Here is a 55,796-nt window from a genome sequence, read left to right on the forward strand (position 1 = left end):
CGCGGGCCGCCTGGTCGCGCCGGTCGGCGGCCCGGTCCCGGTTGTCGGCTTTGTGGTCGCGCAGGTCGGCGATCGACGCGCGTTGCTCCGCGTCGATGTCGCGCTGGTCCGCGTGGTGCTGGCGGACGTCGGCCGCGGTGTCCCTTTCGGCCGCGAGCCTTTCCCGCTCCTCGAGTGCGGCGAGACGGTGGTCGTAATCCGACACGCGGTCAGTCTAGCCGCGCTCTTGTCGCGGTGGAACCGTAAAGAGCGCTCGGCCGATGTGGCGCCGACTGCGGGGATGCGGTGTGGCCGGGCCGGTGAAGTCCCGGTGGGTCCGCTTGCGATGGTGGTCTTCGGTGGTCCGGTGGATACTCAGCGCGTGGGCCGGGACGATGTCCAGCCGGCGCAGGACCGTTCCAAGGTCATGTTCGAGCGTCTGGCGCGGGTTGCTGATCGGATCGCCGAGACGGCGAAGGATGGCGCGCGCATCAATGACCAGATGGTCGGCCGGGCGCCTGGTGCGGTGCATCGCGCTGCCTGCTGGCGGCGTCTGGCGGTGGCGGAAGAGGCCGCCAGCCGTGGCATATCGCAATCTTGAAGTGCCGTCGGCCGCGGTGCGGCGGGTCATCGTCGAGTGCCGGCAGCAGGTGCGCCGTCTGGACAGCGTCTCGCCCGGCCGGTCGCAGGCTGCAGCGGATCAGCCCGGATCCGTTTCGCGGTGACGGCACCGTCACACCGTCACCCCAACGAGTGCCGGTGGGTCCGGCGACGCCCGTCAGAACCAGTCACGAGGCCGGCGAGGATGATGTCGAGGCCGGCGAGCAGTTCGTGGCGATCGTCGTGGGCGCGCAGCCGGCCCGCCAGGCGCCGGACGAAGGGGTGCTCGGCCGGGTCGACGTCTTCCCAGTGCCGGGCGACCGCGTCGAGGACCTCGTCGCGGCTGCGGTCGCCGGCGACGGCGTGTGCGTTCCTCGCGTTCTGGCTTGCCACGCCCACGATGTAGCTCACCAGCGTCGAGACTGCCGTGAACAGCGTGTCGTCGGGGACTCCGAGCTCGTCGAGGGGGCGCGCGAGCTGCTCCCAGAGCTGCACCATGGCCGGCTGCCACGGCACGGCGAACAGCTGAGCGGCAATCCAGGGATGGGCGTCGAGGGCGTCGAAGACGCCGAGGGCGACGGCCTGCACGGCCCGTTGCGCAGACGTACCCGGAACGGGTTTCTCGAGCGCCGGTGTGAGGGCGCCGACGGTGGCCGCGACCAGGAGCTCCGCCTTGTTCGCCACGTGCCATTGGATGGCGCCGTGGCCGGTCTCCAATTCCAGGGCCAGCGCCCGGAAGGTGAGCCCGCTCTCGCCGTGCGCGTCGAGGAGTCTGATCGCCGCGTCGACGATCAGCTCTCTGGTGAGCCCGGCCGGGCGCGGGCTGGGGGACCGACTCGTTTTCGTCACACCCCCATCGTGACATGACTGGTACGACGTACCATAGCGTGGTACGTCGTACCAGACGTGCTTGTCCGCCGGGAGGGAAACACCGTGACGACACCAGTGACGATCATCGGAGCCGGCCTGGGCGGCCTGACCCTGGCCCGGGTCCTGCACCTGCACGGCATCCCGGCAACCGTCTACGAGCGGGACCCCTCGGCCGAGGCGCGCACCCAGGGCGGCCAGCTCGACATCCACGAGCACACCGGCCAGGCGGCCCTCGAAGCCGCCGGGCTGACGGAGCGGTTCCGGGCGCTCATCCACCAGGGAGCCGAGGCGACCCGGGTCCTGAGCCCGCAGGGTGCCGTGCTGTTCGAGGAGCCCGACGACGGATCCGGCGGCCGCCCCGAGGTGCTGCGCGGCGATCTGCGCCGGCTCCTTCTGGACTCCCTGCCGCCCGGCACGGTGCAGTGGGGCCGCAAGCTTACCGGCGTCACCGGCCTCGGCGCGGGCCGTCATGAGGTGAGCTTCGCGGACGGCTCGACGGTCACCACCGAGCTTCTCGTCGGCGCGGACGGAGCCTGGTCGAAGGTGCGCCCGCTGCTGTCCGATGCCACGCCGGGGTACGCCGGGGCGACCTTCGTCGAGACCTACCTGTACGACGTCGACGAGCGCCACCCGCGGACCGCGGCCGCGGTCGGCGCCGGGGTGATGTACGCGCTCAGCCCGGGCAAGGGCATCACCGCGCATCGGGAAGCCGGCGGGGTGATCCACACCTATGTCGAGCTCGCCCGGTCCGAGCAGTGGCTCGCCGGCATCGACTTCACCGACGCCGCGGCCGCCTCCGCGCGGATCGCCGCGGAGTTCGAAGGCTGGGCACCCGAACTGCTCGCGCTCATCACCGACGGCCAGCGGCCGCCGGTCGCACGGATGATCTACGCGCTGCCCGGCGACCACCGCTGGCGGCGCACGCCCGGTGTCACGCTCCTCGGCGACGCCGCGCACCTGATGCCGCCGTCCGGCGAAGGCGCGAACCTGGCCATGCTCGACGGCGCCGAGCTCGCCCAGGCGCTGGCCGCGAACCCGAACGATGTGCCGGCTGCGCTCGCCCGCTTCGAAACGGCGATGTTCGCCCGCAGCAGCGCCGAAGCCGGCACCGCGCACGTCATCCAGGACCTGTGCCTCGGCGAGCGCGCCCCGTACGCGTTCCTCGGGTTCATCGGCGGCCACGGCCTGGACTGGGTGCCGGCGTGGGGCCAGGCCGTCGCGGACTACCGGGCCGAGGACGACGAGCCGGACTTCGACGACGTCACCCTGCGGATGACCGTGCCCGCCGGCATCGGCGGCAGCCACGTCCGGGTAGAGCTCAGCAACCGCTTCGCCGACGCTCCCGTGCGCATCGGGCACGCCGCGATCGGCGTCGGCGACCGCTTCGTCGAGGCGACCTTCCACGGCCGGCCCTCGGTGCAGATCCCCGCCGGCGTCTCGCGGTGGACCGACCCGATCGCGTTGCCCGTGGCCAAGGGCGATGACGTCCTCATCGACCTCTACCTGCCCGAGCCCACCCCGTACGCGACGGCCGCCGGGTTCCGCTTCGACCGTTCGGGGCCCGGAGATTTCACCGGTGCCCCTCGACTCCCGCGTGCGTCCGTCGCGCCCGACCCGGCCGGATGGTCCCTGCCCGCCGGGGGCCCGTTCCTGCGCACCGTCGAGGTCGCCGGCACCGAGCCGCAAGCCGTCATCGTGGCCTTCGGCAGCTCCAGCACCGCCATGGGCTGGCCGCAGTACGCCGCCGGCCTCCTGCCCGCCGAGGCCCGCATCGCCGTCGTCAACCGCGGCATCCCCGGCAACCGCCTCCTGCGCGACGCACCCGAGCAGGCACCCGCGTGGGGACAGAGTGGACTGCGCCGCTTCGACGACGACGTGCTCGGCACCGCGGGCGCCACCCACCTGGTCATCGCCTACAACAGCAACGACTGGGGCCTGCCCGGCCGCACCACTCCGATCGACGAGATGCCCACCATCGACCAGCTCATCGCCGGCTACCAGCACCTGATCGACCGGGCCGAGGCGGCCGGGATCGCGGTGATCCTCGCGACCATCACCCCGCTCGGCCCGGAACTGCGCACCGACCCGCACCGCGAGCAACTGCGGCAGCAGCTGAACCACTGGATCCGCACCGGCGGCCACGAGTGCGTCGACTTCGACGCGGCGCTGCGCTCACCGGCCGATCCCACCCGGCTAGAGGCGGACTACGCGGCGCCCGACGGCACCCACCCCAACATCAACGGATCCCGGCGCCTCGCCCAGACGATGATCGACGCGCTCGCTCGCGCCGGCACGGCCGGCGCACCTCGGTAGATGCCGCCTGTCCCCGTTGGCCTGCCATGGCCCATCGGCTAGTCTCCTGCGCGTGCGGGCAAACGGCCCGGTATCTCGAAGGGCTTGCCCGCATGACGGCAGACAAGTTTTCGCAGGTGGATCGGGGTGCCGCGACCGCCGGCCCGCGGGAGCGGCGCGGCTGGTACATGTACGACTGGGCCAACTCGGCCTTCCAGACCACCGTCATCACCGTGTTCCTCGGGCCGTTCCTCACCACGGTCACCGAGATCGCGGCCGGTTGCCCGCTGGGCACGGACGACTGCACCGGCCGGGTGCATCCGCTCGGGATCACGGTCGCGGCCGGGTCCTTCTACCCGTACGTGGTGTCGCTGTCGGTGCTGCTCACCGTCTTCGTGCTGCCGGTGATGGGTGCCGTCGCCGACCGGGCGCCGCGCAAGAAGCCGCTGCTGGCCGCGGCCGCGTTCACCGGGGCGGCGGCGACGATCGCGATGGCGTTCGTGACCGGGGACCGCTACCTGCTCGGCGGGGTGCTGTTCCTCATCGCGAACATCTCGTTCGGGGCGGCGATCGTCGTCTACAACTCGTTCCTGCCGCAGCTGGCCGGCCCCGACGACCGGGACCGGCTGTCCAGCCGGGGCTGGGCGATCGGCTACCTCGGCGGCGGGCTGCTGCTGGCGTTCAACCTGGTCGCGGTCACCGTGCTGTCGATCGACGGCAACGATCAGCGGACCCTGGACATCGCCCGCTGGTGCATCGTGTCGGCCGGGATCTGGTGGGCCGCCTTCACCGTCGTACCGCTGCTGTGGCTCAAGGAACACCCCGGCGCGGCGGCGACGGCGGCGCACGGCGGCAACGTGCTCACCGACGGGTTCAAGCAGCTCGGCCGCACGATCCGCGGCATCCGCGCGTACCCGCTGACGTTGTTCTTCCTGCTCGCCTACCTGATCTACAACGACGGCATCCAGACCGTGATCACCCTGGCCAGCCAGTACGGCACCGAGGAGCTCGACCTCGAACAGTCCACGCTGATCATCACGATCCTGATCGTGCAGTTCTTGGCGTTCGGCGGCGCGCTGCTGCTGGGCGCGATGGCCGCCCGCGTCGGCGCCAAGCGCACCGTGCTGTTCAGCCTCGCCCTGTGGCTCGCCGTGATCATCGCCGCGTACTGGCTGCCGGCCGGCGAGCCGCTGCCGTTCATGCTGCTCGGCGCCGCGATCGGCCTGGTCCTCGGCGGCAGCCAGGCCCTGTCGCGCAGCCTGTTCTCCCAGCTGATCCCGGCCGGCAAGGAGGGCGAGTACTACGGCTTCTACGAGATCAGCGACAAGGGCACCAGCTGGCTCGGCCCGCTCGCCTTCGGCCTGATCTTCCAGCTGACCAACAGCTACCGCGTCGGCATCGTGTCGCTGGTCGTGTTCTTCCTGGTCGGTGGCATCCTGCTCGCGTTCGTGCCGATGCGCCGCGCCATCACCGAAGCCGGCAACACACCCCCGAGACTGATCTGATGGACATCACGATCGACGCGTCGTCGCCGACCCCGCCGTACGAGCAGGTCCGCCTGCGCATCGCCGAGCTCGCCGCCGACGGCACCCTGGCCGCCGGCGAGAAGCTCCCGCCGGTACGAGCCCTCGCCGCCACCCTGGGCCTGGCCGCCAACACCGTCGCCCGTGCCTACCGCGAGCTCGAGCTGGCCGGTCTCGTCGAGACCCGCGGCCGGCTCGGCACCGTGATCACCGCCCGCGCTTCCGGCACCAACGTGCAAGCCCAAAAGGCAGCTGCCGCGTACGCCGAGCGCACGCGCGCGCTGGGCGTGGCCCCGGAGACCGCCCTCAAGCTGGTGCGCGCGGCCCTCGGCCTCTGACCCGTCATTCCGTGCGCAGGCGGGCGCTCAGCTGCTCCGCGGAGCCGGCCGGCACGAACCAGGGTGCCGCGTCCGGCTGCGCTGTCGTCTCGATGCGCAGCTTCGCCAGGGCGTTGACCGCGGGCAGCTCGTCCGGCGCGAACCAGCCCACCTCCAGCGACTCGTCGCCGTCCGGCCGGGCCTCGCCGCCCACCGCCCGGCACCGGAACCACACGGTCAGATACGACACGCGGTCCCCGTTCGGGTAGGTCGCCTCGTGCACCGCCACCCCCGCCAGCCGCTCGACCTGCGCCCGGACCCCGGTCTCCTCGAAGATCTCCCGCACGATCGCGTCCGCCGGCTGCTCGCCCGGCTCGATCATCCCGGCCGGCAGCGCCCACTGCCCGTTGTCCGAGCGCCGCAGCAGCAGGATCCGCCCCTGCTCGTCGCGGACGACCGAGCTGGCCCCCGGCAGCAGCAACAGGTCATGGCCCACATGCGCGCGCATCTTCGACACATACTCAGGAACAGGCATACCGGGCACGCTAGATGATCACGGCAACCTCCGGCTACGCCGGTGGCACCCACTGGTAGTGCCTGGACGTGGTGATCTCCTGGAAGCCGTACCGGCGCAGAATGGGCGCGCTCGCCGGCGACGCGTCGACGTGCAACAGCCGAAAGCCACGTTCGACGGCCTCGCGCGCGCGGGCGGCCACCAGGGCGCTGTAGAGGCCACGCCCCCGCCATTGCGGCACCGTCGTGCCGCCGAGCAGCGCGACGAACTCCGTCCCCCGTTGGTACACCGACCACGCGCTGCTGACCACCTGCCCGCCGGCCTCGGCGACCAGCACGGTGATCTGCCCGGGATCGGCCGTCACCCGGCCTGTCAGGTCGTCCGCCACCCAGGAGCAGTCGAACCCCCACACCCGCGTCTGCTGCTCGGCGATGCGCCGCATGTCCTGCGCCCCGACTGCCCGCCGCAGCACGACACCGTCAGGCTCCCTGCCCACCTCGCCGGCCCGACCGTTCACCTGAGCGGCCCCACCGGCTTTACCGGCCGCCCGCGCGGCTTTACCGGCCACTTCGGCCGCGGGGCCGATCAGCACCGCGGCCGGCTCCCCCGCCACAAAGCCGGCCGCGACCAGCCGCTCCGGCAGCTCCGCGGGCAGATCGTGAGCCCGGACCTTCCACTCCACGCCCTGACCGCGGGCCGCGAAGAAGTCCCGCTGACGCGCGATCAGACCGTCCAGCTGCGCTCCGGCAACCCCGAGGTCGCGCGGCGCCCGGACCCGCCCCAGGTGCGTGCCCACCACCCGCACGACGGGCCCGTCACGCTCGTAGAAAACCCCCTCCGGCAGGGCGTCAGCCGGTATCCGCATCCGAGCGTCATAAGCGGCCAGCAGCTCAGCGACATCGACCATGGCTCACACGATCGCAGATCCACACCACCGGTCAGGCCGGCACTCGCGCGGGCCGGTACCGCAGGGCGATCGCCCCCGACCGGAAGTCCTGCCGCTCCACGAGCTCGAGCTCGACGCGTTCGCGCAGACCGGCGAGCAACGTCGGCCCGTGCCCGGCAAGGACCGGCTGCACCACAAACGCGTACTCGTCGATCAGTCCCAGGTCGGCCAAGGCCAGGGGCAGCGTCACGCCACCCACGAACAGGGTCTCGCCCGGCTCCTGCTTGAGTCGCCGAACCGCCTGCCCCAGGTCGCCCCGCACCAGCTCGGCATTCCAGTCGGCCGTGCTCAGCGTGCTCGACACGACGTACTTCTTCGCCCCGTCGATGGCCTCGGCGAACGGCATCTGCCACTCACCCATCCAGTCCGGCCACACACCGCTGGCCGGCCGCCGCCACGCCGACTCCATCATCTCGTAGGTCACCCGCCCGAACAGCAGCGCATCGGCCCCTGCCATCTCCGCCGTCCAGTAGCGCATCGACTCCTCGTCGGGCGCGAGCCCAGCCTCGTGATGGCAGCACCCGTCAAGCGTCACGTTGATCGAGTATCGAAGCGTGCGCACTCTCGTCCTCTCCTCGACAACCGCCGTCCGCGTTCCCGGCTCCGCCTGGATCCCCCGTTGCAGAGTCATCGCTCGATCTCCCGGTTGATAGTCTGCGGCCGTGCCGATCATCAGCCTCGCTGCCGCGTCCGATGCGCGATGACGCCGGGAGGGTGCGCCGCGCGGTCCGCGCGGTGATCCTTGACGAGGACGACCGTATCCTGCTCTGCCGGTTCGACTTCCCGCACCCGGCCGTACCCGAGCAAGCGAAGGCCGTCTGGGCGGCACCGGGCGGCGGCATCGAGCCCGGCGAGGACCCGCTGACGGCTCTGCGCCGTGAACTGCGCGAGGAGACCGGTCTGGCGATCACCGCCGACCCGCCGCACATCTGGCACCAGGAGATCGCGGCCGCCGACCATCCGCGGGCCCGCGGCGGCATCGTCAACGACTATTTCCTCATCCGCGCGAGCCACTTCCCGCCCCGCGGCGACCTGACCGACGACCAGCTCGCCACAGAGGAGAACCTGGGCGCGTTCCGCTGGTGGCGGCTCCGGGAGATCGCCGGCCACACGGGACCCGAGCTGTTCTCACCCCGCGACCTCACCACATCCTTGACATCGCTGCTCACGGCGGGTCCCCCGGCCCGGCCGCTGCAACTCGGCCTCTAGCAGCCGCCCGCACGGCCGGCCGAATCGCTCGCGTAACTCAACGGGACGCCCGCGGCTCAAACCCGTCAGTCACAATGTTCACGCCAGAGCCCCGGACCCAAGCCACCAACCCGCGCAACCGGCCTGGAATTGCCGATGGACCAACAACGAAGCGTGCCTGCGTGACCGATCTGCCCTGCCCGCACCACAGCGCGGCAGCGAACAACGACCCCAACGGCCGCAAGGGGACCACCCACGCCGACCCCGTTGCCGGCGGCGATGGACCACCGACTGGCCGTCACCGGGCACCAGGCAAGGTGGAGGGTCGGGGGTGCGCACTCTCGGCATAAAGCGAAGCCAGCCGCGAGTGCGTACCCCCGACCCTCCGCCGTCAACCGCAAGCAAGTCCAACCCACCCAGCCGCCACCGTCAGGCAGAACCGTTCCCCTGTGGACAACGCCGACGGCGCGGTGCCGGGCCTGTGTATAACTCGGCTGAGCCGCTTGACAGCCGCTAACCTGGGCGGTGGCCCCCGGGTGGGTGGGCCTGGTGGGTGGGGGCTTGTTTGCCGTCCCGGGCCGGCAGGGCGCCGAAAGCTAAACCCGTGCCGCCCCCAGCACCCACTCCGCCGTCTGCGCGATGAAGTCGTTCGGAAACCCCGCCTCGAACCCCGTGGCCCCTTCCAGCCGCGCACATTCCTCCGCCGACAGCCGCACCTGCACCGCCCCCAGGTTGTCCCGCAGTTGCTCCGCGCTGCGCGCCCCCACCATCGGGAAGACGTTGCCCGCCCGGCTCATCGTCCACGCGATCGCCACCTGCGCCGCCGGCACTGCCCGCTCCTCGGCGACCGCCCGCACCACCGCCGCGACCTGATGCGCCCGCTCCCCCAGCCCCGCCGGGTCGAACCGGGACCGCTCCGGCGTCGCACCCCCGCTGTACTTTCCGCTCAGCACCCCGCCCGCCAGGGGGCTCCACGCCGCCACCCCCAGTCCCAGCGCCGACGCCATCGGCAGCAGCTCCCGTTCGATGTCGCGCTGCAGCAGGCTGTACGGCACCTGCAACCCCACGAACGGGCTCCACCCACGCCATTCGGCCAGGGTGTTCGCGCGGGCCACCACCCACGCCGGCGCGTCCGAGATCCCCACGTACAGGATCTTGCCGGCCCGGACCGCGTCGTCGAGGGCCCGCATGGTCTCCTCGATCGGGGTAGCCTGGTCCCACATGTGCACCCAGTACAGGTCCAGGTAGTCCGTGCCGAGCCGGCGCAGGCTGGTCTCGAGCGAGGCGCGCAGGTTCTTGCGGGCGTTGCCGGCCGCGTTGGGGTCGCGCCGGTCCCGCGACACCGTGTATTTGCTGCCCAGGACGAACTGGTCGCGCCGGCCGGCGAGGAGCTTGCCGAGGATCTCCTCGCTCGCCCCGTCCCGGTAGTTGATCGCCGTGTCGATGGTGTTGCCGCCCGCTTCGGCGTACGCGTCGAGGATGCGCGCGCATTCCTCGGGCGGCGCGCCGACGCCGCCCTGCTCGCCGAAGGTCATCGCACCGAGGATCAGCTCCGAGACGCGCAGCCCGCTCGCGCCCAAGGTCCGGTAATTCATGCGCGCGAATCTACTCCGCGGGTGGTGTACGACACTCCCCGCAGTATTTGATGTTTCAACATTCTGCGGCGATGCTTGATCACATGACGGTCACACTGACGGCGGCCACGGTCCGCACCCATGTCGAGGTGCCTCTGCGCTTTCCCGACGGGTTCGCCACCACCGCCGACGTCTTCACCTTCACCGGGCTCGCCGACGGCCGCGAGCACCTCGCGCTCGGCCTCGGCCCGTGGCGGGCCGCGCCCGCCGGCGGCGACGCTCCCCTCGTGCGCCCGCACAGCGAATGCCTGACCGGTGACGTCTTCGGCAGCCGGCGCTGCGACTGCGGCCCGCAGCTGCGCGAGGCCGCCGAGCGGATCTCCGCCACCGGCGGGTTCCTGCTGTACCTGCGCCAGGAGGGCCGCGGCATCGGCCTGTACGCCAAGCTGGACGCGTACGCGCTGCAGGACCGCGGCCTGGACACGTACGAGGCGAACCTGGCCCTCGGCCACGGCGAGGACGAGCGGGACTACACCGCCGCCGCGCAGATGCTGTTCGCGCTCGGCGCCGGCCGGATCCGGCTGCTGAGCAACAACCCCGACAAGGCCGCCCAGCTCGACCGGCTCGGTGTCACCGTCGCCGAGCGCGTGCCCACCGGCGTGCACCTGTCCGACGCCAACGCGCGGTATCTGACCGCCAAGCGCGACCACACCGCGCACACGCTCGACCTGCCCACGATTCCCGCCCAGCGCACCGCCTGAAGGACCGCCGATGGACGCCCTGATTCCCGCCGCGCACCCCTTTCGCCGGCACCTCGACCGGGTCGCCACGCTCGGCGCGCACCGCCCCTGGACGCCCGCCGACGCGCCGATGCCGTCGCTGTACCTGAGCCACGGCGCCCCGCCGACGTTCGAGGACGACGTGTGGATGCGCCAGCTGCACGACTGGGCCCGCGACCTGCCCCGCCCCACCGCCGTCCTGATCGTCAGCGCCCACTGGGAGTCCGCACCCCTGGCGATCTCCAGCTCGGCCGCGCACACCGATCTGGTGTACGACTTCGGCGGCTTCAGCCCGCTGTACTACCGGATGCGCTACGACACTCCCGACGCGGGCGACCTGGCCCGGCAGGTCACCGCGCTGATGCCGCAGACCGTGCACGAGCACACCGGCCGCGGCCTCGACCACGGCGCCTGGGTCCCCCTGAAGATCATGTACCCGGAGGCGGACGTCCCGGTCCTGCAGCTGAGCATCCCCACCCACGACGCCGCGACGCTGCTCGGCCTCGGCGAGCGGCTGCGCCCGCTGCGCGAGCAGGGCGTCCTGGTGATCGGCTCCGGGTTCATGACGCACGGGCTGCCGTTCCTCACCCGGGCGATGCTGGCCGGGCACGTGCCGGGCTGGTCGTCGGACTTCGACCAGTGGGCCGCCGAGGCGCTCGCGCGCGGCGACGTCGACGAGCTCGCCGCGTTCCGGGACAAGGCCCCCGGCATGCCGTACGCGCATCCGACGGTCGAGCATTTCACGCCGCTGTTCGTCACGCTGGGCGCCGCGGCCGACCCCACCGGCCCGGTCCGCACCGCCATCGACGGCTACGCGATGGGGTTCGCCAAGCGCTCGTTCCAGACCGCATGAGCACGGCCGCCGACGACGGCAGCCCGCGCTGGCTCGACGAGCACGAGATGGGCGCCTGGCTCAACCTCGCGCAGATCCTGATGATGCTGCCCGCCGCCCTGGACCGGCAGCTGCGCGAGGACACCGGCATCCCGCACGCCTACTACCAGATCCTGGCCACGCTCAGCGCCACCGCCGAGCGGTGCATGCGGATGAGCGACCTCGCCAGGGCCGTCGGCACCACCCCGAGCCGGCTGTCGCACGCGGTCGCCAGCCTCGAACAGCGCGGCTGGGTCGAACGCCGCGCCTGCCCCAGCGACCGGCGCGGTCAGGTCGCCCACCTCACCGGCGCGGGCCTGGCCACCCTCAAGGCCGCCGCGCCCGGCCACGTCGCCGAGGTGCGCCGGCTCATCTTCGACCACCTGGACGCGGGCGACGTGGCCCAGCTGCGCGCGGTCACCGCGAAGCTGCTGCCGGCGCTCAACCCTTGAGCACCAGGATGTGCCACACGTATTTGAGCAGTTGCAGCACGTCCGCCGGGGACCCGAACGACGACCACGTCCGCGGCTCCCGGGCGGCCCGGCCCACCAGCTCGGCGTCGAGCACGTCGCGGCCGTAGCGGGCGGCCACCGCGGCGGCCAGCGGCGGCACCTGCGGCCCGCGCAGATCGGCCGGGAACGACGAGGCGGGCAGCCGGAACCCGGGCGCCCAGCGCAGCGGGACGCCGGCGGCACGCAGGTGCTCCTCCACCGGCGTACCGCGAAACGACGGGTCGGCCACGACGGCCGTGACGTCACCGGCGAGGGTGAGCCCGCCGTGGATCTGCGCCTCGACGTAGTCGTCCATCGCCCGGCCCGGCGCCGTGCGCGGCTCCCCCAGCGCCCGCACCCATGCGTCCGGGTCGTCCGCCGGCAGGTTCAGCGCCCGGCCGGTGCGGGCCACCTCGTCCAGCAGCGCCTGCCACACCGCCCCGAACGTGCTCGCCGTGCCCACGACCCGCGGCTCGGTGACGCTGTCGCCGTGACTGAACGTGGCCCGCGCCGACACCGCCGGGTCGAGCACCAGATGGCAGCTGCCGAAGCGCGGCGACGCCCCGTCGGGATAGCCGGCCAGGTTCAGCCCGCCGTAGACGGGCCGGCCCGCCGCACCCGTGTACGCGCCGCCGAACATGCGGTGCTCCCACCGGTCGCGGTCGCCGCCCGGATAGGCGGTCAGGCCGCCGTTGGAGATGCCCGTCTCGAACTGGCTGCGGTACACGCCGTCGGTGGCCAGATGCTCGGCCACGCTGCGCCCGTCGGCGAGCAGCCGGTCCGGGTGGAAGCTCACCGTGATCGGCGCGGGCGGCACCGGCCGGGCGGCCGGGTACAGCGCCCGCACGTGCGCGAGCGCCCGCTCCGCCGGCGACGACACTACTGCGCCTCGATCGTGCCCGTCACCAGCAGCACGATCAGCAGCAGGCCCAGCACGATGCGGTAGAAGATGAAGATGCTGTACGAGTGCCGCGAGATGAACTTCAGCAGCCAGTTCACCGAGAAGTACGCCACCACGAAGCTCACCGCCGTGGCGACCAGCGTGTTCGTCCAGCCCACCCCGTCGGCGATGTTGCCCGCTTCCTCATAGCCCTGCAGCAGCGACGCGCCCAGCAGCGCCGGGATCGACAGGAAGAACGACAGCTTCGTCACGGTGACCCGGTCGAAGTCGCGCAGCAGGCCCGCCGACATCGTCGCGCCCGAGCGGGACACGCCGGGGATCAGCGCCAGGCACTGCACCGTACCGATGATCAGCGAGTCCTTCCAGGTGACGTCGTCCTCGTGGCGCACCTGGGTGGCCGCGTGGTCGGCGAACGCCATCACGCCGCTCCACAGGATCAGCGCCCCGGCGACGAACCACAGGCTGCGCAGCGTCGTCTCGACCTGGTCCTTGAACAGCAGCGCCGCGATGACGATCGGGATCGCGCCGAGGATCACCGCCCACCCGAACCGGTAGTCCGGGTTGTCCCGCTTGGCCTTGCTGAACAGCCCCGCCAGAAACGCCGGCACGATCCGCGCGATGTCCTTGCGCAGGAACAGGATCGTCGCCAGCACCGCACCCGACTGGATGATCACCGTGAAGGCGGTGATGTCGGGGTCGTCGAGCCGGTAGCCGAGCAGCTTCTCCAGGATGGTCAGATGGCCGGTGCTCGACACGGGCAGGAACTCGGTGAAACCCTCCACCGCTCCGAGCAGCACCGCTTCGATGATGTTCAATACCTACGCCCACCCTTGGTTCCGCCGCTTTTAGCATGATCTGCACGCCGCGGGACAGCATAGGCCCGGCCGTCACCCTCCGGTGCGGCGGACCCGCGCGGCGGCGATCGTGTACGCGGGATCACGATCAAGGTTGTGCCGGTCCCGATCGTAGCGGCGCGTCGTGCGCGGATCCGCGTGCCCCATCGCGTCCTGAACGTCTTCCAGCGGTACGCCCTCGGCCCGCGCCGTGGTCGCGAACGCGTGCCGCAGCGAGTGCGGCGACAACCGGTCGGCGCCCGCGATCCCGGCCTCGCGGGCCAGCCGCCGCACGAGCCGGAACACCGCATGCCGGTCCAGGCGCGCCCCCGTCGACGTGACGAACAGCGGCCCCTCCTGCTCGCCGCGCACCGCCAGGTAGGCGTCGAGCGCCTGCGACGCGCCCGGGGTCAGCGCCCGCCGGCGCGGCCGGCCGCCCTTGCCGACGAACCGGACCGTGCGGTGCCCGCGCTCCCAGCCCAGGTCGCCCAGGTCGAGCCCGACGAGCTCCCCGACGCGCAGCCCCAGGTCGGCCAGGAACGTCAGCGCCGCGAAATGCCGCGGCCCCGCCGCCTCGGCCGCCCGCAGCAGGGCGTCGACCTCCTCCGGCGACAGCCCCACCGTCGACGAATGGTCGCGCGACACGTACGGCCGGTCCGCGCCGCCGACCGGGTTGCCGTCGATCGCCCGCAGTTTGACCAGGAAGTCGTACCAGCTCGACACGCCCGACAGCTTGCGCGCCACCGTCGCCGGCGCGAGCCCCTGCGCCTCCAGGCCACGCGCGTACGCGTTCACGTCCAGGAACGTGGTCTTCAACGGGTCGGCGCCCCGCTGCGCGCACCACGCCAGCCACGCCCGCACATCACGCCGGTACGCGGCCCGGGTGTGCTCCGACAACCTGCGGTTCGCCAGCCACGCCTCGGTGACCTGCTCCGCCGGGCCGCCGATCGCGACCTCGCCACCCTGCCTCGGGACCACGTGCATGGCCCCCATCGTGTCAGCTCTCGATCACTTCCCCGGCCGCGACATGCCAGCGCCGGCCGAACCCCACCGCATCGGCGAAGTACCGGTCGTGGGTCACCACCACCAGCGTCCCCCGGTAGCGGCGCAGCGCCTCCTCCACCACGTCGAGCGCGTCGAAGTCGAGGAAGTTCGTCGGCTCGTCCAGCAGCAGCACCCGCGCCGGGCTGTTGACCAGCACCGCCAGCAGCAGCCGGCGCAGCTCACCGGCGGACAGGCTGCGCAGCCGCGCCTCCCACTGGTCCGGGCCGAACTGGTGCCCGCGCAGCAGCCTCTCCGCGTCGTCGACATAGACCGGCACGTGCTCGCGGAAGAACGCCATCACCGTCTGATCGGTGCGCAGCCCGTCACTGGTCTGCGGTAGCGCGGCCGCCTCCACCCGCTCACCCAGCGCCCGCAGCAGCGTCGTCTTGCCCGCCCCGTTGCGCCCGGTGATCAAAATCCGGTCACCGCGGCGCACCGTCACGTCGACCCCGTCGAGCAGCAGCCGGTCACCGGCCTTCACCTGCAACCCGCGCGCCTCGAGCACCACCTCGCCCGGATCGTCGGCGTCCTGCGGGAACGCCAGCGTCAACGGCGGCCGGCGCCGCGGCTGCGCGATCCACCGCACCGACTCCATCTGCCGGCGCAGCCGCCGCTCGCGCACCTTCGCCTTACGCGCCACCAGCCGCGCCACCCGCCGCAGGTGCGGCGCCGTCGCCCCCGAGCGCACCGTGTTCTCGACCCCGCGCGCGTGCTCCTTGGTGCGCTCGATGTCCGCCTCCCACCGGCGGCGGTCCTTCTCCTGCGCCTCGAAGTCCAGCAGCAGCCGCTCCCAGCGCCGCTGCTTCTCCGCCCGGTAGGCCGTGTAGCCGCCACCCGGATAGTCCTGCGGCTCCTCGTCGATACCGTCCAGCTCGACGATGCGGGTCACCACGGCGTCCAGGAACGCCCGGTCGTGACTGACGGTCAAGACCCCACCCGGGTACGCCGTGAGCCAGCCCTGCAGCCACGCCACCCCGTCGGCGTCCAGATGGTTCGTCGGCTCGTCCAGCAGCAACACGTCCGGCTCGTCCAGCAACGCCCGGGCCAGCAGCAACCGCGCCTGCTCCCCGCCGCTGACCGCGTGCAGAGGCAGATCGTCAGGCAACTCGGCGATGTCGAGCCGCTGCCGGATCTCCGCGATCCGCGCCTCGGCCGTCCACCCCTGCAACGCCGTCCACCGCTCCTGCACGGCCCCGTACTCTCCGAGCACGTCCTCACCCGCGGCCAGCCGCGCCTCCAGCTCCCGCATCCGCGCGGTCACCTCGGCCAGCTCACCGAGACCGCCGGTCAGGAAAGCCCCGACCGTGCCCTGCGGATCGGGCATCTGCTGGGCCACATAACCGACCCGCGTGCCCGGACCGTGCGTGACGCTGCCCTGCGACGGCGCGAGCTCACCGGCCAGCACCCGCAGCAGCGTCGTCTTGCCGGCCCCGTTCGGCCCCACCACACCGATCCGGTCGCCGTCACCCAGCACCAGATCGAACCCGGAGAACAGCGGGTCGCCGTCATGCGCCCGGCCGAGCGCCACAGCCTTCAACAAGGAGAACCTCCCACAAGCAGAAACCGACAGGGGGTACGCACACACGTCGGCTCGCATCACATGGGAAGAAGCAACTCCTCGGCCCGTCAACAGAAGCGGCTACCACCTTGCCCCGCGCCGGACAGACCCGCAACCGTTTTGCGCGCTACCAACTTCCTCTGGCGCCAATCGGTTTGCTGTGGAAACCTATTGGCATGACAACGAACTCGATCCCCGCCGACGGCGACCCGCGCCGACTGCTCGCCGACGCCCGCGCCCTCGCCCGCCAAGTCCGCATCGACCAGCGCATGACCTGGGCCGCGCTGCTCGTGCTCGGCACCACAACCCTGCTCGCCATCCCGTTCGACTGGTTCGGCATGCAGGTGGACTGCCACCCCGACGGCGGCTGCACCTTCACCCGCCAAGGCATGCTCTACTACTGGCCCGCCGCCATGGTGCTGGCCTACACCGCCATCGCCGTCAGCTACCTACGCGCCGCCCGCGCCCGCGGAATCGGCGCCCGCGTGCTGCCCTACGCGATCACCGGCGCGGTGACGACCGTCGTCTTCCCCGCCGCCTGGCTCGCCGTGCACCTGTACTTCCAGAGCCACCCGTACCCCGACAGCCCCCTCCCGTACGGCCTGCTCGTCCTGGACCGGCTCGTCATGCCCTGGGGCCTGATCGGCGTCGCGCTGCTCGTGCTCGCCTGGCTCGAACGCAACCTCGCCCTGCTGCTGTTCACCGCCGGCTACCTGGCCCTGGTCCTGCTCGCCCTGCCGATGAACTCCGGCTTCGGCCCGCCCCACTTCGGCCTCCGCGCCGGCATGGCCGTCCCCCAGCTCATCGCCGGCCTCGTCCTGCTGCTCGGCGCCGCCGCCTTCGCCCGCGCCGCCCGCCGGCGGTGACCTCCGTGACCAGCTCCCACCCCGCCCAGGGCCTGGACGAAGTGGTCCACCAGCGGGTACGCCTCGGCATCCTCACCATCGCCCACGAGGCCCGCCGCGTCGAGTTCGGCTACCTGCGCACCCACCTGGACCTGACCGCCGGCAACCTCTCCAAACACCTCAGCGTCCTGGAGGCAGCCGGCCTCATCGCCGTCGAGAAAGGCTACGAGGGCCGCCGCGGCCGCACCTGGATCACCCTCACCCCCGCCGGCACCACCGCCCTCACCGACGAGATCGCCCGCCTCAAGCAGCTCATCGCCCGAGTCGAGACCCCCACCACCACGACCGACCGATGACCCCCACCCGCCGCCCGCGACGTGCCGCACCTGTCTGACCTTGCCGCCGAGAACGGGGTGCTCACCCCGCGAGTCGTGGCCGCCCTGGCACGTCACGTACGACCAGGACCTTGCCGCCGCCTGGTACACCCCCAAGGTCGTCCAACGCGCCGCCGGCGTGCCGAACCTGCTCGGCCTGGCCGCCGCGGGCGTCGGAGCGACCCGCAGCATCCGGCGCACCGGGGTCGTGTCCCTTCCGCCGGCCGGCGACGACCGTCTCGGCGTGGTCGCCGGTCAGCGAAGGACCGGCACTGCGGCACCTCACGTCGCCGCGACCCTGACCGGAACAGCCGACCTCACCTCCGAGGGCTGATCCGCAGGGCTTCCACCAGCACGTCCGGCGCTCCGCTCCGGCAGATCGCCTCCGGGGATTCGTGCTGCGGAAGCCATTCGGCCAGCGGCGATCCCTCGCGACCCCCGCAGCCAATGAAAGCGCTGTCCGAGCGTGAGTGCTCCGTGCAGCGCCGCAACCAGAAGCTGCTCCCGTAGCGGTGTCCCCCGTTCGACGGTGAAGTCGTCGACGCCGAGCACACGCCCCGATCCCACCGCAGCCGGCAGGCCTCGGCGCCCTTGGTGTGCGACGCGCGACGGCTCGGACGTGATCGGCTGAGCCGGCAAATCGGGTTGGGAGGAGTCGTTGATTCCTTTTTGGTTTGGGTCTTGGGGTTTTGAGGTTCGGTGCGCCGGTGTTCAGGCGCACACGGGCTAGGCCATCCTAGGATGTTTGCTGGGTTACTGCGTTGTCGATCACGGTGAGGTTGCCCGGGGTGGGCGCGGCGGCCCGGAGGCGGAGAATGGACGCCGTGCCGCGACCTTCCGCCAGCGCCCCGCCCGACCGGCACACCGCCGGTCCTCTGAGGACCCGTGAACAGCTGCGCTCCCTGCGACCTGACCTGCTGGAACGCTACGACGCGGCGCTTCCGGCCGCGCGTGCGGCGATCCTGGGGCGGCTGCTCGGCGCGGTCGGCCGTGAGGCACTGCCGGGCCTGGTCTCGCGCGGGACGGGCGAGGCGGCCTTCACCAGGACCGCCGGCGGCGACAGGTCAGCGCGGGGAGACGGCCGGGCGGGTGCCGGCGGGCGCTGGGCCGAGGCCGGCGGGCACGAGCGCGGTGCCACGGAGCCAGGTCGCGCAGGTGACGCGCCCGGCGGGATCGTTCTGCGGTTCGAGGCCGGGGCCACGGCGCCGTTCTTTCCCGGGGTGGCTGGGCTTGCCGTGGCCGCCCGCTTCGGGGGTGCGCAACGGTCGATTGTGGATCCCGGTGAGCTCGTCCGGCTGCTGTGGGGTGAGGTGCCGCTCGCCGGCGAGATCGACAACAGCGTTGCCAACCTGGCGCTGGCGCGGGCCGTCGCCACGGGGCGGCCCTGGCTGCCGGAGCCGGGGCCGGACGCGCTCGGTGTGGTCGAGCAGCAGGTGGTGGACGGGCATCCGTTGCATCCGTGCTGCCGCACGCGGGGCGGGATGAGCGTCGCCGACGTGCTGGCGTACGCACCGGAGCACTCCCCCGTGATCCGGCTGCGGCGGCTGCGCGTGCCGGCCGGGCAGTGGTTCGGCGACGGGCCACCGGTGCTGTACGCGCACCCGTGGCAGGCGCAGCGGCTGCTGCAGCGGTATCCGTGGCTGCACGACGACGGCCCCACCGCGCCCGTGCGGCCGTTGATGTCGCTGCGGACGGTGGCACCGCTCGACGGCGGGCCGCATGTGAAGACGGCCGTGGACGTGCAGATGACGTCCGCGGTCCGGACGGTGTCGCCGGCCGCCGTGCACAACGGGCCGTTGCTGTCGCGGCTGCTCGAGCGGCTGACCGCCGATCTGCCGATCGACGTGCTCGCCGAGACCGGCGCCGGGGCGGTGATCGTGGACGGCGAGCCGCAGCGGCACCTGGCACACCTGTTCCGGCGGGCGCCGCGCCTGGCCGACGGCGAGGTGGCGGTGCCGCTCGCCTGGCCCGGGGCGGTCCCGATGTGGTCGGGTCGCGGCGACGACCCGTACGAGATCATGGGGTTGATCGCGACGCTGCTGGTCGGGCCGGCGGTGCGGCTGCTCGCGCGCGGGGTGGCGCTGGAGGCGCACGGGCAGAACACGCTGCTGGTGCTGCGCGGCGGCCGGCCGGTGCGGGTGCTCTACCGGGATCTGGGCGGGGTGCGGGTGAGCCCGGCCCGGCTGCGCGCGGCCGGGGTCGACGCGCCGCCGCTGCTCGGCGACCTGCCCAGCGACGACCCGGCGGTGCTGCGCACGAAGCTGGCCGCGGCGGTCCTCGGCACGGTGGCGCAGCAGCTGATCGCCGACTTCGGCCGGCACGGCGCCGACGAGCGGCGGCTGTGGGCGATCGTGGCCGCGGCGATCCGCGACACGGGCACGGCCGACGCGCCGCACCTGCTGCGCGATCCGCTGCCGGTCAAGGCGACGACCGCGATGCGGCTGGCCGCCGACCCGCTCGACGACCTCTGGGCATCTCTCGACAACCCGATGGCGGCACACGGATGAATCGCAGTGTCATGCGGCCCGAACGGATCGCGCACACCGAGGCCGCTCTCGCGGTGCACGCGCCGGAGCTGGTCGCCGGTTTTCTCTCCCATCTGCCCGAGGCGGCGGACACGGTCGGGCGCCGGCTGCGCGGTGCCCTGGTGCGCGAGGGGATCCGCGACATGGGCCCGGGCCTGCGGCACGGTTTCGGCCGGGTCGAGTACGCCACGAGCGGCGTGGCGGACCCGGTCGACCTGCTCGACGGCATCGAGGCTCCCGGTTTCGCCGCCGAGCTGCGCAACGCTGTGCTCAATCTTGCCATCGCGATGGCCCGCCCGGCGGCCCCTGTGGACGACGACCCGGACGCGCGGGCGATCGGGCTGGAGCGCCTCGCCGTCGCCGGGCACAACCTGCACCCGTGCGGGCGCACCCGGCTCGGCTGGGACACCGGCGACGTCCTCGCGCACGACCTGGAGACGCCGAAGACGCGCCTCGGCTTCGTCGCCGTCCGCGACGAGCTGCACGTCGGCGACGACGTCTGCCCCGAGATGCCGGGCATACCCGGCTACACGATCCAGCCGGTGCACGCCTGGCAGCGCGACAACATCCTCCCGGAACGCTACGCCGACCTGCTGAAGGACGGCAGCATCAAGATCCTCGACGAGGAGCGGGACGCGATCCCCACCGCCGCGCTGCGCACCCTGCTGCTGCCCGGCACCGGCCAGTACCTGAAGGTCTCCCTCGACATCCAGGTCACCTCCACCCGCCGCAGCATCAGCGTCGCCAGCACCCGCAACGGCCCGGCCGTGTCGCGGCTGCTGCACCGGATGGTCGACGCGGACCCGTCCGGCGACCGGCTGCTGCTGATGGCCGAGACGGCCGGCGCCGCCGTCCCGGTGGGCTCGGGCCGCGACCTGTCCGCGATCCGCCGCGACGGTCTCACCGGCCGGCTGCGGCCGGGCGAGCGGGCGATCCCGGGCGGCGCGCTGCCGCTGCTGCTCGACGAGCTGGTCACCGGCGATCCGGCGGTGTGGCTGCGCGAGTACGCCGAGCTGCTGATGCCGCCGCTGCTGCGCTTCACCGCCCAGGGGGTCGCCCTGGAGGCCCACCTGCAGAACTGCCTGCCGACGTTCGTCGACGGCCGCCCGCACCGGCTGGCGCTGCGCGACTTCGCCGGGCTGCGCCTGCACCCGGGGCGGCTGCGCCAGGCCGGGCACAACATCACCCTGTGGCCCGGCTCGGTGGTCGGCACCGGCGACCTGGACGTGCTCCGCGCGAAGATCGGCTACACGATGTTCCAGGCCCACCTGGGCGAGCTGGTCATGCGCCTGGACCTGGACGAGGACCGCGCCTGGCGGATCGTGCGGGAGGTCCTCGACGAGCACGCCGACGGCGACGACCACGCCGCGTTCACCGCCCCGACGGTCCCGCACAAGGCGCTGGTGCGCATGCGGCTGGCCGGCGAGGGCGACCTCTACGTGCCGGTGCGGAACCCGCTGCATGCTCCCGCCTGACCTGCCGCGCCCGGTGTGCGCGTATCTCTACGACACCGCGACGCTGCGCGCGCGGGCCGCGTCGGTGCGGCAGGCGATCCCGGCGGGGTCCTCCCTGCTGTACGCGGTGAAGGCCAACGGCCACCCGGCGGTGCTGGAGGTGCTGGCCGCCGCCTGCGACGGCCTGGAGGTCGCCTCCGGCGGCGAGCTCGCCCTGGCCCGGGCCGCCGGCGCGCGCCGGATCGTGTTCGGCGGCCCCGGCAAGACCGACGCGGAGCTGCGCGCCGCCCTCGCCGCCGGGGTGCTGATCAACGCGGAGAGCGTCCACGAGCTGCGCCGTATCGCCGCCCTGTCCCCCGCCGCCGTCCCGGAGGTGGTGCTGCGGGTCAACCGTCCCGGCGGCGGCCTGCGCGGCAGCCACACGATGACCGGCACACCGACCCCGTTCGGCGTCGACGAGGCGCAGCTCGCCGAGGCGCTGGCCGTACCGGGTGTGCGGATCATCGGTTTCCACCTGCACGCCGTGTCCAACAACATGGACGGCCACGCCCACGCCGCGTTCGTGCGCGACGCGATCGCGTGGTCGCTCGCCCAGGGCCTCGACGACCTGCGCGTGATCAACGTCGGCGGCGGCTTCGGCGTGGACTACCTGTCGTCGGCGTCGATGGACCTGTCCCCGCTGCGCGGCATCACCGTCCCCGGCGGCGTCGACCTGATCTTCGAGCCGGGCCGCTACCTGGCCGCGGACGCCGGCACGTACGCCGCCGAGGTCCTCGACCTCAAGACCACCCACGGCCGGACGTTCGCGGTGCTGCGCGGCGGCACGCACCATTTCCGGCTGCCGGCCGCCTGGGGCTACTCGCACCCGTTCACGATCCTGCCGGTCGACGACTGGCCGCACCCGTACCCGCGCCCGCAGGTCACCGACACCGAGGTCGACGCGGTCGGCGAGCTGTGCACCCCCCGCGACGTGCTCACCCGCGGCCGGCACGTGACCCGGCTGCGCGCCGGCGACGTGCTGCTGTTCGCGCGCACCGGCGCGTACGGCTGGGACATCTCCCACCACGAGTTCCTGCGCCACGACCCGCCCGCGTTCGTCATCACCTGATCCTTCGGCGCGCGCCGAACCGCCGTACCGGCATGATCGGGGTCATGGACGACGCCTCGTCGCTCGCCGCCTGGGCGAGCCTGCTGGCCGACCGCACCCGCGCCGCGTTCTGCCTGGCGCTGATGGACGGCCGCGCCTGGACCGTCGGGGAGCTCGCCCGCCACGCCGGGGTCGCGCTGTCCACCGCCAGCGAGCACGCCGACCGCCTGGTCGCCGGGGGCCTGCTCACCCAGCACCGGCAGGGCCGGCACCGCTACCTGAGCCTCGCCGGCCCCGGCGTGGCCACCCTGATCGAGACGGTCACGGCCACCACCGAGCACACCCCCGCCCCGGTACGCGGCCTCGCCGCCGCCACCCGCCGGCGCAACCTCGCGTACGCGCGCACCTGCTACGACCACCTCGCCGGCGCCGTCGGCGTCGCCCTGGCCGACGGCATGACCACCACCGGCCTGCTGAGCAGGGACAACGGCCTGTCCTTGACGGACGCGGGCCGCGCCCTGCTCGACGGCCTCGGCATCGTGCTGTCACCGCGCGGCCGCCGCCCGCTGCTGCGCGACTGCCTCGACTGGACCGAGCGCCGCCCGCACCTGGCCGGCATCACCGGCGCCGCGATCCTGCAGCACGCGCTGTCGGCCACCTGGCTGATCCGCGCCGGCAGCGGCCGCGCCCTGCGCCTGACCGAGGCCGGTTCGCACGCGTTCACCGAGCACTTCGGCGCGGCCCTGGGACCGGCGGCGCCCATCCCTCAGCCGCTGCGGGCCTGACACCGGCACGTCCCCGCGGCCGCCTCCGTGAGCCGGTGCCGCTACCGGCCCGGCACGGCGGCCACCTCGGTCGCCGGTTCGAGCAGCGACAGCGTCCGCCGGCCGGCGTCCAGGGCGGCGCGGACCCCGACCGGCATCGGCAGGTTCGGGCCGGCGTGGCCGACGTCGACGTTGCCGAGGACCGGGATGTCCCGGTCGCCGAGCACGTCCAGGACGATCTCGGCGAGCCCCGGCGATCCGCCGGCCGGCGCGAGACCGTCGATCGCGTGCGGGGTGCCCACGACCATGCCGGCGATGCGGTCGAGGATGCCGCAGTGGCGCAGCACGTGCAGATAGCTCCACACGTACGAGGCGTGCCCGCCCATCTCCTCCCAGAACAGCACCGCACCGTCGAACCGTTCGACCGGCAGCCCGAACGGCGTCGCCTGCGCCAGCACGATCCGGTTGATCACCCCGCCGAGCAGCGGCCCCTCGGCGCGGCCGGGCCGCCAGCACTCCCACGACGGACTCGCGGGCAGCGCGCCGATCGGGTCCGTGCTCGTCAGCAGCGCCCGGTAGAGCCGCTCGAGCTGCTCCCGGCGGGCCGGCGCCGCCCGCTGCCACGCCCCGCCGAGCCCGGGGGTCGCAAGGTCGGCATGGAAGCCGACCAGCCCCGTGCGCGCGTGCAGCACCAGATGCAGCAGCGAGATGTCGCTGTAGCCGAGGATCGGCTTGGGATCGGCCAGGACCGCGCCCACGTCGATCAGGTCGAGGTAGCCGAGCACGGTCTGCCCACCGTCGTGCGCCACGATCGCCCGGACCTCGGGGTCACGCAGCAGCCCGTTGAGCTCCGCGGCGATCTCCGCCGGCCGGGCCGCGCTCCACCAGCGGCGCCGGCCCGCTTCGAGCAGCGGCGCCCGCCGCACACGGAACCCCATCCGCTCGAGCACGCCGACCGCTTGCGCGAGATCAGTCTCGTAGGCGGCATGCAGCGGCCCGGACAGCGACGCCACGACGACGAGGTCACCGGGCGCGAGGGCACGAGGCCGCAGCAGGGTGGCAGTCATCGGCGCAGTATCGAGGCGCCGATGGCGGTGTACCACTCATTTGCCGCGGAGGTCAGCGGCCCGGCGGGGTGGGGCGCACGCGGCGCAGTTCGCGGAGGGCCTGGCGGCGGATGTCGCCGGTGAGGGTGTCGATGTAGAGGGTGCCGGCGAGGTGGTCGGTCTCGTGTTGCAGGGCGCGGGCCAGGAAGCCGGTGCCGTGGATCACGATGGGCTCGCCGTGGCGGTCGACGCCGCGGGCGGTGACCGACATGGCCCGTTTGGTGGGGAAGCCGAGGCCGGGCAGGGACAGGCAGGCCTCTTCGTCGTCCTGTTCGCCGGCGAAGTCGCTGAGCACCGGGTTGATCATGTGGCCGACGACGCCGCCGACGTTGTAGGAGAACGCGCGCAGGCTGACGCCGATCTGAGGTGCGGCCACGCCGGCGCGGCCGGGGACCCGTACCGTGTCCTCGAGATCGTCGATCAGGGCGCCCAGCTCCGCGTCGAACGAGGTCACCGGGTCGGCCTCGGTGCGCAGGACCGCGTCGCCGAAGATCCGGATGGGCCGAACTGTCATGGTCCAAAGCCTATCCGGTCGTTACCCGACGAGTGCGCCCGCCGTGCCGGTCGGTGCCTGACGGGTCGGCCCGCCGTGCCGGTCGTTACCTGACGGGTCGGACCGCCGTGCCGGTCAGCCGAACAGGGCCAGCTGGTCGGCGGCGAGCAGCTGGCGCAGCTTGGCCAGCGACCGGCGGGTCTGGCTCTTGACCACGCTGACCGGCAGCTCCAGCACGTCGGCGACCTGCTCGACGCTGTAGTCCTCGAAGTAGCGCAGGATCACGATGGCCCGGTCCCGTTCGGGCAGCCGCCCCAGCGCGTCCAGCATCGTCAGCCGCAGCTCGGGGCTCTCCCGATAAGCCGGCTCCGCCAGCACGCCCGGCGTCGCCTCGCCCGACGAGCGGCGCCGGCGGTGGTCCAGATAGCTGCGCAACAGGATCTTCTGGGTGTACGCGAGCAGGTTGTCCGCCTGCACCGCCTTGCGCCAGCTCAAATACAGCTTGGTCAGCGCCGTCTGGGTGAGGTCCTGCGCGAGGTGCCAGTCGCGGCACAGCATGAACGCGGTGGTGCGCAGCCGCTCGGCGTGCGCGTTCGCGAACTCGGCGAACTCCTCGTCGGCGCTCATCCGGCGAACACCGGCAGCGTCGAGTACATCGCGGCGGCCTTGTCGACGAGGCTGCCGTCCATCAGCAGCCCCCACCGCGGATCCGCGGCGATCTTCACGCCGAGGTCGGGGTCGAGCGGTGGCCGCGCCGGTGGGTTGCTGACGCCGTCGAAGGCGAGGCAGGACGCGATGTCCAGCTGCACGACCGTGCCGTCCGGCCAGCCCACGCTGACCGACGTGTTCCGCTCGCAGTCGTCCGGATAGTTCACGATCACCACTTTCGCCGTGCCGCCCCGCGGCGGGCGCGGCGCGCCGGCGTCCTCGCGTGACAGGCCCACCCGCACCATGCCGGGCCCGCGCCCGTCGTTGAGGTAGGCCTGCACGCGCAGCTCACCGCCGGCCGCCACGCTGTAGCTGCCCGTCAGCCCCGGCGGCAGCAACTGCTCGAGCAGGTAGACCATCGCCGCGGCCGTCGCCTTCTTCTGGGTGCCGACGGGCGTGTGCGTCCCGCTGACCACGGCGAAGGTACGCGGCGCCGCCGGGCTGGCCGGCACGCCCGGGCCGGTCGGCACGGATCCGGGAGGAAACCCGGCCGGCTTCTCCACGTTGCGCCCCGGCGCCGTCACCGTGGGTGCGACCCGCTGCGCCGCGCCGCCGCTCAGCCCGAACTCGTCCCCGCCGGGCCCGCCCGCGCTCGACCCCGGCGCGGTGGCGCTCGGCACGGCGGCGCTGGGCGCCGCGGCCACGCCGACGACCCCACTCGCCGGCACCCCCGGCCCCTGCACTGACAGGACGCCGCCGCCGACCACAACGGCCGCCAGCACACCCACGGCACCTCCGCCCGCCGCGAGCCATCGCCGGTGACGCTGGATCCGCTTGCCGTCGCGCAGCGCCGCCCCCACGACGTCGCCGAGCGGAGGCGGCCGCTCCGCGTTGAGATCGGCCCGCAGCAGCGCCCGCAGGTCTTCGGTCACCTTCCCGCCTTTCCGTCAGCGAACGGCCGCACCACCGCCCTATGGGCGTAGACGCGCCACCCCTGCCGTTCGGTGACCGCCGCCACCGACTTTTTTCAGCGACAATCCGCCTCCGCCCGAAATACGGACATAGCGCCCGACCCGCGCGCTAGCCCGGCTCGGTCGATCCGGGCCGGTCGATCCGGGCCGGTCGATCCGGGCCGGTCGTCGGCCAAGACGGCCGGCCGAGGAGGGCAAGCGCCGGCGGTCCCGACACTCACTCCGGCAGTCCTCAGGCGAGCTGACCGGGGCCGGCGCCCAGGTGACCGGGCAGGTGAATCGGCGGCTTGCTCAGCAGATCAGAGTCAGGCCCCCCGACTGGCCGCCGCAGATGAATCGGCGTCGGGCCTGGTCAGCGGAGCGTGGCCGAGCGGCCGGCGAAGGGACCGGATGGCACATCCGCGGCAGCCTGGCCGGCGGTCAGCCGGTCGAGGCGGGCTGGTCGGCGGGCTGGTCGGCGGAGGGCGGCCCAACGGCGTAGGTCAGGTAGGCGAACTGGCCGCGCTGCCGCACGGCGGTGAGGGTGAGGCGTTTGGCGGTGAGCCGGCGCGGCAGCAGCGGCGCACCCGCGCCGAGGGTGACCGGGGCGACGCCGACGATGATCTCGTCGAGCAGGGCGGCGTCGGCGAAGGCGCCCACCAGGTCGCCGCCGCCGACCAGCCAGATGTTCTTGCCGGCCGCCGCCGCTGTCATGGCCTCGTGGACGGGGCGCACGTCGCCGCGCACGAAGGTGAGCCTGGCGCCGGGGATCGGCGGCAGCTCGCGGTGGGTGAAGACCCAGGCCGGCACGTCGCCGTAGTAGTCGGCCCATTTGAGCGGATTGTCGGTCAGGGAGTCGTGGGCCAGGACCCACTCGTAGGTGGTGGCGCCCATGGCGAAGGCGCCGACGCCGGCGAAGAAGGCGGCGAACGGGGTGACGCCGGCCTCGTCGGCGCGGCCGCCGGGGTCGCCCTCGTCGACCTCGAACAGCCAGTCGAGGGAGTTGTGCTCGTCGGCGAGGTAACCGTCGAGCGTGGTCGCGGTGTAGTACTGCGTCTTCGGCACGGCAGTCACCCTGCCACGGGGGTACGACAGGAAGCGTCAGGCCGGCAGTGGGGCGAGGGCCGCGCGGATCGGGGCGGCCTTGGCGGCGGCCTCGGCCACCTCGGCGGCCGGGTCGCTGTCCCAGGTGATGCCGCCGCCGGCCCAGGCGTGCAGGCGGTGCCCGTCGGCCGCCACGGTGCGGATGGTCAGGCCCAGGTCGATGTGGTCATGCCCGATCCAGCCGACCGCGCCCATGCTCACCCCGCGGCCGACCGGCTCCAGCCGGGCGATCTCGGCGAGCGCCGCGAGTTTCGGCGCGCCGGTGACCGATCCGCCGGGGCAGACCGCGCGCAGCAGGTCGGGCAGGTCGAGCCGGCCCACCACGGGCGCGGACACCACCGACTCCGCCTGCCACAGGCCCGCCCACCGGCGTACGGCGAACAGCTCGTCGACGGTGACCGGGCCGAGGCCGCTCAGCCGGGACAGGTCGTTGCGCTCCAGGTCGACGATCATCACGTGCTCGGCGCGTTCCTTGGCCGACGCGAGCAGTTCCCGGCGGCCCGCCGCGGTGGCCGGGCGGGTGCCCTTGATGGGCCGGGTGACGACCCGGCCGTCGCGGACCTCGACCAGCGTCTCGGGAGAGGCGGTGGCCAGGGCCCAGCCGTCGCCCGCCAGCACGCCGCCGTAGCGCGCGCCGGGCAGCGCGGCCACCCGGTGCAGGGCCGCGGCCGGATCTCCCGTGTACGGGGCGCTGGCGTGCCCCACGACGTTGGCCTGGTAGACGTCGCCGCGCCCGATGGCCTCGCGGACGGCCTGAACCGCTTCAGCGTGCTCGGCCGCTGTCCAGCTCGGCGTCCACGGGCCGAGGTCGTACGCGGGGTCTTGCGCGGGTGCCGCACCATCGGAGCCGGCGCCGGCGTGGACGTGGACGACCGCGTACACGTCGGGGATCGCCGGCACGGGGGACGGGGCGCCGAGGGTGCCCCCGGCCATCACCGATCCGGCATCCGCCGACACGTACAGTGCGGCCCCGCAGACCGAGCCATCGACGATCGGGCGAACTCGGGTAGCCGTTCGGCCAATGTTTCGCACCGGCAGTCCGTTGGCTCCGAAGAACTCAGCGACAAGCTCGGCAGGGTCACCACCGTCACACCGGAACCACTGGAACACCGTTGACGCACGGTGACGGCCCTGGCAGGACGCCGGGGCACCGGGCGACGGCCCCTGAACAGGTGTCGGGAAGTGGTCGATCGGAGGAGTTCCGTGGACCATCGGAACCGAGGATTCTTTCAAGGGGACGCCGTCACCCGCCCGATCCGAGGTCGTTCGAGTTGAGGTAACGTCCGTCACCGTCGTTGTGAGTCTTCACACAGCCCCCGACCGGAGAACCACGATGTTGTGCCAGCACAAGACCCCCTGTCCCAACGCCGAGGCCGTCGACCGCGAGGCCGCGCGGACCGTCGCCACCTTCCGCGAGCAAGGCTGGAGCCTGCTCTGCAACGGCGTCATCGTCTTCGAGGACACGGGTGAGATCCTCCCCGACGGCACCATGATCGAGCCGCACCGGGGACCCGCCCGGCACGCCCTCGCGGCGTAGGCGAGCACCCCGCCCCAGCCGTTACTCACAGTAGCGGATCAAGAACGCCGACCCTGGCCTGAGGGAGCACCCCCAGACCAGGGCCGACCGGGCTCACTCCTCGAACGCCGACGGGTCCGGGCACGAGCACACGAGGTTGCGATCCCCGTAGGCCCCGTCGATGCGGCGCACCGGCGGCCAGTACTTCGCCGTCCGGTCCACCCCGGCCGGGAAACCCGCCACCGACCGCGGGTACGGGTGCTCCCACTCATCCGCCGTCACCGCGGCCGCCGTGTGCGGCGCGTTCGCCAGCGGGTTGTCCCCCGCCGGCCACACGCCCGCCGCCACCTGATCGATCTCCCCCTTGATCGCGATCATCGCGTCGCAGAACCGGTCCAGCTCCGCGAGGTCCTCGCTCTCGGTCGGCTCCACCATCAGCGTGCCGGCCACCGGGAACGACATCGTCGGCGCGTGGAACCCGTAGTCGATCAGCCGCTTCGCCACGTCGTCCACGGACACCCCGGTCGCCTTCGTGATCGGCCGCAGGTCGAGGATGCACTCGTGCGCCACCAGGCCGTTGTTGCCCGCGTACAGCACCGGGAAATGCGTGCCGAGCCGCGCCGCCACATAGTTGGCCGCCAGCACCGCCGCACCGGTCGCCGCGACGAGCCCGTCCGGGCCCATCATCCGCAGATAAGCCCACGAGATCGGCAGGATGCCCGCCGACCCGTGCGCCGCCGCCGACACCGCGTGGTGCTCCCCGGAGGCCAGCGGGTCACCCGGCAGGAACTGCGCCAGGTGCGCACGCACCGCCACCGGGCCGACACCCGGGCCGCCACCACCGTGCGGGATGCAGAACGTCTTGTGCAGGTTCAGGTGCGACACGTCCGCGCCGAACCGGCCCGGCCGCGCATAGCCGACCAGCGCGTTCAGGTTCGCCCCGTCCACGTACACCTGGCCGCCCGCGTCGTGCACCGCCGCGCACAGGTCCGCGATCGACGTCTCGTACACCCCATGGGTCGACGGGTACGTCACCATGATCGCCGCGAGGCTGTCCCGGAAAGCATCGATCTTGGCGTGCAGGTCCGCCATGTCCACGTTGCCGTTCTCGTCGCACGCGACCACCACCACCCGCATGCCCGCCATCACCGCGCTCGCCGCGTTCGTCCCGTGCGCACTCGACGGGATAAGGCACACCGTGCGGTGCTCCTCGCCCCGCGACCGGTGATAACCACGAATCGCCAGCAGACCCGCCAGCTCACCCTGCGACCCCGCGTTCGGCTGCACACTCACCGCGTCATAGCCGGTGATCTCCGCGAGCCAGCCCTCCAGCGACGACACCAGATGCTCATACCCGGCCGTCCGCGACGCCGGCGCGTACGGATGGATGTTCGCGAACTCCGGCCAGGTCACCGGCTCCATCTCCGTGGTGGCGTTCAGCTTCATCGTGCACGACCCCAGCGGGATCATGCCCCGGTCCAGCGCGTAGTCCCGGTCCGACAGCTTGCGCAGATACCGCAGCATGCTCGTCTCCGAGTGATGCGACCGGAACACCGGATGCGTCAGATACTCACTGGTACGCCCCAGCGGCTTCGCCCCGCACTCCGCCGGCGCCGCGGCCGGCACCCCGAACGCGGTCAGCACCGTCGCCACATGCGCCGCCGTGGTCGTCTCGTCACACGCCACCGACACGTGATCCGCGTCCACCAGCCGCAGGTCCACACCCTCGGCCGCCGCAGCCGCCACGATCTGCGCGGCCCGCCCCGGCACCACCGCCGTCACCGTGTCGAAGAACGCGTCACTGCTCACCGCGATCCCCGCCGCCCGCAGACTCCCCGCCACCAGCAGCGCGTGATCATGCACCCGCTTCGCGATCGCCCGCAGCCCCGCCGGCCCGTGATACACCGCGTACATGCTGGCCATCACCGCCAGCAGCACCTGCGCCGTGCAGATGTTGCTCGTCGCCTTCTCCCGGCGGATGTGCTGCTCACGCGTCTGCAAAGCCAGCCGGTACGCCGGAGCACCGTCCGCGTCCTTCGACACACCCACCAGCCGGCCCGGCAACGACCGCTCCAGCCCCGAGCGCACCGCCAGATAGCCGGCGTGCGGGCCACCGAAGCCCAACGGCACCCCGAACCGCTGCGTCGTGCCCGCCGCGATGTCCGCGCCGATCTCCCCCGGCGCCCGCAACAACGTCAGCGCCAGCAGATCGGCCGCCACCGTCACCAGCGCACCCACCGCGTGCGCCGCCTCCACGAGCGCCGCGTGATCCCGTACGGCTCCCGACGCCCCCGGGTATTGCAGATGCAGACCGAAGAACTCCGCCGGCAACTCCGCGCCCGCGTCCAGATCCACCAGCCGCAGCTCGATGCCCAGCGGCTCCGCCCGGGTCCGCAACACCGACAACGTCTGCGGCAACGTGTCCGCGTCCACCACGTACACCGCCGACTTCGACTTCGACGCCCGCCGCGCCAGCGTCATCGCCTCGGCCACCGCCGTGCCCTCGTCCAGCATCGACGCGTTCGCCGTCGTCAGCCCGGTCAGATCGGTCACCATCGTCTGGAAGTTCAGCAACGCCTCCAGCCGGCCCTGGCTGATCTCCGGCTGATACGGCGTGTACGCCGTGTACCACGCCGGGTTCTCCAGCACGTTCCGCCTGATCACCGCCGGCGTGAACGTCCCGTAATACCCCAGGCCGATCATCGAGGTCGTCACCTCGTTGCGCCCCGCGATCGCCCGCAACTCCGCGATCGTCTCCTCCTCACTCGCCGCGGCGGGGAGGTCGAGAGTGCCGTGCCAGCGAATCACCTCGGGGATCGCGGCATCCATCAGGGCGTCCAGCGACGCGTACCCGATGGTCTTGAGCATATGGGTCTGCTCGTCCTGGTCCGGACCGATGTGCCGGGATGCGAACGTCATGACGGCTCCTAGGAGAGGTCGACAAGGCGGCCTCCCCCTCTGTCACGCGCTGCTCGCACGCTTCAGAGTCGCCTGCCCATGCGGTCCTTTGTGCCTGAGAGGTTCCGGGGAGGATTTGCCCCTTCGGCGCCACCAGCTAACCCTGGTGATCTCTCCCGCATGGCTAGGGACCAAACTACCAGTGGACAAAGCACAGCCAGGAAACCGGAAGGGTAGGACTGTGACCTACACCCCCGCGGACAACCGCTACGACACCATGACCTACCGGCGCACGGGCCGCAGCGGTCTGCGCCTGCCCGTCATCTCCCTCGGCCTCTGGCACAACTTCGGCGACGCCCGCCCCTGGCAGCGCCAGCGCGACATCGTCCGCCGCGCCTTCGACCTCGGCGTCACCCACTTCGACCTGGCCAACAACTACGGGCCGCCGCCCGGCAGCGCCGAAACCAACTTCGGCCGCATCCTCGGCACCGACCTCAAGGCCCACCGCGACGAGATCGTCATCTCCACCAAGGCCGGCTACTACATGTGGCCCGGCCCCTACGGCGAGTGGGGCAGCCGCAAATACCTCGTCAGCAGCCTCGACCAGTCCCTCAAGCGCCTCGGCCTGGACTACGTCGACATCTTCTACCACCACCGGCCCGACCCCGACACCCCGCTCGAGGAGACCATGGGCGCCCTCGACGCCGTCGTCCGCGCCGGCAAAGCCCAATACGTCGGCCTCAGCAACTACACCTCCGAGCAGACCGCCGCCGCGGCCGCCATCCTGCGCGACCTCGGCACCCCCCTGCTCATCCACCAGCCCTCCTACTCGATCCTCAACCGCTGGATCGAGAAGGACAACCTGCTCGACACCCTCGAGACCGCCGGCGCCGGCTGCATCGCCTACAGCCCCCTGCAGCAGGGCCTGCTCACCGACCGCTACCTCGGCGGCATCCCCGACGACAGCCGCGTGCGCACCAGCGTCTTCCTCAACGAGAGCGACCTCGACAACGCCACCCTCGGCCGCATCCACGCCCTCAACGACATCGCCAAGCGCCGCGGCCAGTCCCTCGCCCAGATGGCCCTCGCCTGGGCCCTGCGCGACGAGCGCATGACCAGCCTCATCATCGGCGCCAGCAGCGTCGAACAGCTCGAGAACAACGTCGCCGCCATCGACAACCTCCCCCTCAGCGACGACGAGATCGGCGCGATCGACGGCACGGTCCTCGACCTGCCATGACCACCATCCTCGGGGTCGTGGTCGGCTCCCGCGCCTACGGCCTCGCCGTGCCGGGCTCCGACCACGACCGCCGCGGCGTCTACGCCGCACCCACCCGCCTCTTCTGGCGCCTCGACAAACCACCCACCCACCGCGACGGCCCCCGCGACGAAGAGTTCTCCTGGGAGATCGAGCGCTTCTGCACCCTCGCCCTGCAGGCCAACCCCACCGTCCTCGAAGTGCTCTGGTCGCCCCTCGTCGTGACCCTCACCGCCGACGGCGAAGACCTGCGCTCCGTACGCCACGCCTTCCTCTCCCGCCGCGTCGCCGACACCTACGGCTCGTACGCCCGCGACCAGCTCACCCGCGTCGCCAACCGCCGCGAGCGCACCGGCGAGACCAACCACAAACAGGCCATGCACATGATCCGCCTGCTCATGGCCGGCACCCACGTCCTGCGCACCGGCGAGATCCTGCTCGACGTCACCGGCCACCGCGACCGCCTGCTCGCCGTCAAACACGGCCACGTCCCCTGGCCCGAGATCACCGCCTGGGCCACCGAGCTGCAGAACGACCTCGCCACCGCCGCCGCCGAGACCCGGCTGCCCGCCACCCCCGACCGCGACACCATCAACCACCTGCTGACCCGGGTACGAGAACGAGGACTGCGATGACGCTCGACGTGCCCTCCTGGTCCGCGGACATCGTCGCCGCCCTCCCCCACCCGGTGATCTTCGCGACGGTCAGCGGCGCCCACCTCTACGGCTTCGCCTCCACCGACTCCGACCTCGACCTGCGCGCCGCCCACCTGCTGAGCGCCTCCGCGGTCGTCGGCCTGCGCACCGGCCCCGAAACCCTCCAGAGCTCCGGCGTCCGCGACGGCGTCGAGCTCGACGTGGTCAGCCACGACCTGCTCAAGTTCGCCCGCCTGCTCAACAGCCGCAACGGCTACGTCCTCGAACAGCTGCTCTCGCCGCTGGTCGTCGCCACCAGCCCGCTGCACGCCACGCTCACCGAGCTCGCCGGCGCCTTCGTCACCAGCAACCACGCCCACCACTATCTGGGCTTCGCCGCCACCCAGCGCAAGCTGTTCGACAAGACCGGTGAGCTCAAACCGGCGCTGTATCTGCTGCGCGTTCTGCTCACCGGCCGCCATCTGATGCGCACCGGGGAATTGCAAACGGACCTCAACGTCCTCGGCGCCGAAATCGCCTACGTGCCGGAACTGATCGCCCGCAAACGCGACGCCGAGCACGGCCCGTTCCCCGCCGCACTGACTTCCAGGCTGCTTCACGACGCGGAAGAACTGCGGGCGGAATTGGAAGCCGCCCGCGACGCGTCGTCTCTTCCGCCCACGCCGCCGGACGAGGCGGTCACCGCGTTGCACGAGCTAGTGGTCCAGGCCCGGCTCTCCACGGTTCTTTGAGGGGGACGTCGGCGAAGCCGTCGTATTGGTGTTTTGGTGCGGCGTGCCGCACTGCCTATAGAGCATCCTAGGACTCTAGGAATTACGTTTCTCCAGCAACGTCGGTTTACGCTGATCGCATGCGCGCCACTGTTGCTCACGTTCACCTCGCTCGGCCGCACCGGCCGGTTCTCGTGGCGGGCACCCTCGGCGAGTTGCGCGGCCCCACGACCGGCCTGGTCGCCTTGCCGCTCCGGCTCTGGTGGGGGCCGCAGCGCGCCTTCGACCTGTCCGAGCCGACCATGCTCACCTGGATGTACGAGAACGTCCTGCGCGAGGCCATCCGCGTCGACGAGCTGCGCACCTACCTCGACGGCGCGACCCTGGCGCGCGTGTGGCCCGACCTGAACCTCCCCCGCGCCGTCCGCGCCGCCTGGGAGACCCGGCACCCCCGGCTGCGCCTGGCCGCCGCCCGCCGCGCCGCCGACCGGCTCGCCGAGGCCGTCCCGGCCAGCTGACCGTGCCGCTGCTGAGATGGCACGACACCTTGCCCGGCCGGCCCCAGCGGGTGCTGATAGCGGGCACCTCCGGCGCGGGCAAGACGACTCTCGCCACGCTCGTCGCCCAGCGGTGGCAGCTGCCCCGGGTCGAGCTCGACGCCCTGCACCACGGGCCGAACTGGCAGCCGCGGCCGGCGTTCGCCGCCGACGTCGAGGCCTTCGCGCGGCAACCGCGCTGGGTCACCGAATGGCAGTACACCGCGAAGCTCGGTGACCTGCTGCACGGCCGGGCGGACTGCGTGGTGTGGCTGGACCATCCCCGTCACCTGGTGATGCGCCAGGTCGTCGGCCGCACCCTCGCCCGTCGCCTTCAGCGCCGGGAGCTGTGGAACGGCAACGTCGAGCCGCCGCTCTGGACCGTGTTCACCGATCCTGAGCATGTGCTCCGCTGGGCCTGGCGTACGCACGGTGGCCCGGGACGGCGGGTGGCGGCGCTGCTGGACCAGCGCGGCGACGACGTGATCGTGGTCCGGCTCCGGGGCCGCCGCGAAGTGACACAGTGGGCCGAGCGCGCCCTCGGCGGCACAGCCGCTACATGATCCGGATCCGGTTCACGGGGTGGCGCGGAACGCGTCGACGGCGCGGGCGGCCCATGCCGCGAACGGCTGCGGCGGGCGGCCCAGCACGGTCGCCACGTCCGGGCTGATCCGCCGTTCGGCCTCGGCCGGGCTGCCGAGGATCGCCAGCGTGCCCTCGACCACCTCCGGCGGCATGAACCGCAGCATCTGGGCGCGGGCCTCGTCCGGTGTCTGCTCGACGAAGCGGATCGGCTCCCCCAGCGCGGCCGCCAGGTCCGCGACACGGTCACGCGGGGTGGTCAGGGCCGGGCCGGTCAGCTCGTACGTCCGGCCGTCGTGGGCGGGGTCGCGCAGCGCGGCGGCGGCCACCTCGGCGATGTCCTGCGGATCGACCACCGGCAGCCCCACGTCGCCGAAGGGTGCCGCCACGACCCGCCCGGCCCGGATCGGCTCGGCCCAGGCGAGGGCGTTGGAGGCGAAGCCGCCGGGGCGCAGGATCGTCCACCCCAGACCGGATTGGCGGACGAGCTCCTCGATGGCGGCCAGGGGCGCGTGCGAGGCCGCCCCCGGCCGGGTGCGGACCGCCTGCGACGACTGGAGCACGAGGCGCTTCACCCCGGCGGAGACGGCGACCCGCAGGATCTCGGGCATGTCGAGGTGGGCTCCGGCGCCCTCGACGAGCAGGAAGAGCGCCTCGGCGCCGTCGAGCGCCGGGCGCAGGCTCTGCGGGCGTTCGAGGTCGGCGCGCCGGTGGCGGACCCCGTCCGGCGCGGCCGGGCGGCGCCCGCGGGACACGGCGGTCACCGGGTCGCCGGCGGAGGCGAGCAGCGACACGAGCGGACGGCCGACGTTGCCGGTGGCGCCTATCACGACGTACATGCTGGTTCTCCCGTTCGGCCGCGTCGTTCGCGCGGCTGACGGCAACGCTAGTAGCGTCGATATAGTAGGTACCTACAGGATACTAATGGGTTTGTGGCGCAGCACACATGAGGCGGAGGGACACATGAGACGGTCGGCGGATCCCGAGCTCGCCTGCCCTGTCTCCCCGGTCGTGGACATCGTGTTCAGCCGGTGGACGACGCCCATCCTGTGGACCCTGCACGAGCACGGCCGGCAGCGTTTCGTCGAGCTGAAGGGCCGGCTGACGAGCATCACGCCCAAGGTGCTCACGCAGCGGCTGCGCCAGCTCGAGCGCGACGGGCTCGTGCGGCGCAGCTATCACGCCGAGGTGCCACCCCGGGTGGAGTACGAGATCACCGAGCTGGGCGCCAGCCTCGGGCCCCTCTTCGCGCACCTGACCACGTGGGCCGACGCCAGCCTGGGCCGGGTGGAGCAGGCCCGGCGCGCCTACGACGCCCAGAACGGGATGGCGCCGCCCTCCTAGGGTGACCGCATGGATCACGCCTCGTCGTTCGGGACCGCCGCCACCGCCTATGCCGAGCACCGTCCCGATTACGCCCTCGCCGCCGTGCGGTGGGCACTCGACCCGGCACCCGGCCGGCGGGTGCTCGACCTCGGTGCCGGGACCGGCAAGCTCACCGCCACGCTGATCGCCGCCGGGGCCGAGGTCACCGCGGTCGAGCCGGACGCCGCGATGCTGGCCGAGCTGCGCCGCGCGCTGCCCGGTGCCGCCGCGCACCAGGGCAGCGCCGAGGCGATCCCGCTGCCGGGCGCGGCCGTCGACGCGGTGCTGTCGGGGCAACGCCATGCACTGGTTCGACCTGGCCGCCGCCGGGCCGGAGATCGCCCGGGTGCTCACGCCGGGCGGCGTCCTGGCCGGGCTCTGGAACGTGCTGGACGACAGCGTCGCGTGGGTCGCCGAGCTGGCACGCGCCGGCGGCCCGGCGGTCGTCGGCCCGCGCGACACCCCGGCGAGCTGGCGCGCCGCCACGGCCGGGATGCGCGTGCCCGGCTTCGGCGAGCCGCAGCGGGCCGCGTTCGCGCACGGGCAGCGCCGCACCGCGGACTCGCTGGTGGCGACGCTGGCCACCCGGGCCGGTCTGCTGGTCATGCCGGAGGGCGAACGACGGGCCACGCTGGAGCGGATCCGCGGTTTCCTGGCGAGCCGGCCGGAGACCGCGGACGGCGAGTTCGATCTTCCGATGCTCACCTGCGTGCACCGCGTACTGCTTGAGCCTTGAACGTCACCGTCGGTGACAGACCCGCCGGGCGAGGTAATTCACTCCTGCGTGTTCAACCGCAAGGCCGCCACGCTGCGTATCACTGGGCAGCTATCTGCACCGGCAGTGCTTTTTTGGCGGAAGGAGCGGCATGATGCGCAGAAGCGGGAACACGGCGAAGATCGCCACCATCGGAGCGGGCGCCGCGCTCGTCGCGGCGGGGCTGTTCGCGGCGCCGCAGGCATTCGGCGGAACGGCGAACGACACGGCGGGTCAGGCGGGCCGGGGCGCGACGAAGGTGGCGGCGCCGGCGGGTTCGTGCGCGGCGGTGCACATCATCGCCACCCGGGCGTCGACCGAGCGGCCCGGCGCCGGCATCATCGGCTCCCTGGCCGCCTCGGTGCAGCGGGCCAGCCGGCAGACGATCAGCACCGAGGCCACCGACTATCCGGCCGTGCTCAACCCGTACGGCCCCAGCGTCTCCGCGGGTGTCCGGGCGCTGACCGGGCAGATCACGCGCAAGGCCCAGCAGTGCCCGGGCACCAAGCTGGTGCTGATGGGCTATTCGCAGGGCGCGCACGTGATCGGTGACGTGCTCGCCGGCAGCGGGCGGCAGGCGGTCACCACCCCCACCCAGCCCTTGAACGCGCAGCTCGCGGCGAAGGTGACCGCGGTGATCCTGATGGGCGACCCGCGGTACGTGCCGAACAAGGACTTCAACGCCGGCACGAGCCGCACCGCCGGCCTCTTCCCGCGCGGCGGCGACGCGCCGCTCGACGGCTTCGCGCCGAAGATCCAGTCCTACTGCGACACGGGCGACAACTTCTGCGCGCGCGGCGCGAGCCTGGCCACGCATCTGGGCTACACCCGCAAGTACAACGCCGCCGCGCAGCGGTTCGTGCTGCAGCGCATCGGCGGATAACCTACCGGGGTGGCGAGCGTCGACGACTTCTACCGCGACGTCGCGCGGATCGCTCTCGCCGTCGCCACCAAACACGGGTTCGTCCTCGGGGGCGGAGTCGCCTGGCTGGTCAACGGCCTGGTGGCCCGCCCCACCGAGGACGTCGACCTGTTCACCGACGCGCCCGGCGGGGTGGCCGCCGCCGCGGGCGAGGTCACCGCGGCGCTCAAGGCCGCCGGCTATCGGGTGGTCGCCGAGGAGGGCGACGAGCTGTTCGAGGGCATGGCCACCGACATCCAGGAGTTCCTGGTCGCCGGCGGGCACCGGGCGCTGCGGCTCACGCTGTGCCGCCTCGACCGGCAGCGCGCACCCGTCGTCATGGAGCTCGGCCCGGTCATGCACCTCGACGACCTCGTCGCCACCAAGGTCGCCGCCCTGGTCAACCGGCGCGAGGTCCGCGACTACATCGACGTGGCCGCCGCGCTGGAACGCTACCCCCTCTCCCAGATCATGGAGTTGGCGCACGCCGCCGACCCCGCCCTCGACCCGGACGACATCGCCGACGCGGGCCGCTACCTGGACCGCCTCGACGACGCCCGGTTCGCCCTCTACGGCCTCGGCCCCGCCGAGATCGCAGCGCTGCGCCACCGCCTGGCGCAATGGCCCCGCGCGTAGGCTCCGCGGCGGCACCAAGGCGCGGACAGCCGCTAGCTGCTCCAGAGCAAACACCCAAGGACGCCGGATCTTGGGGGATGCGATGAGCGGCCGCAAGGCTGTGTCAGGTGGCTCGGAAGCCGAAAGGGGGCGAAGTGGCCGAGGCAGTTCCGGAGCCGCACCCTGCGCACCCGGGGTTCGGGCTCTGATCGCGCATCCGGCGGGCGGACGACGGCGTTGTCGCGCGGACGATTTCCCGGCGAGGAGTCCCGGGCACGGGCCGCCACCGGCCCGCGCCCGGGGCTCGGGCTCAGGACCTGGTGGCCCAGTCGCCGAGGGTCCAGTCGCGGACCTCCGGCATGTCCTCGAGGTGCTCGACCACGTAGGACTCGTGGCGGCGCAGCTGGGACTCGCACCAGTTCTTCAGGTCCTCGGCGCCGCGGGGCAGGCGCTTGGCGTTGTTGATGGCGTCCATGACCAGGTGGTAGCGCGACGCCCGGTTGCGGACCGTCATGTCGAACGGGGTGGTGGTCGTGCCCTGCTCGATGAAGCCGCGCACCCGGAACCGGTCGGCGTCGGGGCGGCCGTGCACCAGCTGGTGGATGGCGCCGGGGAAGCCGTGGAAGGCGAACACCACGTCGACGGTGTCGGTGAACAGCTCGGTGAACAGGGTCTCGCTCATGCCGTGCGGGTGGTCCTTGGGGCGCACCAGCGTCATCAGGTCGACCACGTTGACCACGCGCACGCGCAGGCCGGGCAGCTTGTCGCGCAGGATCTGCGCGGCGGCGACCGTCTCCATGGTGACCACGTCGCCGGCGCAGGCCAGCACGATGTCGGGGTCGCTGGTGCCGTCGTCGGTGCCGGCCCAGTCCCACACGCCGGCGCCGCGGGCGCAGTGCTCGATCGCCTCGTCCATGGTCAGCCACTGCAGCTGCGGCTGCTTGTCGATGACGATGAGGTTGACGTAGGAGCGGCTGCGGAAGCAGTGGTCGGCCACCGACAGCAGGCAGTTCGCGTCCGGCGGCAGGTAGATGCGGCTGACGTCGCCGCGCTGGGTGAGCACCACCTGGATGAGGCCGGGACCCTGGTGGGAGAAGCCGTTGTGGTCGTTGCGCCAGGCGGTGGAGGTGAGCAGGATGTTGAGGCTCGGCACCTTGGCCCGCCAGGGCAGGTGGCTCGCCTCCTCGAGCCACTTGCTGTGCTGCACCGTCTGCGACGCGCTGACCATCGCGAACGCCTCGTAGGTGGCGAACAGGCCGTGCCGGCCGGTCAGGTTGTAGCCCTCGAGCCAGCCGTGGCAGTTGTGCTCGCTGAGCACCTCCATGACCCGGCCGCCGGGGCCGATGGCCACGTCGTCGGGGGTGACGTGTTCCATGAACGCCCGGTCGGAGACCTCGAAGACGGCGCCGAGCCGGTTGCTGTTGGTCTCGTCGGGGCTGAACAGCCGGAACCGGTCGGGGTTGCGGCTGTAGATGTCGCGCATCATCTCGCCGAGCCGCCGGGTCGACTCGGCCCGCTCGGTGGCGGGCTGGTCGACCTTGACCGCGTAGTCGCGGAAGTCGGGCAGGTCGAGGTCGCGGGTGAGCAGGCCGCCGTTGGCGTGCGGGGTGGCGCTCATCCGCTTGTCGCCCTCGGGCGCGGCGGAGCGGACCAGCTCGACCGGGGCGCCGTCGTCGCCGAACAGCTCCGCCGGCCGGTACGACTCGAGCCACTGCTGGAGCAGGGCCAGGTGCTCGGGGTTGTCGCGCACGCCGGACAGGGGCACCTGGTGGGCCCGGAACGTGCCGGCGACGTGCACGCCGTCGACCTCCTCGGGGCCGGTCCAGCCCTTCGGGGTGCGCAGCACGATCAGCGGCCACCGGGGCCGGGTGCCGTCCGCACCGCCCGTACGGGCGGTGTCCTGGATGGTTTTGATCTGCTCGTACGCCGAGGCGAGCGCGGCGGCGAACCGGGTGTGCATGCCGGGCAGGTCGGCGCCCTCGACCTCGATCACCTCGTAGCCGTGCCCGCGCAGCAGCTCGCGCACCTCGGCCGGGTCCTTGCGGGCCAGCACCGTCGGCCCGGAGATCTTCGCCCCGTTGAGGTGCAGGATCGGCAGCACGGCACCGTCGTGGGCCGGGTTGAGGAAGGAGATGCCCTTCCACGAGCCCTCCAGCGGCCCGGTCTCGGCCTCGCCGTCGCCGACCACGGCGATCGCGAGCAGGTCGGGGTTGTCCATCACCGCGCCGAACGCGTGCACCAGCACGTAGCCCAGCTCGCCGCCCTCGTGGATGGAGCCGGGCGTGGTGACCGAGACGTGGCTGGGGATGCCGCCGGGGCTGGAGAACTGGCGGAACAGGCGCAGCATGCCCGCCTCGTCCCGGGTGACGGCGGGGTAGATCTCGCTGTAGGTGCCCTCGAGCCACCCGGCGGCCACCAGGGCGGGACCGCCGTGCCCGGGGCCGGTGAGGTAGAGAGCGTCCTGCCCGGTGTGGCGGATCAGGCGGGACACGTGGGCGTAGACGAACGACAGGCCGGGGCTGGTGCCCCAGTGCCCGAGCAGCCGGGGCTTGATGTGCTCCGGCTTGAGCGGCTCGCGCAGCAGGGGGTTGGCCTGCAAGTAGATCTGGCCGATGGTCAGGTAGTTCGCGGCACGCCACCAGGCGTCCATCTGGGCGATCTCCGCCTCGGTGGGCGTCGATAGCAGGTCCGAGGTTGCCGTCGGCACGGGCATGTCCTCTCACTTCGCGGTCGTTGGCTTGAACCTAGGCCTACCCCAAGGCGGGCCATAGAGTCTTTGGTACTGGTCCGAAGTGACTTTGGAATGTCGGTGAACCGTCCGGGGCTGTGCATCCGTTCCCCCTGGCGTGCTGCAACGCGTCCGTGCCTTCGTCCGCCGCCCCAGGATCCAGCTGTCGCTCACCGTCCTGGCCGGGCTTCTCCTCTTCGCCTTCCTGATCTTCCCGAACATCCTGTCCCGCCTGAACCCCGTGACCTTTGTCCGGATTCCGATCGAAGCGGCCTTCGTCCTGGTGCTCCTGTTCGCTCTGCCGCCGCGGCCACGTCGCGTGACGAGCCTGGTCATCGGTGTCCTGCTCGGCTGGCTGGTCGTCGAGAAATGCCTGGACATGGGCTTCTTCGAGGAGCTCAACCGCCCGTTCGACCCGATCCTGGACTGGGTGCTGTTCGACGACGCGTTCAGCTTCGCGACCGACTCCTACGGCCGGCCCGCCGCGGTCGGCGCGGCCGCCGCCGTCCTCCTGCTGGTCGTCTCGATCATGGCAGTGGCCTGCTGGGCCGTGCTGCGCATCGGCGCGCTCGCCGCCCGGCACCGCCGCCGCTCGGCGATCACCGCGGGCGGCGTCGCGGTGGCCTGGGCGCTGACCTTCTCTCTCGGTGTCTCCGTGTACGGAGCGGTGCCCGTCGCCGCGCGCAGCACCGCCACGTACGCGTGGGACCGCGCCCACCAGGCCCGCGCCGGCCTGCGCGACGAGGCGAACTTCGCCAAGGAGGTCGCCGACGACGCCTTCGCGACCGTGCCCGCGAGCCAGATGCTCACCGCGCTGGCCGGCAAGGACGTCATCTTCACCTTCGTCGAGAGCTACGGCCGCAGCGCCGTCGAGCACCCCGCGCTCGCCCCGCTGGTCGGCCCGGTCCTCGACTCCGGCACCGCCCAGCTGAAGGCCGCCGGCTACGCCGCGCGCAGCGGCTGGCTCACCTCACCCACCTTCGGCGGCGGCAGCTGGCTCGCGCACGCCACCTTCGAGTCCGGGCTGTGGATCAACAACGAGAAGCGGTACCGCAACCTCGTCTCCACCGACCGGCTCACCCTCACCCGCGCGTTCCACGACAAGGGCCACCGCACGGTCAGCGTGATGCCCGGCGCGACCCGGGCCTGGCCCGAGGGAGCCTTCTACGGCTACGACCAGGTGTGGGACTCGCGCAACCTCGGCTACAACGGCCCCAAGTTCAGCTGGGCGCCGATGCCCGACCAGTACACGTTGAAGCAGCTCAACACCATCGAATACAAGAGGCCGGGCCGCAAGCCGCTGATGGTCGAGATGCCCCTGGTGTCCAGCCACACCCCGTGGGCGCCGATCCCCGACTACCTGCCCGACTGGGACCAGGTCGGCGACGGCTCGGGCTACCACGCGATGGTCGCGAACGGCACGAAGCCCAAGGCGCTGTGGGCCGAGCCCAAGAAGGTCCGCGCCGAGTACGGCAAGTCCATCCGGTACTCGCTCACCACCCTGATCAACTGGATCACCCGGTACGGCGACGACAACCTCGTGATGGTCTTCCTCGGCGACCACCAGCCGTCCCCGATCGCCGCCGGCGCGAACGCGAGCCACGACGTGCCGATCACCATCGTCGCCAAGGACCCGAAGGTGCTCGACCGCATCACCGGCTGGGGCTGGGCCGACGGCCTCAAGCCGCGCAGCGGCACGCCGGTGTGGCCGATGAACGCGTTCCGGGACCGGTTCCTGACCGCGTTCGGCACGCAGGCTGCCGCATCATGAACGCATGATCCTCTATCTCGACTGCGACACCGGCATCGACGACGCGATCGCCGTCGCGTTCCTGCTGGCCCACCCCGGCGCCGACCTCAAGGGCATCGGCACGGTCAACGGCAACACGTCGGCGGTGCAGGCCGCCCGCAACACGCTGGGCCTGCTCGCCCTGGCCGGCCGCGACGACATCCCGGTCGCGGTCGGCGAGGGCGAGATCAAGCGCGGGGCGAAGGTCGTGCACGGCGACAACGGCGTGGGCGGCGTGGCGCTGCCGGCGACCGGGCGGCCGGACCCGCGTACCAGCGTGCGGTTGCTCCTCGATCTGTCCCGCCAGCACCCCGGCGAGCTGCACCTGCTGGCCACCGGCCCGTGCACCAACCTCGCCGAGGCGCTGTGCCAGGACCCTACCCTGCCCGGACGGGTCCGCGGCGTCACCGTCATGGGCGGCGCCGTGCGGGTGCCCGGCAACATCACCCCGCGCGCCGAGGCGAACATCGGCGACAACCCGGCCGCCGCCGACGCTGTGCTCACCGCCGCCTGGCCGGTCACCCTCGTGCCGCTCGACGTGACCCTGCGGCACCGCTGGTCCGAGCAGGACCGCGCCCGGCTGGGCGCGACCCCGCTGACCCGGGCGCTGGCCGCCATGCTGCCGGCCTATCTGGACTTCTACGAGGGCCGTACGGGCGAGCGCCGCGTCCCGCTGCACGACCCGCTCGCCGCCGCGATCGCGACCGGCGACGTCACGCCGAGCCACGCGGAGGATCTGCCGCTGCGCGTCGCCCCCGACGGCCACATCACCGAGGAGGGCGGCCGATCGGTCCGCGTGATCTTCGGCGTGCAGGACGGCGCGGAACAGATCATCCTGGAGCGGATCAACGGAATCAGTCGTTCAGCTCTCGCCTGAACAACAGATCATTAGTAGCATCGCGCCATGCCGACGGAATCCGGAGTCGACCGCGGTCGTCTCGCCCAGCTGACCGCCCGCGAGAAGGCCGCCTTCGCCGAGCGCAACCCGCGCTCCGCCGCCGCCTACCAGCGGTCCGGCCACCTCTTCGGCCGCGTGCCGATGACCTGGATGAACAAGACCGCAGCCGGCTTCCCGCTCTACGTCGAGCGCGCCCGCGGCAACCGGATCACCGACGTCGACGGCCACGACTACCTCGACTTCGCCCTCGGCGACACCGGCGCGATGGCCGGGCACTCCCCCGATCCCGTGGTCGAGGCGGTCACCCGCCGCCTCGCCACCCTCGGCGGCGCCACCACCATGATGCCGACCGAGGACGCGGCCGTCGTGGCCGCCGAGCTGAGCCGCCGCTTCACCGTGCCGTACTGGAGCTTCGCCCTGACCGCGACCGACGCCAACCGGTGGGCCATCCGCCTGCTGCGCGCCGTCACCGGCCGCCCGAAGATCCTGTTCCACAGCTACTGCTACCACGGCTCGGTCGACGAGTCGCTGATCGTCGTCGGCCCCGACGGGCACGGCCGCAGCCGCGAGGGCAACGTCGGCGCGCCCACCGACGTCACCACCACCAGCCGGGTCGCCGAGTTCAACGACCTGGCCGGCCTCGAACGCGAGCTCGCGCACGGCGACGTCGCCGCGGTGCTCATGGAGCCGGCGCTGACCAACATCGGCATCGTGCTGCCCGAACCCGGCTACCTCGCCGGGGTCCGCGAGCTGACCCGCAAGCACGGCACCTACCTGATCAACGACGAGACGCACACCTTCTCGGCCGGCCCCGGCGGCGCCACCGCGTTCTGGGGACTGTCACCCGACGTGGTCACCATCGGCAAGGCCATCGGCGGCGGAATCCCCGTCGGGGCGTACGGCCTGTCCGAGGAGCTCGCGACGGCCCTGACCGGCCGCACCGACCTCGACCTGGTCGACATGGGCGGCGTCGGCGGCACCCTGGCCGGCAACCCGGTGTCCCTGGCCGCCACCCGCGCCTGCCTCGGCGAGGTCCTGACCGACACCGCCTTCACCGGCATGATCGACACCGCGACGGCCTTCGCCGCCGGCATCCGCAAGATCATCGAGTCGTACGCGCTGCCGTGGTCGGTCAGCCAGCTCGGCGCCCGCGTCGAATACCGCTTCGCCGACCCCGCCCCGCGCAACGGCACCGAGTCGGCCGCCCACGCCGACGCCGAGCTGGAGGACCTCCTGCACGTCTACCTCGCCAACCGCGGCGTGCTCCTCACCCCCTTCCACAACATGGCCCTGATGTCACCGGCCACCACCGTCGAGGACGTCGCCCGCCACCACGAGATCTTCGACGAGGCACTGCACGAACTCACGTCGTAAACCGCGTCGGAATCCGTAGCCTGAGGGCATGGGTCTGTTCGGTAGCCGCCAGCAGCAGCCCGAGCCTCCCGCTCGGCTCACGCCACCGCGCGACATCGAAGCGCTGGAGGAACTGGCCCAAAACCTGGAGAGCGCCACCGGCGAGGGCAGCACCTGGCGCATCTACGCCTCCACCTACGTCGAGTTCTACGACATGGAGTACGGCGCCGTCTGGTGCGTGGAGAACGGCGGCGTCCGCCTCGAATACGAGCTCGGCCGCCTCAAGGGCCGGCTCACCGGGCAATCCAGCCTCGTGCAGCAGGCCCTGCGCACCGGGCAGCCCGTCTACGCCGCCGAGGGCGACGCCCCCACCGACGCCCGCTTCCAGGCAGCGCTGCGCGCCGGCGCCAAGGGCGCGGTCGTCGTCCCCGCCGTACGCGGCTCCAAGGTCGTCGCCCTGATGGAGTACTACGGGCGCAACGAGGTGGCCATGGACGCCGCCCTGATCAGCAAATGGGGCGCGATCGGCCGCCTCGCCGAGCAGATCCGCGTCGCCGCCCTCGCCGCCTTCCACACCCGCCAGATCGCCGACGACCGCCTCGCCGTCACCAGCGTCGTCACCGCCCTCGGCCGCACCGCAAGCTCCGACCTGGCCATCAAGGCCGCCCTCGACGCCGTGCGCACCTCCTTCGGCTGGGCCTACGGCTCCTACTGGCAGATCGACGACGAGGAGAACGTCCTCCGCTTCCAGGTCGAGTCGGGCAGCGCCGGCGACGAGTTCCGCAAAGTCACCCTCGCCGCCACCTTCGCCGAGGGCGTCGGCCTGTCCGGCCGCGCCTGGCGGCAACGCGACCTCGTCTTCGTCCGCGACATCGGCGAGCTCACCGACTGCGTCCGCGCCCCCGCCGCCCAGCGCGCCGGCGTCCGCTCCGGCGTCTGCTTCCCCGTCGTCACCGGCGACCGCATCATCGGCACGATGGACTTCTTCACCACCGAGTACGTCGAGCTCTCCGACTCGCGCACCGAGGCCCTGCGCAACGTGCAGCAACTGGTCTCCCAGCGCCTCGAGGTCGTCCGCGCCGCCGAAGCCGCCGCCGCCAACGCCCGCGCCCTGCTCGACACCGTCGACCGCCTCCGCGGCGCCACCGCCGACGCCACCCGCGTCGCCGACGAGGCCGTCACCCGCGCCTCCGCCATGACCGGCGACGTCAGCGCCCTCGGCGACGCCTCCAACGCCATCGGCGACGTCATCCAGATCATCTCGTCCATCGCCGACCAGACCAACCTGCTCGCCCTCAACGCCACCATCGAAGCCGCCCGGGCCGGCGAGATCGGCAAGGGCTTCGCCGTCGTCGCCGGCGAGGTCAAGGAACTCGCCCGCGAAACCGCCGAGGCCACCAAGAAGGTCTCCGAACAGATCGCCGCCCTCCAGGCCAGCGCCGAATCGGTCGCCGGCGGCATCCGCGACACCAGCGAGACCATCCACCAACTCGACGCGGTCCAGACCCGCATCGGCGAGGTCCTCGAGGAACAGGCCACCATGGCCCACGCCCTGGAAGCCTCCTGACACCACTCGGCCTCACCAGGCCCGGTCAGCGGCTGAGCAGCGATCGCCGTGACCTCAGCGCGTTTCGCTTGGCGGGCGACACGCGACGAATGGCCCGCCGGGGAACCGGGCGGGCCATTCGAACGCTTGGCTCAGTAGCGGAAGCGGGACACCACAGCCTGCAGCTGACCCGCCGTCGCGGCCAGGTCGTCGGCGGCGTGGCGGGTGTCGCCGACCGTGGCCGTGGTGCGCTGGGTCGCGTCGGAGACGGTGCCGATCGTGGCGGCGATGTCGCCGGCGCCGGCGGCGGCCTCCGACAGGGTGCGGTTCATCTCCTGGGTGGTGGCGGTCTGCTCCTCCACCGCCGAGGCGATGGTCATCTGGATGCCGTTGATGCGCTCGATGATCGCCGAGATCTCGCCGATCGCGGTGACCGCGCCGTCGGTGTCGGTCTGGATCGCCTGCACGCGGCGGGAGATGTCCTCGGTGGCCTTCGCCGTCTCCTGCGCCAGGTCCTTCACCTCGCCGGCCACGACCGCGAAGCCCTTGCCCGACTCGCCCGCCCGGGCCGCCTCGATGGTGGCGTTCAGGGCCAGCAGGTTCGTCTGCTCGGCGATCGAGGTGATCACCTTGACCACCGAGGCGATCTCGGACGACGACTCGCCGAGGCGGGCCACGATCGCGTTCGTCGCCGAGGCGACCTCCACCGCCTGCACGGCCACCTCGGAAGCCTCCGTCGTGGACACGCTGATGTCGCGGATCGCCGAGCCCATCTCCTCCGAGCCGGCCGACACGACCTGCAGGTTGTTCGAGACCACGTCGGCGGCCGCGGCCACCGTGCCGGCCTGCGACGACGCCTCGTTGGCGGCCGACTCCACCTGGCCCGACACGGCAGTGAGCTGACCGGCGGCGGCGTTCAGCGTGGTCGCGTTGCCGGCGAGCTGCACGACGTCCTCGCGCAGCCGCGCCACGGCCTGGTCCATCGCCACGGCCATCTTGCCGACCTCGTCCTGCGTGGTCACCCCGGTGGTACGGGTGAGGTCGCCCTCGGCGAGACCCTCGGCGACCCGCGACACCTCGCGGACCGTGCTGCGCACCCGGCCGGCCACCCGGAACCCGAGCAGCGTGCTCAGCAGAACGCCGGCCACCAGCAGGATGCCGACCGTCCACGTCGCCTTGTTGGCGGCCGCGTTCGCGTCCGCGATCGCCTGCTCCGACAGCGCCTCCGCGCGGGTCGTCAGCGCGGTCTGGTCCTCGCCCAGCGCCGTGTAGATGGTGTTGTAGTCGGTGACCGCCTGCTGCAACTCGGCGGCGGTGGCCTTCGTGAAGTCCTGATTGTTGAAGTCGACGTAGTCCTGCCAGTCGCTCGCGGCCTTCGTGACCGCCGCGGTGCCCGTCGCGTCGCCGGCGAAGGCGGCGTTCAGATCCTTCAGCGCCTCGTCGACCGCGTCCGCGTTCGCCTCACGGTTCTTGGTGAGCGCGTCCTTGAGCGTCGGGTACAGCTTGAGCGCGGACGTGTTGCCGCTGTACGCCTCGATGTTCTTGCTGAAGGCCGCGGTGGCCGATTCCAGAGCCACGGTCCGCCGCTGCGATTCCGCGGCGTCCGTGTTCTGGGTCCGCAGGGTGGCGAGGGCGACGCCGCCCACCACGAGCCCGCTGACCGTGCCGACCAGGACCGCCGCGCCGATCTTCGTCCGCAGCGACCGGTTGTCGAACGCTGATGTCAGTCCCATCCCCGATGCCTCTCCTGTCCGTATTTCGCACCCGCGCAGATCGGCATCCAGGGCGGGGCTCATGAGAAGTCGCGGCCAGGTTCCGCCGAGAATGTTTCACGATCACGGTAATGCCCCGTCCGGGTGATGGCGGACGATTTCGCCGCATAAGCCCGGGCCGCCCGTCGCCGCGCCGAGCCCGTCCCCTGAGGCGCACACCCCCTAAGCCGTCCTAGGAGGCTAGGTTCCCTGCCTCCTAGGCGGGAACGAATGTGGCGGAATCGGGGCGGAGAGGCGCGAGTGGTCGCTACCTTCCCCTCATGGCCACGGCTACTGAGAAACCCGCCGGCCGCGGCACGAGGACGACGCCGCCGGCCACCGCCGCGCCGGCGACCACAAAGACGGCGACCACAACGGCGGCGACCACAACGGCGGCGAGCACAACGGCAGCCCCCGCCCGCCGGTCCGGCCGGGGATCACGCCGGCCGTGCTTCGACGAGCTCCTCCAGCTGCTCGACGAGGGCGACGCCGACGACGTGGCCGACGCCCTGCTGCTGCTGAGCGAGCCCCAGCGGCGCGCCCTGGCCCCTCGGATCCGCACCGTCGACCCCGCCCCGCCGACCGCGGGCACGGCGGCCAAAGGGCGCCCCCGCCGCTCCACCCGGGCCCGCGCCGACGACCGCGCCCGGCGCGAGGGCGCGCTGCTGGCCGCCGGCGCCGGCTGCCTGCCCACCACCGAGGACGTGGTCTCCTGGCTGCGTTCCCCGCGCTTCGAGGGCGACCTGCCCGGGCGCACCATCGCCGCCGTCGTCCGGGTCCTGCAGGCACAGGGACGCCCCGCCCTGGCCGAGGTGGCCACCGCCCTTGCCGATCAGTTGACGCATCACGACCACGACCGCGGCGAATGGGCCCTCACCGCCGCGGCCCTGCGCGCCGCCGGGCTGCCCCCGCCCCCGACCGAGCCGATGCTGCGCGGCTGGGTCCGCCACCTGTCCGCCGTCCGCGAGCAGGCCCCCGCCCAGGCCGCCGGCGCCCTCGCCGCCCGCCTCGCCGAGGACCCCTGGCTGGAGGTGCAGCTGCCCGCCCTGCTCGCCTCGCCCAGGGTCGCCGCCGACCTCGGCGACACCTGGCCCGCCGCCCTGGCCCTGCTCGCCGCCGGCAAGCGCATCGACCGCCGCGAGCTGATCGCCCTGCTGGTGAGCCGCCTGCGCTCCGGCGACCGGGGCGCCGCCCTGCGCCCGGTCCTGGACACCTTCCGCCACCTCGACCCCACGCCGGAGGAGCGGGCCGCGCACCGCGACGACTTCCTCGCCATGCTCGCCGAGCCCAGCGGCCCGGTGGCCGAGCTCGCCCAGCGCACGCTGCGCACCCTCGACGACGCGGGCCTGCTGGACGCCGGCACGGTCGCCGCCGCCGCGCACGCTGCCCTCGCCCGCACCGAGAAGAAGCTGGTCCGGGCCCAGTTCGCCTGGCTCGACCGGGCCGTCACCCGCCATCCCGAGGCCGCCGCCGACCTGCTGGACGCCGCGACCTCCGTGCTGGACAGCGACGACGCCGAGGTGGCCGAGCGCGCGCTGCGGGTCCTCAGCCACCACTCCGCCGGGCCCACCGCCCTGCGGCCGGCCGCCGACGCGCTCGGCGGGGACCTGCGCTGCCAGGCCGGCGAGCTGCTCGGTGAGCCGGCGATCCCGCCGGCGCCGCGTTTTCCGCCCGCTCCCGTCCCGTACACCTCGGCTCCTCTGCCCCCGGCGATCGGCAGCCTCGCGGAACTGGCGGCCGTCCTCGGTGGCGGCCCGCTGGACGGCGCCGCGCGCGAACGCGTCCTGGCCGCGATCGTCAAGTTCGCCGGGTCCGCGCGCGCCGACCTCGCGCAGACCCTCGCCCGCTTCGCCTCCGACACCGCCTCTCCCCTCGCGGATCTCTTCCAGGCCCTGGTGCCGCCCGCGCTCGCCGAGGCCGCCCGCACCCTCCCCACCCAGGTGTACGGGCCGGTAGGCGCCCGCCGGCCCGCGCCCGCGCCACCCCCGGCACCGGCACCGGCCGCCGGGAGGCGGCCCGAGCGCCTGCCCCCTCCCGACGAGATGCTGCGCCTGCGAGTCCGGGAGCTCGCCGGCCAGCTGGGCCGGGGCGACGGCCCGCCCGCGCTGCTCGCGACGCCGGCCACCCAGGACGGTCACGTCGACCCGGCGCGCCTGTTGCTGCGCCTCGCCTCCGCCGAGCGGGCCGGATGGCAGCCCGGCCCGTACGACCTGGCCCAGGCCCTGCTGCGGCTGCCCCGCGAGACGCCGCCGACCGTGCTGGCCGCGGCCGAACGGCTCAACTCCACGGCCGGGCGCCGCTTCGCCGCGTGGCTGCGCGCCGGCGGCCTGCCCGACCCGGCGATCACCGTGGTCGCGCCGCCCGGCGGCCCGGAGCAGCGGACGGTCGCGTTCGCCCCGCTCGACGCGCCCGGCCTGGCCGTACCGCCGGGCCTGCTGGCCCTCCCCGCCGACCGCGTCCACCCCGCCGCGGGCGACCCCGCCGGATGGGCGACGGTCCTGCCCAGCCATCGCGAGATCACCGCCGCCCACCTGCTGCACTGCCCGTCCGAGGAGCGCTCCGCCGGTATGGTGTCGGCGCTGGCCCGGTCGGCCGGCCCGTTCGGGCCCGCCATGGCTCTCGTCCTGGCGCGGGGCCTGACCGCGGCCGAGGCCGGCTGCCGCCACGACGCCGCCACGGCGGTCGCCCATCTCGCCCGCCACGGCGGCCTGGACGCCGGCCTGCTCGGCCGCGAGCTCGCCCTGCTGCTGCGCGCGCACCACGACGACCTGCCCCTGACCACCGGCGCGCTGGCCGACCTGGCGCGCGGCGGCGCCCAGCACGCGGTCTGGGCGGTCCTGCACGCCGTGGTCCCGGCCCTGCTGCGCCTCGACCCGGCGCCGGCCGGCCTGCCGGACCTGCTCGCGCTCGCCACCGCCACCGCCGCCGCCATCGGCGCCCGCGCCGACCTGCCCGAGGTGACGGCGGCGGCCGCGCTCCCCGAGCGCACCCGCCTCAAGAACGAGGCCGCCCGCCTGGCCCGCACGCTGTCCTGACGGCGGCCGGCCGAGCGGACGCGGCCGCCCGCCTTGCCCACACGCTGTCCCGACGGCCGGCCGAGCGCACGCGGCCACCCGCCTTGCCCACACGCTGTCCGGATAGGGATCAGCCGAGCGACGCGGCCGCCGAGGCGAGAGCGTCCAGCTCCTCCCGGGCCAGCTCGGCGTAGCCGCGGGCGTTGGACGGGGCGATCCAGCGGGCGAAGGCACCGCGGAACGCGAGGCTGCCCACCTCGGCGGCGAGCGCGGCGAGCCGTTCGCCGAGGCCGCGCTCGCGCAACGCGGACTCGAGGGCCGCGGTGAGCGACGCCCGCTTGAGCAGCTCCCGTTCGCGCAGCTCGGTGTTGTCGTCGATGACGGCCTGGCGCCGGACCACCCAGGCGCGGCGCTCGTCGCCGAACGCGAAGGCCGCGGCCGCCAGCGCCGCGTGCAGCAGCTCCCGCGGGGTCGCCGAGGGCGGGCACGCGCGCATCGCGGCGGCGAACGCCTCGCCGATGAGGTCCTGGCCGGCGAAGAGGACCTCGCGCTTGTCGGCGAAGTGGCGGAAGAACGTGCTCTTGGCGAGGCCGGCCCGGGCGGCGATCTCCGCGGCGGTCGTGCCCTCGTAGCCGCGCTCGGCGAACAGGTCGAGCGCCGACGACGCCAGGCGCTCGCGCGCGTTCGGTTCCCACCGTGCCATGCGCCGATCCTAGCGTGATGAGACTCGGTCCCATCACGTGCTACGGTGATGAGACCAAGTCCCATCACAGGGCCAGGAGGTCCTCACATGCGCATCTTCGTCACCGGAGCGTCCGGCTGGACCGGCTCCGCCGTCCTCCCCGAGCTCTTCGCCGCCGGCCACCAGGTGGTCGGCCTCGCCCGCTCGGACGCCTCCGCCGCCGCGCTCACCGCCGTCGGCGCGGAGGTCGTCCGCGGCGACCTCGACGACCTCGCCGCGCTGCGCGCCGGGGCCGACGGCGCCGACGGCGTCATCCACCTCGCCTTCAAGCACGACTTCTCGGTCTTCGAGCAGAACATCCTGGACGACCGGCGCGCCGTCGAGACGATGGGCGCCGTGCTCGAGGGCACCGGCAAGCCGCTGGTCATCGCGTCCGGCACGCCCGCCGTGCCGGGCAAGGTCGCGACCGAGCGCGACACCACCGCCCCGGGCTCACCCGTCGGCGGCCGCGCGGAGACCGCGGCGATCGTCGTCGCCATGGCCGAGCGCGGGGTGCGCTCCGTGGTGGTCGGCCTGCCCCGCACTGTGCACGGGCCCGGCGACCAGGGCTTCGTCGCCATGCTGGTGGCCGCGGCCCGCCGGTCCGGCGTCTCCGGCTTCGTCGGCGACGGGTCGCAGCGCTGGCCCGCCGTGCACCGGCTCGACGCGGCGAGCCTGTTCCGCCTGGCCGTGGAGAGCGCGCCGGCCGGCTCCACCCTGCACGCCGTGGGCGACGAGGGCGTGCGCACCGCCGACATCGCCGAGGTGATCGGGCGGCACCTGGACCTCCCGGTGAAGTCCCGCCCGGCCGAGGAGTTCGGCTTCCTCGGCATGATCCTCTCCGGCGACCAGCCCGCCTCGAGCGCGATCACGCGGGAGCTGCTCGGCTGGCGCCCCACCCACCCGGGCCTCCTCGAGGACCTGGAGCAGGGCCACTATTTCGGCTGAGCTCCGGAGGCCTTCAACGAGGTGCTCGCGACGATCGTGCGCTGACGGCGGGCCACTCCCCCAGCGGCCCGCGCAGCGACGTCGCGTGCACGGTGAGCAGCGGACGGCCGACCATGCCGAGCGCCTGCATCCGGCGGGCCATCGGGTGCTCTCCCAGGCGTACGGAATAGGGAGCGCGACCCAGGCGCACGCCGGACAGGCGCATCGGCACCCGGCCCCGCAGCAGCTTGCCCGCCTGCGCACCATGGTCCAGACAGGACCAAGCGGGCAGCGAGGAGCGCACGCCGAACGGCAGGCGCAGCCGCCCGTGTGTGATCGACGCCGAGAACACCGGCGTGTCGCCGTCGCCGACCGTCACGTCGGTCTTGGTGGCGCCGAAACGCAGCGTGGCGGTCATCAGCCACTTCGGCAGCGCCCAGAAGTCCTGGCCCGCCTCCCGCGTGAAGGCACCGGTCACCGGCAGATCCAGCAGGTAGAGCCCCGGGCGGCGGCCGGGGCCGACGGCCAGCAGGCCCACACCGACCTCGTCGTACGACTTGAGCGCCCACTCGCCGTAGTGCAGGCACATGAGCACACCGACGGCCCGGCCGAACACGCTCAGCGGCGCCAGCGGGACATCGGCGAGCAGGTCGCGCGCCGCGCGGACCGGGGAGGTGAACACCGCCGCGGTGATCCGCGCATCGGTGATGGTCACCGGCAGCGTGACCGTCTCACCCTGGAGGGACCACACGCCCGGACCGATCCGTTCCGCCATGCGGCCGACCTTACCGCCGCGCGGGTGGCCGAGCGCCCGCCCGAGGTGGTAGAGCATCGATATCGATGCGAGGGGATGCCGATGACGATCGTCGGAGTACTCAGCGAGGCACCGGGGCGTGAGCGCCGGGTGGCGCTCACCCCGGACGCCGCCGGGCGGCTGCGCGACCGCCGGGTGCGGGTGGTGGTCGAGGCCGGCGCCGGGGGCCGCGCCTGGTTCGGCGACGGCGACTACGAGGCCGCCGGCGCCGAGGTGGTCACCCGCGATCAGGTGTACGCCCGCAGCGACGTCCTGCTGTGCCTGCACCCGCCGGACGACGTGGCCGCGCTCCCGGAGGGCCGGGTGCTGATCGGGCTGCTCGACCCGCTGGGCGACCTGGGCCTGGCCGAGCGCCTCGCCGCGGCCCGGATCACCGCGATCAGCCTCGACCTGCTGCCGCGCACGCTCAGCCGCGCCCAGGCGATGGACGCGCTCACCTCGCAGGCGAACGTGGCCGGCTACAAGGCGGCGCTGCTCGCCGCGGAGGCGTACGGCGGGTTCTTCCCCATGCTCGTCACCGCGGCCGGCACGACCCGGCCGGCGCAGGTGCTCGTGCTCGGCGCCGGGGTCGCGGGGCTGCAGGCGATCGCCACGGCACGGCGGCTGGGGGCCCTGGTCACCGGCTACGACGTGCGGGAGGCCGCCTTGGCCGACATCGCCTCGCTCGGCGCGAGCGTGCTGCGGGCGCCGCACGCCGACCGGTCCGGCAGCGACGGCTACGCCCGGCCGCTGGCCGAGGACGAGGCGGGCGCGCAGCAGGCGGCGCTGCGGGCGGCGATCCCCCGCTTCGACGTGGTGATCACGACGGCCAAGGTTCCCGGGGCGCCCGCCCCG

Annotated in this window: 54 protein-coding genes, 1 pseudogene and 1 riboswitch (1 of these 56 running past the window's edge); of the genes and pseudogenes, 33 read left to right on the forward strand and 22 right to left on the reverse strand. The window is 72.9% G+C overall.

Annotation, left to right across the window (positions count from 1 at the left end):
• Positions 1 to 205, reverse strand: a 205-nt coding sequence (locus Ade02nite_RS27470; RefSeq protein WP_203770028.1) for a hypothetical protein, incomplete at its 3' end; no start/stop codon positions are given.
• 120 nt (positions 206 to 325) lie between these two features.
• Here Ade02nite_RS27470 and Ade02nite_RS27475 point away from each other — a divergent pair.
• The gene (locus Ade02nite_RS27475) at positions 326 to 580 is read left to right on the forward strand and encodes a hypothetical protein (protein ID WP_203770029.1); all 255 of its coding nucleotides are present in this window, start codon (positions 326 to 328) and stop codon (positions 578 to 580) included.
• A gap of 140 nt (positions 581 to 720) precedes the next feature.
• Here the strand turns inward: Ade02nite_RS27475 and Ade02nite_RS27480 are convergent, their stop codons facing one another.
• A complete protein-coding gene (locus tag Ade02nite_RS27480; RefSeq protein WP_203770038.1) occupies positions 721 to 1,428 on the reverse strand; it encodes a TetR/AcrR family transcriptional regulator in 708 nt (235 codons plus the stop codon).
• 84 nt (positions 1,429 to 1,512) lie between these two features.
• On the opposite strand from Ade02nite_RS27480, the gene Ade02nite_RS27485 reads away from it, so the two are divergent.
• From Ade02nite_RS27485 to Ade02nite_RS27495, 3 genes are all read left to right on the forward strand, one after another.
• Positions 1,513 to 3,762, forward strand: coding sequence for an FAD-dependent monooxygenase (locus tag Ade02nite_RS27485; RefSeq protein ID WP_203770048.1), 2,250 nt, complete (start codon positions 1,513 to 1,515; stop codon positions 3,760 to 3,762).
• Between the two features lie 92 nt (positions 3,763 to 3,854).
• On the forward strand, positions 3,855 to 5,246 hold the full coding sequence (locus tag Ade02nite_RS27490) for an MFS transporter (RefSeq protein WP_203770050.1): 1,392 nt from the start codon (positions 3,855 to 3,857) through the stop codon (positions 5,244 to 5,246).
• On the forward strand, positions 5,246 to 5,602 hold the full coding sequence (locus Ade02nite_RS27495) for a GntR family transcriptional regulator (protein WP_203770051.1): 357 nt from the start codon (positions 5,246 to 5,248) through the stop codon (positions 5,600 to 5,602). The genes Ade02nite_RS27490 and Ade02nite_RS27495 overlap by 1 nt, the downstream gene beginning before the upstream one ends.
• A 4-nt stretch (positions 5,603 to 5,606) precedes the next feature.
• Here Ade02nite_RS27495 and Ade02nite_RS27500 read toward each other — a convergent pair whose 3' ends face one another.
• From Ade02nite_RS27500 to Ade02nite_RS27510, 3 genes are read right to left on the reverse strand one after another with little or no spacing between them, the layout of a single operon-like run.
• The gene (locus Ade02nite_RS27500; protein ID WP_203770053.1) at positions 5,607 to 6,116 is read right to left on the reverse strand and encodes an NUDIX hydrolase; all 510 of its coding nucleotides are present in this window, start codon (positions 6,114 to 6,116) and stop codon (positions 5,607 to 5,609) included.
• A gap of 34 nt (positions 6,117 to 6,150) precedes the next feature.
• Positions 6,151 to 7,002, reverse strand: coding sequence for a GNAT family N-acetyltransferase (locus Ade02nite_RS27505; RefSeq protein ID WP_203770055.1), 852 nt, complete (start codon positions 7,000 to 7,002; stop codon positions 6,151 to 6,153).
• Between the two features lie 31 nt (positions 7,003 to 7,033).
• Entirely contained in the window at positions 7,034 to 7,603 is a 570-nt protein-coding gene (locus Ade02nite_RS27510; RefSeq protein WP_203770057.1) for a dihydrofolate reductase family protein, read from the reverse strand.
• Between the two features lie 131 nt (positions 7,604 to 7,734).
• Between Ade02nite_RS27510 and Ade02nite_RS27515 the strand changes: the two genes are divergently transcribed.
• The gene (locus Ade02nite_RS27515; RefSeq protein WP_203770059.1) at positions 7,735 to 8,250 is read left to right on the forward strand and encodes an NUDIX domain-containing protein; all 516 of its coding nucleotides are present in this window, start codon (positions 7,735 to 7,737) and stop codon (positions 8,248 to 8,250) included.
• 575 nt (positions 8,251 to 8,825) lie between these two features.
• Here Ade02nite_RS27515 and Ade02nite_RS27520 read toward each other — a convergent pair.
• Entirely contained in the window at positions 8,826 to 9,824 is a 999-nt protein-coding gene (locus tag Ade02nite_RS27520) for an aldo/keto reductase (RefSeq protein WP_203770061.1), read from the reverse strand.
• Between the two features lie 83 nt (positions 9,825 to 9,907).
• On the opposite strand from Ade02nite_RS27520, the gene Ade02nite_RS27525 reads away from it, so the two are divergent.
• From Ade02nite_RS27525 to Ade02nite_RS27535, 3 genes are read left to right on the forward strand one after another with little or no spacing between them, the layout of a single operon-like run.
• A complete protein-coding gene (locus Ade02nite_RS27525) occupies positions 9,908 to 10,564 on the forward strand; it encodes a GTP cyclohydrolase II (RefSeq protein ID WP_203770063.1) in 657 nt (218 codons plus the stop codon).
• Between the two features lie 10 nt (positions 10,565 to 10,574).
• Entirely contained in the window at positions 10,575 to 11,435 is an 861-nt protein-coding gene (locus Ade02nite_RS27530; RefSeq protein ID WP_203770065.1) for a dioxygenase family protein, read from the forward strand.
• Complete coding sequence (locus Ade02nite_RS27535) at positions 11,432 to 11,905, forward strand: MarR family winged helix-turn-helix transcriptional regulator (RefSeq protein ID WP_203770074.1); 474 nt, start codon at positions 11,432 to 11,434, stop codon at positions 11,903 to 11,905. Before Ade02nite_RS27530 ends, Ade02nite_RS27535 begins: the two co-directional genes overlap by 4 nt.
• On the opposite strand, the gene Ade02nite_RS27540 is transcribed toward Ade02nite_RS27535, so the two are convergent.
• The 4 genes from Ade02nite_RS27540 to Ade02nite_RS27555 form a co-directional block, all read right to left on the reverse strand.
• The gene (locus tag Ade02nite_RS27540) at positions 11,895 to 12,824 is read right to left on the reverse strand and encodes a DUF3626 domain-containing protein (protein WP_203770081.1); all 930 of its coding nucleotides are present in this window, start codon (positions 12,822 to 12,824) and stop codon (positions 11,895 to 11,897) included. The genes Ade02nite_RS27535 and Ade02nite_RS27540 overlap by 11 nt on opposite strands.
• Positions 12,824 to 13,660, reverse strand: a complete 837-nt coding sequence (locus tag Ade02nite_RS27545; protein WP_203770083.1) for an undecaprenyl-diphosphate phosphatase — start codon at positions 13,658 to 13,660, stop codon at positions 12,824 to 12,826. The genes Ade02nite_RS27540 and Ade02nite_RS27545 overlap by 1 nt, the downstream gene beginning before the upstream one ends.
• 72 nt (positions 13,661 to 13,732) lie before the next feature.
• Positions 13,733 to 14,671, reverse strand: a complete 939-nt coding sequence (locus Ade02nite_RS27550; protein WP_203770091.1) for a tyrosine-type recombinase/integrase — start codon at positions 14,669 to 14,671, stop codon at positions 13,733 to 13,735.
• Between the two features lie 4 nt (positions 14,672 to 14,675).
• Entirely contained in the window at positions 14,676 to 16,262 is a 1,587-nt protein-coding gene (locus tag Ade02nite_RS27555) for an ABC-F family ATP-binding cassette domain-containing protein (protein WP_239169092.1), read from the reverse strand.
• Between the two features lie 194 nt (positions 16,263 to 16,456).
• Here Ade02nite_RS27555 and Ade02nite_RS27560 point away from each other — a divergent pair, with 194 nt between their 5' ends.
• The 7 genes from Ade02nite_RS27560 (at position 16,457) to Ade02nite_RS27590 (ending at position 23,350) form a co-directional block, all read left to right on the forward strand.
• Positions 16,457 to 17,146 (forward strand): hypothetical protein, encoded by a 690-nt coding sequence (locus Ade02nite_RS27560; protein WP_203770095.1) that lies wholly within the window; start codon positions 16,457 to 16,459, stop codon positions 17,144 to 17,146.
• A 5-nt stretch (positions 17,147 to 17,151) separates the two neighbouring features.
• Positions 17,152 to 17,481: a transcriptional regulator gene (locus Ade02nite_RS27565; RefSeq protein ID WP_203770097.1), complete on the forward strand. Its 330-nt coding sequence runs from the start codon at positions 17,152 to 17,154 to the stop codon at positions 17,479 to 17,481.
• Between the two features lie 40 nt (positions 17,482 to 17,521).
• A complete protein-coding gene (locus Ade02nite_RS27570; RefSeq protein WP_203770099.1) occupies positions 17,522 to 17,833 on the forward strand; it encodes a type 2 periplasmic-binding domain-containing protein in 312 nt (103 codons plus the stop codon).
• 490 nt (positions 17,834 to 18,323) lie between these two features.
• Complete coding sequence (locus Ade02nite_RS27575) at positions 18,324 to 20,006, forward strand: IucA/IucC family protein (RefSeq protein ID WP_239169093.1); 1,683 nt, start codon at positions 18,324 to 18,326, stop codon at positions 20,004 to 20,006.
• A gap of 11 nt (positions 20,007 to 20,017) precedes the next feature.
• Positions 20,018 to 21,499: an IucA/IucC family protein gene (locus tag Ade02nite_RS27580; RefSeq protein ID WP_239169094.1), complete on the forward strand. Its 1,482-nt coding sequence runs from the start codon at positions 20,018 to 20,020 to the stop codon at positions 21,497 to 21,499.
• Entirely contained in the window at positions 21,486 to 22,586 is a 1,101-nt protein-coding gene (locus tag Ade02nite_RS27585) for an alanine racemase (RefSeq protein ID WP_203770105.1), read from the forward strand. Before Ade02nite_RS27580 ends, Ade02nite_RS27585 begins: the two co-directional genes overlap by 14 nt.
• A 44-nt stretch (positions 22,587 to 22,630) precedes the next feature.
• The gene (locus tag Ade02nite_RS27590) at positions 22,631 to 23,350 is read left to right on the forward strand and encodes an ArsR/SmtB family transcription factor (RefSeq protein ID WP_203770107.1); all 720 of its coding nucleotides are present in this window, start codon (positions 22,631 to 22,633) and stop codon (positions 23,348 to 23,350) included.
• A gap of 41 nt (positions 23,351 to 23,391) precedes the next feature.
• Here the strand turns inward: Ade02nite_RS27590 and Ade02nite_RS27595 are convergent, their stop codons facing one another.
• From Ade02nite_RS27595 to Ade02nite_RS27620, 6 genes are all read right to left on the reverse strand, one after another.
• A complete protein-coding gene (locus tag Ade02nite_RS27595; protein ID WP_203770114.1) occupies positions 23,392 to 24,396 on the reverse strand; it encodes a S66 peptidase family protein in 1,005 nt (334 codons plus the stop codon).
• Positions 24,397 to 24,448: 52 nt separating this feature from the next.
• Positions 24,449 to 24,949 (reverse strand): peptide deformylase, encoded by a 501-nt coding sequence (locus Ade02nite_RS27600; RefSeq protein WP_203770116.1) that lies wholly within the window; start codon positions 24,947 to 24,949, stop codon positions 24,449 to 24,451.
• Positions 24,950 to 25,063: 114 nt separating this feature from the next.
• A complete protein-coding gene (locus Ade02nite_RS27605) occupies positions 25,064 to 25,555 on the reverse strand; it encodes a SigE family RNA polymerase sigma factor (RefSeq protein WP_203770119.1) in 492 nt (163 codons plus the stop codon).
• Entirely contained in the window at positions 25,552 to 26,508 is a 957-nt protein-coding gene (locus Ade02nite_RS27610; protein WP_203770121.1) for a hypothetical protein, read from the reverse strand. Before Ade02nite_RS27610 ends, Ade02nite_RS27605 begins: the two co-directional genes overlap by 4 nt.
• A gap of 459 nt (positions 26,509 to 26,967) precedes the next feature.
• Positions 26,968 to 27,591 carry a dihydrofolate reductase family protein gene (locus tag Ade02nite_RS27615; protein WP_203770123.1) on the reverse strand — a complete coding sequence of 208 codons (624 nt, stop codon included), beginning with the start codon at positions 27,589 to 27,591 and terminating at the stop codon, positions 26,968 to 26,970.
• A gap of 36 nt (positions 27,592 to 27,627) precedes the next feature.
• Positions 27,628 to 28,842 (reverse strand): chorismate-binding protein, encoded by a 1,215-nt coding sequence (locus tag Ade02nite_RS27620; RefSeq protein WP_203770125.1) that lies wholly within the window; start codon positions 28,840 to 28,842, stop codon positions 27,628 to 27,630.
• Between the two features lie 124 nt (positions 28,843 to 28,966).
• Between Ade02nite_RS27620 and Ade02nite_RS27625 the strand changes: the two genes are divergently transcribed.
• The gene (locus Ade02nite_RS27625; protein WP_203770181.1) at positions 28,967 to 29,167 is read left to right on the forward strand and encodes a DUF5999 family protein; all 201 of its coding nucleotides are present in this window, start codon (positions 28,967 to 28,969) and stop codon (positions 29,165 to 29,167) included.
• Positions 29,168 to 29,260: 93 nt separating this feature from the next.
• Here the strand turns inward: Ade02nite_RS27625 and gcvP are convergent, their stop codons facing one another.
• Positions 29,261 to 32,065: an aminomethyl-transferring glycine dehydrogenase gene (gene gcvP / locus Ade02nite_RS27630; RefSeq protein WP_203770127.1), complete on the reverse strand. Its 2,805-nt coding sequence runs from the start codon at positions 32,063 to 32,065 to the stop codon at positions 29,261 to 29,263.
• 71 nt (positions 32,066 to 32,136) lie between these two features.
• Positions 32,137 to 32,233: riboswitch (glycine riboswitch) on the reverse strand.
• A 52-nt stretch (positions 32,234 to 32,285) separates the two neighbouring features.
• On the opposite strand from gcvP, the gene mgrA reads away from it, so the two are divergent.
• From mgrA to Ade02nite_RS27655, 5 genes are all read left to right on the forward strand, one after another.
• The gene (gene mgrA / locus Ade02nite_RS27635) at positions 32,286 to 33,284 is read left to right on the forward strand and encodes an L-glyceraldehyde 3-phosphate reductase (protein WP_203770130.1); all 999 of its coding nucleotides are present in this window, start codon (positions 32,286 to 32,288) and stop codon (positions 33,282 to 33,284) included.
• Positions 33,281 to 33,937 (forward strand): nucleotidyltransferase domain-containing protein, encoded by a 657-nt coding sequence (locus Ade02nite_RS27640; protein WP_203770132.1) that lies wholly within the window; start codon positions 33,281 to 33,283, stop codon positions 33,935 to 33,937. The genes mgrA and Ade02nite_RS27640 overlap by 4 nt, the downstream gene beginning before the upstream one ends.
• Positions 33,934 to 34,689, forward strand: coding sequence for a nucleotidyltransferase domain-containing protein (locus tag Ade02nite_RS27645; RefSeq protein WP_203770134.1), 756 nt, complete (start codon positions 33,934 to 33,936; stop codon positions 34,687 to 34,689). Before Ade02nite_RS27640 ends, Ade02nite_RS27645 begins: the two co-directional genes overlap by 4 nt.
• Positions 34,690 to 34,808: 119 nt before the next feature.
• Complete coding sequence (locus Ade02nite_RS27650; protein WP_203770136.1) at positions 34,809 to 35,186, forward strand: hypothetical protein; 378 nt, start codon at positions 34,809 to 34,811, stop codon at positions 35,184 to 35,186.
• A gap of 2 nt (positions 35,187 to 35,188) precedes the next feature.
• The gene (locus tag Ade02nite_RS27655; RefSeq protein ID WP_203770188.1) at positions 35,189 to 35,767 is read left to right on the forward strand and encodes a P-loop NTPase family protein; all 579 of its coding nucleotides are present in this window, start codon (positions 35,189 to 35,191) and stop codon (positions 35,765 to 35,767) included.
• A gap of 12 nt (positions 35,768 to 35,779) precedes the next feature.
• Here Ade02nite_RS27655 and Ade02nite_RS27660 read toward each other — a convergent pair whose 3' ends face one another.
• A complete protein-coding gene (locus Ade02nite_RS27660; protein WP_203770138.1) occupies positions 35,780 to 36,625 on the reverse strand; it encodes an NAD(P)H-binding protein in 846 nt (281 codons plus the stop codon).
• A 124-nt stretch (positions 36,626 to 36,749) separates the two neighbouring features.
• Here Ade02nite_RS27660 and Ade02nite_RS27665 point away from each other — a divergent pair, with 124 nt between their 5' ends.
• The 5 genes and pseudogenes from Ade02nite_RS27665 to Ade02nite_RS27680 all read left to right on the forward strand — a co-directional run bounded on the left by Ade02nite_RS27665 (position 36,750) and on the right by Ade02nite_RS27680 (position 39,442).
• Complete coding sequence (locus tag Ade02nite_RS27665) at positions 36,750 to 37,130, forward strand: winged helix-turn-helix transcriptional regulator (RefSeq protein ID WP_203770140.1); 381 nt, start codon at positions 36,750 to 36,752, stop codon at positions 37,128 to 37,130.
• A gap of 9 nt (positions 37,131 to 37,139) precedes the next feature.
• A pseudogene (locus Ade02nite_RS49615) lies at positions 37,140 to 37,412 on the forward strand (class I SAM-dependent methyltransferase); the annotation flags it as partial.
• Positions 37,413 to 37,452: 40 nt separating this feature from the next.
• On the forward strand, positions 37,453 to 37,887 hold the full coding sequence (locus Ade02nite_RS49620; RefSeq protein WP_239169100.1) for a hypothetical protein: 435 nt from the start codon (positions 37,453 to 37,455) through the stop codon (positions 37,885 to 37,887).
• A 130-nt stretch (positions 37,888 to 38,017) separates the two neighbouring features.
• Positions 38,018 to 38,788, forward strand: a complete 771-nt coding sequence (locus Ade02nite_RS27675; protein ID WP_203770142.1) for a cutinase family protein — start codon at positions 38,018 to 38,020, stop codon at positions 38,786 to 38,788.
• A gap of 9 nt (positions 38,789 to 38,797) precedes the next feature.
• Complete coding sequence (locus tag Ade02nite_RS27680; protein ID WP_203770144.1) at positions 38,798 to 39,442, forward strand: nucleotidyl transferase AbiEii/AbiGii toxin family protein; 645 nt, start codon at positions 38,798 to 38,800, stop codon at positions 39,440 to 39,442.
• A gap of 289 nt (positions 39,443 to 39,731) precedes the next feature.
• Here the strand turns inward: Ade02nite_RS27680 and Ade02nite_RS27685 are convergent, their stop codons facing one another.
• Entirely contained in the window at positions 39,732 to 42,134 is a 2,403-nt protein-coding gene (locus Ade02nite_RS27685; RefSeq protein WP_203770146.1) for a phosphoketolase family protein, read from the reverse strand.
• 133 nt (positions 42,135 to 42,267) lie between these two features.
• Between Ade02nite_RS27685 and Ade02nite_RS27690 the strand changes: the two genes are divergently transcribed.
• Genes Ade02nite_RS27690 through Ade02nite_RS27705 form a run of 4 tightly spaced genes read left to right on the forward strand, consistent with a single transcriptional unit; the run spans position 42,268 to position 47,756 of the window.
• Positions 42,268 to 43,920: a sulfatase-like hydrolase/transferase gene (locus tag Ade02nite_RS27690; protein WP_239169096.1), complete on the forward strand. Its 1,653-nt coding sequence runs from the start codon at positions 42,268 to 42,270 to the stop codon at positions 43,918 to 43,920.
• Positions 43,921 to 43,924: 4 nt separating this feature from the next.
• Positions 43,925 to 44,815 (forward strand): nucleoside hydrolase, encoded by an 891-nt coding sequence (locus tag Ade02nite_RS27695; protein WP_203770148.1) that lies wholly within the window; start codon positions 43,925 to 43,927, stop codon positions 44,813 to 44,815.
• A gap of 27 nt (positions 44,816 to 44,842) precedes the next feature.
• Positions 44,843 to 46,210 (forward strand): transaminase, encoded by a 1,368-nt coding sequence (locus Ade02nite_RS27700; protein ID WP_203770150.1) that lies wholly within the window; start codon positions 44,843 to 44,845, stop codon positions 46,208 to 46,210.
• Between the two features lie 28 nt (positions 46,211 to 46,238).
• Complete coding sequence (locus Ade02nite_RS27705) at positions 46,239 to 47,756, forward strand: methyl-accepting chemotaxis protein (protein WP_203770152.1); 1,518 nt, start codon at positions 46,239 to 46,241, stop codon at positions 47,754 to 47,756.
• 131 nt (positions 47,757 to 47,887) lie between these two features.
• Here the strand turns inward: Ade02nite_RS27705 and Ade02nite_RS27710 are convergent, their stop codons facing one another.
• Positions 47,888 to 49,468, reverse strand: a complete 1,581-nt coding sequence (locus tag Ade02nite_RS27710) for a methyl-accepting chemotaxis protein (RefSeq protein WP_203770154.1) — start codon at positions 49,466 to 49,468, stop codon at positions 47,888 to 47,890.
• 299 nt (positions 49,469 to 49,767) lie between these two features.
• Between Ade02nite_RS27710 and Ade02nite_RS27715 the strand changes: the two genes are divergently transcribed.
• Complete coding sequence (locus tag Ade02nite_RS27715) at positions 49,768 to 52,521, forward strand: DUF6493 family protein (protein ID WP_203770156.1); 2,754 nt, start codon at positions 49,768 to 49,770, stop codon at positions 52,519 to 52,521.
• Between the two features lie 109 nt (positions 52,522 to 52,630).
• Here Ade02nite_RS27715 and Ade02nite_RS27720 read toward each other — a convergent pair whose 3' ends face one another.
• Positions 52,631 to 53,203 carry a TetR/AcrR family transcriptional regulator gene (locus Ade02nite_RS27720; protein ID WP_203770158.1) on the reverse strand — a complete coding sequence of 191 codons (573 nt, stop codon included), beginning with the start codon at positions 53,201 to 53,203 and terminating at the stop codon, positions 52,631 to 52,633.
• An 87-nt stretch (positions 53,204 to 53,290) separates the two neighbouring features.
• Between Ade02nite_RS27720 and Ade02nite_RS27725 the strand changes: the two genes are divergently transcribed.
• Positions 53,291 to 54,169: an SDR family oxidoreductase gene (locus tag Ade02nite_RS27725; RefSeq protein ID WP_203770160.1), complete on the forward strand. Its 879-nt coding sequence runs from the start codon at positions 53,291 to 53,293 to the stop codon at positions 54,167 to 54,169.
• Between the two features lie 13 nt (positions 54,170 to 54,182).
• Here Ade02nite_RS27725 and Ade02nite_RS27730 read toward each other — a convergent pair whose 3' ends face one another.
• Entirely contained in the window at positions 54,183 to 54,980 is a 798-nt protein-coding gene (locus Ade02nite_RS27730) for an acetoacetate decarboxylase family protein (RefSeq protein ID WP_203770162.1), read from the reverse strand.
• A 24-nt stretch (positions 54,981 to 55,004) separates the two neighbouring features.
• Between Ade02nite_RS27730 and Ade02nite_RS27735 the strand changes: the two genes are divergently transcribed.
• Positions 55,005 to 55,796, forward strand: partial view of a Rossmann-fold NAD(P)-binding domain-containing protein gene (locus Ade02nite_RS27735; protein ID WP_203770164.1) — the 5' portion only. It continues 327 nt past the right edge of the window; 792 of the gene's 1,119 nt are visible here — the first part of the coding sequence; its start codon is at positions 55,005 to 55,007; its stop codon lies off the right edge, out of view.

The sequence above is a fragment of the Paractinoplanes deccanensis genome (assembly GCF_016862115.1).
GTDB lineage: Bacteria > Actinomycetota > Actinomycetes > Mycobacteriales > Micromonosporaceae > Actinoplanes > Actinoplanes deccanensis.

Excerpts from the sequence above, each read along its gene's own strand:
- Ade02nite_RS27620 (WP_203770125.1), bottom strand. The coding sequence starts at position 28,842 with ATGGTCCACGGAACTCCTCCGATCGACCACTTCCCGACACCTGTTCAG.
- Ade02nite_RS27660 (WP_203770138.1), bottom strand. The coding sequence starts at position 36,625 with ATGTACGTCGTGATAGGCGCCACCGGCAACGTCGGCCGTCCGCTCGTG.
- Ade02nite_RS27725 (WP_203770160.1), top strand. The coding sequence starts at position 53,291 with ATGCGCATCTTCGTCACCGGAGCGTCCGGCTGGACCGGCTCCGCCGTC.
- Ade02nite_RS27675 (WP_203770142.1), top strand. The coding sequence starts at position 38,018 with ATGATGCGCAGAAGCGGGAACACGGCGAAGATCGCCACCATCGGAGCG.
- Ade02nite_RS27490 (WP_203770050.1), top strand. The coding sequence starts at position 3,855 with ATGACGGCAGACAAGTTTTCGCAGGTGGATCGGGGTGCCGCGACCGCC.
- Ade02nite_RS27500 (WP_203770053.1), bottom strand. The coding sequence starts at position 6,116 with ATGCCTGTTCCTGAGTATGTGTCGAAGATGCGCGCGCATGTGGGCCAT.
- Ade02nite_RS27535 (WP_203770074.1), top strand. The coding sequence starts at position 11,432 with ATGAGCACGGCCGCCGACGACGGCAGCCCGCGCTGGCTCGACGAGCAC.
- Ade02nite_RS27525 (WP_203770063.1), top strand. The coding sequence starts at position 9,908 with ATGACGGTCACACTGACGGCGGCCACGGTCCGCACCCATGTCGAGGTG.
- Ade02nite_RS27645 (WP_203770134.1), top strand. The coding sequence starts at position 33,934 with ATGACGCTCGACGTGCCCTCCTGGTCCGCGGACATCGTCGCCGCCCTC.
- Ade02nite_RS27530 (WP_203770065.1), top strand. The coding sequence starts at position 10,575 with ATGGACGCCCTGATTCCCGCCGCGCACCCCTTTCGCCGGCACCTCGAC.
- gcvP (WP_203770127.1), bottom strand. The coding sequence starts at position 32,065 with ATGACGTTCGCATCCCGGCACATCGGTCCGGACCAGGACGAGCAGACC.
- Ade02nite_RS27595 (WP_203770114.1), bottom strand. The coding sequence starts at position 24,396 with ATGACTGCCACCCTGCTGCGGCCTCGTGCCCTCGCGCCCGGTGACCTC.
- Ade02nite_RS27515 (WP_203770059.1), top strand. The coding sequence starts at position 7,735 with ATGCGCGATGACGCCGGGAGGGTGCGCCGCGCGGTCCGCGCGGTGATC.
- Ade02nite_RS27715 (WP_203770156.1), top strand. The coding sequence starts at position 49,768 with ATGGCCACGGCTACTGAGAAACCCGCCGGCCGCGGCACGAGGACGACG.
- Ade02nite_RS27700 (WP_203770150.1), top strand. The coding sequence starts at position 44,843 with ATGCCGACGGAATCCGGAGTCGACCGCGGTCGTCTCGCCCAGCTGACC.
- Ade02nite_RS27560 (WP_203770095.1), top strand. The coding sequence starts at position 16,457 with ATGACAACGAACTCGATCCCCGCCGACGGCGACCCGCGCCGACTGCTC.
- Ade02nite_RS27710 (WP_203770154.1), bottom strand. The coding sequence starts at position 49,468 with ATGGGACTGACATCAGCGTTCGACAACCGGTCGCTGCGGACGAAGATC.
- Ade02nite_RS27585 (WP_203770105.1), top strand. The coding sequence starts at position 21,486 with ATGCTCCCGCCTGACCTGCCGCGCCCGGTGTGCGCGTATCTCTACGAC.
- Ade02nite_RS27685 (WP_203770146.1), bottom strand. The coding sequence starts at position 42,134 with ATGCCCGTGCCGACGGCAACCTCGGACCTGCTATCGACGCCCACCGAG.
- Ade02nite_RS27475 (WP_203770029.1), top strand. The coding sequence starts at position 326 with ATGGTGGTCTTCGGTGGTCCGGTGGATACTCAGCGCGTGGGCCGGGAC.
- Ade02nite_RS27605 (WP_203770119.1), bottom strand. The coding sequence starts at position 25,555 with ATGAGCGCCGACGAGGAGTTCGCCGAGTTCGCGAACGCGCACGCCGAG.
- Ade02nite_RS27550 (WP_203770091.1), bottom strand. The coding sequence starts at position 14,671 with ATGGGGGCCATGCACGTGGTCCCGAGGCAGGGTGGCGAGGTCGCGATC.
- Ade02nite_RS27695 (WP_203770148.1), top strand. The coding sequence starts at position 43,925 with ATGATCCTCTATCTCGACTGCGACACCGGCATCGACGACGCGATCGCC.
- Ade02nite_RS27600 (WP_203770116.1), bottom strand. The coding sequence starts at position 24,949 with ATGACAGTTCGGCCCATCCGGATCTTCGGCGACGCGGTCCTGCGCACC.
- Ade02nite_RS27720 (WP_203770158.1), bottom strand. The coding sequence starts at position 53,203 with ATGGCACGGTGGGAACCGAACGCGCGCGAGCGCCTGGCGTCGTCGGCG.
- Ade02nite_RS27580 (WP_239169094.1), top strand. The coding sequence starts at position 20,018 with ATGCGGCCCGAACGGATCGCGCACACCGAGGCCGCTCTCGCGGTGCAC.
- Ade02nite_RS27520 (WP_203770061.1), bottom strand. The coding sequence starts at position 9,824 with ATGAATTACCGGACCTTGGGCGCGAGCGGGCTGCGCGTCTCGGAGCTG.
- Ade02nite_RS27505 (WP_203770055.1), bottom strand. The coding sequence starts at position 7,002 with ATGGTCGATGTCGCTGAGCTGCTGGCCGCTTATGACGCTCGGATGCGG.
- Ade02nite_RS27730 (WP_203770162.1), bottom strand. The coding sequence starts at position 54,980 with ATGCTCTACCACCTCGGGCGGGCGCTCGGCCACCCGCGCGGCGGTAAG.
- Ade02nite_RS27650 (WP_203770136.1), top strand. The coding sequence starts at position 34,809 with ATGCGCGCCACTGTTGCTCACGTTCACCTCGCTCGGCCGCACCGGCCG.
- Ade02nite_RS27640 (WP_203770132.1), top strand. The coding sequence starts at position 33,281 with ATGACCACCATCCTCGGGGTCGTGGTCGGCTCCCGCGCCTACGGCCTC.
- Ade02nite_RS27705 (WP_203770152.1), top strand. The coding sequence starts at position 46,239 with ATGGGTCTGTTCGGTAGCCGCCAGCAGCAGCCCGAGCCTCCCGCTCGG.
- Ade02nite_RS49620 (WP_239169100.1), top strand. The coding sequence starts at position 37,453 with ATGCACTGGTTCGACCTGGCCGCCGCCGGGCCGGAGATCGCCCGGGTG.
- Ade02nite_RS27495 (WP_203770051.1), top strand. The coding sequence starts at position 5,246 with ATGGACATCACGATCGACGCGTCGTCGCCGACCCCGCCGTACGAGCAG.
- Ade02nite_RS27665 (WP_203770140.1), top strand. The coding sequence starts at position 36,750 with ATGAGACGGTCGGCGGATCCCGAGCTCGCCTGCCCTGTCTCCCCGGTC.
- Ade02nite_RS27590 (WP_203770107.1), top strand. The coding sequence starts at position 22,631 with ATGGACGACGCCTCGTCGCTCGCCGCCTGGGCGAGCCTGCTGGCCGAC.